The sequence below is a fragment of the Agathobaculum sp. TL06 genome (assembly GCF_054658635.1).
Genome location: NZ_BAAGGY010000013.1, coordinates 46,693 through 102,186 on the forward strand (window position 1 = coordinate 46,693; position 55,494 = coordinate 102,186).

General features: G+C 56.6%; 63 protein-coding genes and 1 tRNA gene. 38 read left to right on the forward strand and 26 right to left on the reverse strand.

From position 1 onward, the window contains the following. Positions 1 to 167 precede the first annotated feature (167 nt). The 5 genes from ACYQ3S_RS09270 (at position 168) to ACYQ3S_RS09290 (ending at position 4,868) form a co-directional block, all read left to right on the forward strand. Positions 168 to 398, forward strand: coding sequence for a helix-turn-helix domain-containing protein (locus ACYQ3S_RS09270; protein ID WP_459688699.1), 231 nt, complete (start codon positions 168 to 170; stop codon positions 396 to 398). Positions 399 to 1,040: 642 nt separating this feature from the next. Then, a complete protein-coding gene (locus ACYQ3S_RS09275) occupies positions 1,041 to 2,309 on the forward strand; it encodes an O-acetylhomoserine aminocarboxypropyltransferase/cysteine synthase family protein (protein WP_054327733.1) in 1,269 nt (422 codons plus the stop codon). A 62-nt stretch (positions 2,310 to 2,371) separates the two neighbouring features. Continuing rightward, entirely contained in the window at positions 2,372 to 2,827 is a 456-nt protein-coding gene (locus ACYQ3S_RS09280; RefSeq protein WP_459688701.1) for a GNAT family N-acetyltransferase, read from the forward strand. A gap of 81 nt (positions 2,828 to 2,908) precedes the next feature. Continuing rightward, positions 2,909 to 4,258, forward strand: a complete 1,350-nt coding sequence (locus tag ACYQ3S_RS09285) for an MATE family efflux transporter (protein ID WP_459688703.1) — start codon at positions 2,909 to 2,911, stop codon at positions 4,256 to 4,258. Positions 4,259 to 4,346: 88 nt separating this feature from the next. Then, on the forward strand, positions 4,347 to 4,868 hold the full coding sequence (locus ACYQ3S_RS09290; RefSeq protein ID WP_459688704.1) for an HD domain-containing protein: 522 nt from the start codon (positions 4,347 to 4,349) through the stop codon (positions 4,866 to 4,868). Positions 4,869 to 4,911: 43 nt separating this feature from the next. Here ACYQ3S_RS09290 and ACYQ3S_RS09295 read toward each other — a convergent pair whose 3' ends face one another. The 6 genes from ACYQ3S_RS09295 to ACYQ3S_RS09320 all read right to left on the reverse strand — a co-directional run bounded on the left by ACYQ3S_RS09295 (position 4,912) and on the right by ACYQ3S_RS09320 (position 8,181). Next, a complete protein-coding gene (locus ACYQ3S_RS09295; RefSeq protein WP_459688705.1) occupies positions 4,912 to 5,343 on the reverse strand; it encodes a hypothetical protein in 432 nt (143 codons plus the stop codon). 12 nt (positions 5,344 to 5,355) lie between these two features. Then, on the reverse strand, positions 5,356 to 5,694 hold the full coding sequence (locus ACYQ3S_RS09300; protein WP_459688707.1) for a hypothetical protein: 339 nt from the start codon (positions 5,692 to 5,694) through the stop codon (positions 5,356 to 5,358). 1 nt (position 5,695) lies between these two features. Next, positions 5,696 to 5,998: a DUF2089 family protein gene (locus ACYQ3S_RS09305; protein WP_054327727.1), complete on the reverse strand. Its 303-nt coding sequence runs from the start codon at positions 5,996 to 5,998 to the stop codon at positions 5,696 to 5,698. A gap of 109 nt (positions 5,999 to 6,107) precedes the next feature. Then, entirely contained in the window at positions 6,108 to 6,599 is a 492-nt protein-coding gene (locus ACYQ3S_RS09310; RefSeq protein ID WP_459688709.1) for an N-acetyltransferase family protein, read from the reverse strand. A 3-nt stretch (positions 6,600 to 6,602) separates the two neighbouring features. After that, positions 6,603 to 7,376 carry an alpha/beta hydrolase gene (locus tag ACYQ3S_RS09315; RefSeq protein WP_459688711.1) on the reverse strand — a complete coding sequence of 258 codons (774 nt, stop codon included), beginning with the start codon at positions 7,374 to 7,376 and terminating at the stop codon, positions 6,603 to 6,605. Between the two features lie 22 nt (positions 7,377 to 7,398). Further along, the gene (locus ACYQ3S_RS09320) at positions 7,399 to 8,181 is read right to left on the reverse strand and encodes an IclR family transcriptional regulator (RefSeq protein WP_054327724.1); all 783 of its coding nucleotides are present in this window, start codon (positions 8,179 to 8,181) and stop codon (positions 7,399 to 7,401) included. Positions 8,182 to 8,376: 195 nt separating this feature from the next. On the opposite strand from ACYQ3S_RS09320, the gene eda reads away from it, so the two are divergent. Genes eda through ACYQ3S_RS09335 form a run of 3 tightly spaced genes read left to right on the forward strand, consistent with a single transcriptional unit; the run spans position 8,377 to position 10,416 of the window. Continuing rightward, on the forward strand, positions 8,377 to 9,021 hold the full coding sequence (gene eda, locus ACYQ3S_RS09325; protein ID WP_054327723.1) for a bifunctional 4-hydroxy-2-oxoglutarate aldolase/2-dehydro-3-deoxy-phosphogluconate aldolase: 645 nt from the start codon (positions 8,377 to 8,379) through the stop codon (positions 9,019 to 9,021). After that, the gene (locus ACYQ3S_RS09330; protein ID WP_459688713.1) at positions 9,014 to 9,361 is read left to right on the forward strand and encodes a VOC family protein; all 348 of its coding nucleotides are present in this window, start codon (positions 9,014 to 9,016) and stop codon (positions 9,359 to 9,361) included. Before eda ends, ACYQ3S_RS09330 begins: the two co-directional genes overlap by 8 nt. A gap of 29 nt (positions 9,362 to 9,390) precedes the next feature. Beyond that, positions 9,391 to 10,416 (forward strand): sugar kinase, encoded by a 1,026-nt coding sequence (locus tag ACYQ3S_RS09335; protein WP_107630912.1) that lies wholly within the window; start codon positions 9,391 to 9,393, stop codon positions 10,414 to 10,416. Positions 10,417 to 10,525: 109 nt separating this feature from the next. Here ACYQ3S_RS09335 and ACYQ3S_RS09340 read toward each other — a convergent pair whose 3' ends face one another. The 5 genes from ACYQ3S_RS09340 to ACYQ3S_RS09360 all read right to left on the reverse strand — a co-directional run bounded on the left by ACYQ3S_RS09340 (position 10,526) and on the right by ACYQ3S_RS09360 (position 16,515). Next, complete coding sequence (locus ACYQ3S_RS09340) at positions 10,526 to 11,239, reverse strand: hypothetical protein (protein ID WP_459688715.1); 714 nt, start codon at positions 11,237 to 11,239, stop codon at positions 10,526 to 10,528. Continuing rightward, on the reverse strand, positions 11,232 to 13,415 hold the full coding sequence (locus tag ACYQ3S_RS09345) for a M1 family aminopeptidase (RefSeq protein ID WP_459688717.1): 2,184 nt from the start codon (positions 13,413 to 13,415) through the stop codon (positions 11,232 to 11,234). Before ACYQ3S_RS09345 ends, ACYQ3S_RS09340 begins: the two co-directional genes overlap by 8 nt. Next, positions 13,412 to 14,266 (reverse strand): ATP-binding cassette domain-containing protein, encoded by an 855-nt coding sequence (locus ACYQ3S_RS09350; RefSeq protein WP_459688718.1) that lies wholly within the window; start codon positions 14,264 to 14,266, stop codon positions 13,412 to 13,414. The genes ACYQ3S_RS09345 and ACYQ3S_RS09350 overlap by 4 nt, the downstream gene beginning before the upstream one ends. A gap of 100 nt (positions 14,267 to 14,366) precedes the next feature. Next, a complete protein-coding gene (locus ACYQ3S_RS09355) occupies positions 14,367 to 15,866 on the reverse strand; it encodes a sensor histidine kinase (protein WP_459688720.1) in 1,500 nt (499 codons plus the stop codon). Beyond that, positions 15,844 to 16,515, reverse strand: a complete 672-nt coding sequence (locus tag ACYQ3S_RS09360; RefSeq protein WP_459688722.1) for a response regulator transcription factor — start codon at positions 16,513 to 16,515, stop codon at positions 15,844 to 15,846. The genes ACYQ3S_RS09355 and ACYQ3S_RS09360 overlap by 23 nt, the downstream gene beginning before the upstream one ends. Before the next feature lie 445 nt (positions 16,516 to 16,960). On the opposite strand from ACYQ3S_RS09360, the gene ACYQ3S_RS09365 reads away from it, so the two are divergent. The 19 genes from ACYQ3S_RS09365 (at position 16,961) to ACYQ3S_RS09455 (ending at position 31,683) form a co-directional block, all read left to right on the forward strand. Continuing rightward, the gene (locus ACYQ3S_RS09365; protein ID WP_015574152.1) at positions 16,961 to 17,137 is read left to right on the forward strand and encodes a hypothetical protein; all 177 of its coding nucleotides are present in this window, start codon (positions 16,961 to 16,963) and stop codon (positions 17,135 to 17,137) included. A 186-nt stretch (positions 17,138 to 17,323) separates the two neighbouring features. After that, positions 17,324 to 18,745, forward strand: a complete 1,422-nt coding sequence (locus tag ACYQ3S_RS09370; protein ID WP_087154058.1) for a ParB/RepB/Spo0J family partition protein — start codon at positions 17,324 to 17,326, stop codon at positions 18,743 to 18,745. Between the two features lie 50 nt (positions 18,746 to 18,795). After that, complete coding sequence (locus tag ACYQ3S_RS09375) at positions 18,796 to 19,137, forward strand: DUF7768 domain-containing protein (protein ID WP_015574151.1); 342 nt, start codon at positions 18,796 to 18,798, stop codon at positions 19,135 to 19,137. Position 19,138: 1 nt separating this feature from the next. After that, complete coding sequence (locus ACYQ3S_RS09380; protein WP_015574150.1) at positions 19,139 to 19,852, forward strand: antirestriction protein ArdA; 714 nt, start codon at positions 19,139 to 19,141, stop codon at positions 19,850 to 19,852. A 129-nt stretch (positions 19,853 to 19,981) separates the two neighbouring features. Further along, positions 19,982 to 20,380: a PcfB family protein gene (locus ACYQ3S_RS09385; protein WP_181966738.1), complete on the forward strand. Its 399-nt coding sequence runs from the start codon at positions 19,982 to 19,984 to the stop codon at positions 20,378 to 20,380. Then, positions 20,367 to 22,199, forward strand: coding sequence for a VirD4-like conjugal transfer protein, CD1115 family (locus ACYQ3S_RS09390; RefSeq protein WP_015574149.1), 1,833 nt, complete (start codon positions 20,367 to 20,369; stop codon positions 22,197 to 22,199). The genes ACYQ3S_RS09385 and ACYQ3S_RS09390 overlap by 14 nt, the downstream gene beginning before the upstream one ends. 202 nt (positions 22,200 to 22,401) lie before the next feature. Further along, entirely contained in the window at positions 22,402 to 22,614 is a 213-nt protein-coding gene (locus tag ACYQ3S_RS09395) for a Maff2 family mobile element protein (protein WP_058722652.1), read from the forward strand. A gap of 11 nt (positions 22,615 to 22,625) precedes the next feature. After that, on the forward strand, positions 22,626 to 23,492 hold the full coding sequence (locus ACYQ3S_RS09400) for a VirB6/TrbL-like conjugal transfer protein, CD1112 family (RefSeq protein WP_015574146.1): 867 nt from the start codon (positions 22,626 to 22,628) through the stop codon (positions 23,490 to 23,492). Between the two features lie 200 nt (positions 23,493 to 23,692). After that, positions 23,693 to 24,418, forward strand: a complete 726-nt coding sequence (locus ACYQ3S_RS09405; RefSeq protein WP_076918095.1) for a DNA-methyltransferase — start codon at positions 23,693 to 23,695, stop codon at positions 24,416 to 24,418. 19 nt (positions 24,419 to 24,437) lie between these two features. Next, on the forward strand, positions 24,438 to 24,986 hold the full coding sequence (locus tag ACYQ3S_RS09410) for an MT-A70 family methyltransferase (RefSeq protein WP_430408022.1): 549 nt from the start codon (positions 24,438 to 24,440) through the stop codon (positions 24,984 to 24,986). Between the two features lie 3 nt (positions 24,987 to 24,989). Beyond that, complete coding sequence (locus tag ACYQ3S_RS09415) at positions 24,990 to 25,343, forward strand: PrgI family protein (protein ID WP_015544973.1); 354 nt, start codon at positions 24,990 to 24,992, stop codon at positions 25,341 to 25,343. Further along, on the forward strand, positions 25,294 to 27,678 hold the full coding sequence (locus ACYQ3S_RS09420) for a VirB4-like conjugal transfer ATPase, CD1110 family (RefSeq protein ID WP_407937709.1): 2,385 nt from the start codon (positions 25,294 to 25,296) through the stop codon (positions 27,676 to 27,678). Before ACYQ3S_RS09415 ends, ACYQ3S_RS09420 begins: the two co-directional genes overlap by 50 nt. Continuing rightward, positions 27,659 to 29,323 carry a C40 family peptidase gene (locus ACYQ3S_RS09425; RefSeq protein ID WP_015574144.1) on the forward strand — a complete coding sequence of 555 codons (1,665 nt, stop codon included), beginning with the start codon at positions 27,659 to 27,661 and terminating at the stop codon, positions 29,321 to 29,323. Before ACYQ3S_RS09420 ends, ACYQ3S_RS09425 begins: the two co-directional genes overlap by 20 nt. Before the next feature lie 12 nt (positions 29,324 to 29,335). After that, positions 29,336 to 29,584 (forward strand): DUF4315 family protein, encoded by a 249-nt coding sequence (locus ACYQ3S_RS09430; protein WP_015574143.1) that lies wholly within the window; start codon positions 29,336 to 29,338, stop codon positions 29,582 to 29,584. Continuing rightward, positions 29,581 to 30,318 (forward strand): DUF4366 domain-containing protein, encoded by a 738-nt coding sequence (locus ACYQ3S_RS09435; RefSeq protein ID WP_015574142.1) that lies wholly within the window; start codon positions 29,581 to 29,583, stop codon positions 30,316 to 30,318. Before ACYQ3S_RS09430 ends, ACYQ3S_RS09435 begins: the two co-directional genes overlap by 4 nt. Continuing rightward, complete coding sequence (locus ACYQ3S_RS09440; RefSeq protein WP_015544972.1) at positions 30,315 to 30,668, forward strand: cysteine-rich VLP domain-containing protein; 354 nt, start codon at positions 30,315 to 30,317, stop codon at positions 30,666 to 30,668. The genes ACYQ3S_RS09435 and ACYQ3S_RS09440 overlap by 4 nt, the downstream gene beginning before the upstream one ends. A gap of 133 nt (positions 30,669 to 30,801) precedes the next feature. Further along, positions 30,802 to 31,152 (forward strand): hypothetical protein, encoded by a 351-nt coding sequence (locus ACYQ3S_RS09445; RefSeq protein ID WP_022131682.1) that lies wholly within the window; start codon positions 30,802 to 30,804, stop codon positions 31,150 to 31,152. A 10-nt stretch (positions 31,153 to 31,162) separates the two neighbouring features. Then, positions 31,163 to 31,342, forward strand: coding sequence for a DUF4316 domain-containing protein (locus tag ACYQ3S_RS09450; RefSeq protein WP_015544971.1), 180 nt, complete (start codon positions 31,163 to 31,165; stop codon positions 31,340 to 31,342). Further along, positions 31,339 to 31,683, forward strand: a complete 345-nt coding sequence (locus ACYQ3S_RS09455; protein ID WP_022131683.1) for a plasmid mobilization protein — start codon at positions 31,339 to 31,341, stop codon at positions 31,681 to 31,683. The genes ACYQ3S_RS09450 and ACYQ3S_RS09455 overlap by 4 nt, the downstream gene beginning before the upstream one ends. A gap of 40 nt (positions 31,684 to 31,723) precedes the next feature. Here ACYQ3S_RS09455 and ACYQ3S_RS09460 read toward each other — a convergent pair whose 3' ends face one another. Beyond that, positions 31,724 to 31,933, reverse strand: coding sequence for a helix-turn-helix domain-containing protein (locus ACYQ3S_RS09460; RefSeq protein WP_015544970.1), 210 nt, complete (start codon positions 31,931 to 31,933; stop codon positions 31,724 to 31,726). A gap of 119 nt (positions 31,934 to 32,052) precedes the next feature. On the opposite strand from ACYQ3S_RS09460, the gene ACYQ3S_RS09465 reads away from it, so the two are divergent. From ACYQ3S_RS09465 to ACYQ3S_RS09515, 11 genes are all read left to right on the forward strand, one after another. Further along, positions 32,053 to 32,514, forward strand: coding sequence for an SLOG family protein (locus ACYQ3S_RS09465; protein WP_015574141.1), 462 nt, complete (start codon positions 32,053 to 32,055; stop codon positions 32,512 to 32,514). A gap of 118 nt (positions 32,515 to 32,632) precedes the next feature. After that, positions 32,633 to 32,920, forward strand: a complete 288-nt coding sequence (locus ACYQ3S_RS09470; RefSeq protein ID WP_015544968.1) for a CD1845 family protein — start codon at positions 32,633 to 32,635, stop codon at positions 32,918 to 32,920. Positions 32,921 to 33,062: 142 nt separating this feature from the next. Further along, positions 33,063 to 34,427, forward strand: coding sequence for a relaxase/mobilization nuclease domain-containing protein (locus tag ACYQ3S_RS09475; protein WP_071429069.1), 1,365 nt, complete (start codon positions 33,063 to 33,065; stop codon positions 34,425 to 34,427). A 245-nt stretch (positions 34,428 to 34,672) separates the two neighbouring features. Further along, positions 34,673 to 35,278: a TetR/AcrR family transcriptional regulator gene (locus ACYQ3S_RS09480; RefSeq protein ID WP_015574140.1), complete on the forward strand. Its 606-nt coding sequence runs from the start codon at positions 34,673 to 34,675 to the stop codon at positions 35,276 to 35,278. After that, positions 35,275 to 36,162, forward strand: coding sequence for an ABC transporter ATP-binding protein (locus ACYQ3S_RS09485; RefSeq protein ID WP_015574139.1), 888 nt, complete (start codon positions 35,275 to 35,277; stop codon positions 36,160 to 36,162). Before ACYQ3S_RS09480 ends, ACYQ3S_RS09485 begins: the two co-directional genes overlap by 4 nt. Positions 36,163 to 36,171: 9 nt before the next feature. Beyond that, positions 36,172 to 36,963, forward strand: coding sequence for an ABC transporter permease subunit (locus tag ACYQ3S_RS09490; protein WP_015544018.1), 792 nt, complete (start codon positions 36,172 to 36,174; stop codon positions 36,961 to 36,963). Between the two features lie 12 nt (positions 36,964 to 36,975). Continuing rightward, a complete protein-coding gene (locus ACYQ3S_RS09495; RefSeq protein ID WP_015574138.1) occupies positions 36,976 to 37,761 on the forward strand; it encodes an ABC transporter permease subunit in 786 nt (261 codons plus the stop codon). A 10-nt stretch (positions 37,762 to 37,771) separates the two neighbouring features. Continuing rightward, complete coding sequence (locus ACYQ3S_RS09500; RefSeq protein ID WP_117508171.1) at positions 37,772 to 37,960, forward strand: cysteine-rich KTR domain-containing protein; 189 nt, start codon at positions 37,772 to 37,774, stop codon at positions 37,958 to 37,960. Between the two features lie 401 nt (positions 37,961 to 38,361). Beyond that, the gene (locus ACYQ3S_RS09505) at positions 38,362 to 38,781 is read left to right on the forward strand and encodes a sigma-70 family RNA polymerase sigma factor (protein WP_015574136.1); all 420 of its coding nucleotides are present in this window, start codon (positions 38,362 to 38,364) and stop codon (positions 38,779 to 38,781) included. A gap of 452 nt (positions 38,782 to 39,233) precedes the next feature. Then, positions 39,234 to 39,452, forward strand: a complete 219-nt coding sequence (locus ACYQ3S_RS09510) for a hypothetical protein (RefSeq protein WP_015574135.1) — start codon at positions 39,234 to 39,236, stop codon at positions 39,450 to 39,452. Positions 39,453 to 39,524: 72 nt separating this feature from the next. Beyond that, positions 39,525 to 41,147 carry a recombinase family protein gene (locus ACYQ3S_RS09515; protein WP_015574134.1) on the forward strand — a complete coding sequence of 541 codons (1,623 nt, stop codon included), beginning with the start codon at positions 39,525 to 39,527 and terminating at the stop codon, positions 41,145 to 41,147. Between the two features lie 54 nt (positions 41,148 to 41,201). Here the strand turns inward: ACYQ3S_RS09515 and ACYQ3S_RS09520 are convergent. The 14 genes from ACYQ3S_RS09520 to ACYQ3S_RS09585 form a co-directional block, all read right to left on the reverse strand. Continuing rightward, positions 41,202 to 41,277, reverse strand: a tRNA-Ala gene (locus ACYQ3S_RS09520). Positions 41,278 to 41,452: 175 nt separating this feature from the next. Next, on the reverse strand, positions 41,453 to 42,223 hold the full coding sequence (locus ACYQ3S_RS09525; protein WP_459688753.1) for a TatD family hydrolase: 771 nt from the start codon (positions 42,221 to 42,223) through the stop codon (positions 41,453 to 41,455). A 16-nt stretch (positions 42,224 to 42,239) separates the two neighbouring features. Next, a complete protein-coding gene (locus tag ACYQ3S_RS09530) occupies positions 42,240 to 43,004 on the reverse strand; it encodes an HAD hydrolase family protein (RefSeq protein WP_459688730.1) in 765 nt (254 codons plus the stop codon). Between the two features lie 10 nt (positions 43,005 to 43,014). Then, positions 43,015 to 43,344, reverse strand: a complete 330-nt coding sequence (locus ACYQ3S_RS09535; protein ID WP_459688732.1) for a hypothetical protein — start codon at positions 43,342 to 43,344, stop codon at positions 43,015 to 43,017. Further along, the gene (locus ACYQ3S_RS09540; protein ID WP_459688734.1) at positions 43,341 to 43,544 is read right to left on the reverse strand and encodes a DUF4177 domain-containing protein; all 204 of its coding nucleotides are present in this window, start codon (positions 43,542 to 43,544) and stop codon (positions 43,341 to 43,343) included. The genes ACYQ3S_RS09535 and ACYQ3S_RS09540 overlap by 4 nt, the downstream gene beginning before the upstream one ends. A gap of 309 nt (positions 43,545 to 43,853) precedes the next feature. After that, on the reverse strand, positions 43,854 to 45,788 hold the full coding sequence (gene metG / locus ACYQ3S_RS09545; protein WP_459688736.1) for a methionine--tRNA ligase: 1,935 nt from the start codon (positions 45,786 to 45,788) through the stop codon (positions 43,854 to 43,856). 517 nt (positions 45,789 to 46,305) lie between these two features. Beyond that, positions 46,306 to 47,250: a DUF975 family protein gene (locus tag ACYQ3S_RS09550; protein WP_459688737.1), complete on the reverse strand. Its 945-nt coding sequence runs from the start codon at positions 47,248 to 47,250 to the stop codon at positions 46,306 to 46,308. Positions 47,251 to 47,285: 35 nt separating this feature from the next. Next, positions 47,286 to 48,989, reverse strand: coding sequence for a VanW family protein (locus ACYQ3S_RS09555; RefSeq protein WP_459688739.1), 1,704 nt, complete (start codon positions 48,987 to 48,989; stop codon positions 47,286 to 47,288). A 284-nt stretch (positions 48,990 to 49,273) separates the two neighbouring features. Further along, positions 49,274 to 50,377 (reverse strand): redox-regulated ATPase YchF, encoded by a 1,104-nt coding sequence (gene ychF, locus ACYQ3S_RS09560; RefSeq protein ID WP_459688741.1) that lies wholly within the window; start codon positions 50,375 to 50,377, stop codon positions 49,274 to 49,276. 85 nt (positions 50,378 to 50,462) lie between these two features. After that, positions 50,463 to 51,641 (reverse strand): tyrosine-type recombinase/integrase, encoded by a 1,179-nt coding sequence (locus ACYQ3S_RS09565; RefSeq protein ID WP_459688742.1) that lies wholly within the window; start codon positions 51,639 to 51,641, stop codon positions 50,463 to 50,465. A gap of 91 nt (positions 51,642 to 51,732) precedes the next feature. After that, entirely contained in the window at positions 51,733 to 51,930 is a 198-nt protein-coding gene (locus ACYQ3S_RS09570) for an excisionase (RefSeq protein ID WP_459688744.1), read from the reverse strand. Positions 51,931 to 52,288: 358 nt separating this feature from the next. Continuing rightward, positions 52,289 to 52,915 (reverse strand): helix-turn-helix domain-containing protein, encoded by a 627-nt coding sequence (locus ACYQ3S_RS09575; RefSeq protein WP_459688746.1) that lies wholly within the window; start codon positions 52,913 to 52,915, stop codon positions 52,289 to 52,291. A 359-nt stretch (positions 52,916 to 53,274) separates the two neighbouring features. Further along, on the reverse strand, positions 53,275 to 54,897 hold the full coding sequence (locus ACYQ3S_RS09580; protein ID WP_459688747.1) for a solute:sodium symporter family transporter: 1,623 nt from the start codon (positions 54,895 to 54,897) through the stop codon (positions 53,275 to 53,277). A 160-nt stretch (positions 54,898 to 55,057) separates the two neighbouring features. Continuing rightward, positions 55,058 to 55,494, reverse strand: a 437-nt coding sequence (locus tag ACYQ3S_RS09585) for a 4-hydroxyphenylacetate 3-hydroxylase C-terminal domain-containing protein (RefSeq protein WP_459688749.1), incomplete at its 5' end; no start/stop codon positions are given.

Here is a 55,494-nt window from a genome sequence, read left to right on the forward strand (position 1 = left end):
ATATGCCCCTCTCCATACTGGTGGGGCTGGCCGATTTTTATAATACCTCAACCGATTATCTCCTTGAGCGTACCAACGATCCCGCGCCGCCGCGCAAACGGTAACGTCTCCGCTTTGGCCAAGCGGGAAAACTGCGCCTGCGCGGCGCGGGCGACACATTTATCGAGGTGATCAATATTCCTTATAAGCGTATACGAAATTTACGCGAGGATAACGATTTGAGTCAGCAGCAGGTCGCAAGCTATCTGCATATTTCACAGCGAACTTATAGTTACTATGAAAACGGCGAGCATAATATGCCCCTCTCCATACTGGTGGGGCTGGCCGATTTTTATAATACCTCAACCGATTATCTCCTTGAGCGTACCAACGATCCCGCGCCGCCGCGCAAACGGTAACGTCTCCGCTTTGGCCAAGCGGGGAAACTGCGCCTGCGCGGCGCGGGCGGACAAGAGGGGAGAAACCAACGGTTTCTCCCCTCTTGCCAATCACCCCTTTTCCCTGATGCGCAGGCCGGAGGCCGGAACGGCTGCGCCGTTCCTATTTCTGACCAGGACCGCTCCGAAAAAATACGGGGGCTGTTGCGGGAGCTCTGTTCGCGCGGAGGTTAGAGCGGGATAGCGGGAAAACGGGTGCCGCCTGTCCGAAACGGTCCATGCGCGCGTAACAGCGCGCGCGGGAGGGGGAAAGCCGCCACCACCCCGCCCCCTTGAGGTGGAAGCCGTTGTGCTTACCGTGATACAGCAAATGGGCGGCAGATGGAACGCGTGACCCACCTTGCGCGCGGAGCGCGCCCTTATTTGCGGGAGCAAATGCCGCAAACCAGCGCCGCGGAAGCGTTCAAGCCCTGCAGCCGCGAAAAAAGGAAAGCAGGGAATTCAAAAGGGGAGGAAAACCCACGCGGGTTGTCCTCCCCTTTTGCCCCCGCGCCGGGCGGCGCACCGTCCCCGTGCCAAGGGGCGCAATTCCCTTGACCCTCCCTCCCCCGCGTGTTAAAATACCCTTGTGCAAAAAATTCCTGCAAAGGAGCTATAATAAATATGAAGATCGAAACAAAATGCCTGCATGAGGGCTACAAGCCCGAAAACGGCGGCCCAGGCGTCATGCCCATCGTTCAGTCTACCACCTACCGGTTCGATTCGACCGAAAAGATCGCATCCCTGTTCGATATGCCGACCGAGTACATGTACTCGCGCTTTGCCAATCCGACCTGCGACGCGGTGGAAAAGAAAATCGCCGCGCTGGAGGGCGGCGTGGGCGCGATGCTCACCAGCTCCGGCCAGGCGGCGAGCCTGCTCGCCATCCTCAACCTCTGTTCCGCGGGGGACAGCTTCATCGCGGCTTCCACGATCTATGGCGGCACGATCAACCTGTTCGGCGTGACGCTCAAAAAGCTCGGCATCGAGTGTATCTGGGCGGATGCGGAAGCAGACGCGAAAGAAATCCAGAAGCTGTTCAAGCCCAACACCAAGGCTGTGTTTGGTGAAACGCTCGCCAATCCGGCGCTGACCGTGTTCGATATCCAAAAGTGGGCGGATATCGCGCACAAAAACGGCGTGCCGCTAATCATCGATAATACGTTTGCCACGCCCATCCTGTGCCGCCCGATCGAATGGGGCGCGGATATCGTCATCCATTCCACCACAAAATATATGGACGGCCACGCGGTCCAGGGCGGCGGCGTCATCGTGGACGGCGGCCGGTTCGATTGGGCCGCCTCAGGCAAATTCCCCGACTTCACCGAGCCGGACGAGAGCTATCACGGCGTTGTCTATACCCGTGAATTCGGCAGCATGGCTTATATCATTAAGGCGCGCATGCAGCTTATGCGTGATTTCGGCTGTTATCCGGCGGCGCACTCCGCATTCCTTTTGAACCTCGGCCTGGAAACCCTGCCCGTGCGCATGAAGCGGTACTGTGAAAATGCGCTCACGGTCGCCGAGTACCTACAGGCGTCGGACAGGATCGCTTCCGTGCGCTACCCCGCCCTGCCCGGCAACGAACATTACGAACGCGCGCAGAAGTATCTGCCGCTCGGCACCTCGGGCGTGATGTCGGTCGATATCAAGGGCGGCCGCGGCGCGGCCATGCAGTTCATGGACAGCCTGCAGCTTGCCTGCAACGAGGTCCATGTGGCGGATATCCGTACCTGCGTGCTGCATCCGGCCAGCGAAACCCACCGCCAGCTCACGGACGAGCAGCTCGTTGCCGCAGGTATCGAGCCGGGCCTTGTGCGGGTTTCGGTCGGCTTGGAAAATGTGGAGGACATTATCGCGGACCTTGACCAGGCTCTCGCTCAGCTCGGCTGAAGCCGCTGTCTGGAAGCAAAGGCACGCGAAACACCGTTTTTTGTCAAACAGGAGGTTTTCCTATGTATATCCGATCGATCGAGCCGCGCGACCGCGACTTTTTCCTCAGCCGCAACGCGGCGTTCTACCGCTCTTCCGCCTGCGACCATGCAATCCCGCCGCAGAACGCCGAGCGCACGTTCGAACTGCTGCTGCACGGCACGCCCTACGCGGACTGCCTGATCGCGGAGGACGACGACGGCGCGCCCTGCGCCTACCTGCTGCTCGCGCTCACCTGGTCGAATGAGGCGGGCGGGCTGTGCGTATGGCTGGACGAACTGATGGTGGACGAGACCGTGCGCGGCACGGGCATCGGCCGCAAAATGATCGCTGCCGCACACGAAAAATACAACAGCGCCGCGCGCTACCGGCTGGAGGTGACCGAAAGCAATGTGCGCGCCGCCGCGCTGTACCGGATGCTCGGCTTCGAGGAGCTGGCCTACCGCCAGATGATTATGGACACGCCGGTCGGCCTGTGAGCCGAACAGAGCCGCAGTTTAAAGCTGCGGCTTTTTCTTTGCCGGTTTATCTGTTATAATAGTAAAAACGGGGTGAAGCATATGGCCGGTGAAAATAAAATGGGGACCATGCCCGAAGGGCGGCTGATCGTTACCATGTCGTTTCCGATCATGCTGTCCATGCTCGTGCAGGCGCTGTACAACATTGTGGACAGCGCTTTTGTCGCGCGCATCAGTGAGGACGCCCTGACCGCCGTTTCCCTTGCGTTTCCGGTGCAGCTTTTAATGATCGCGGTTGCGACCGGCGCGGGCGTGGGCGTCAACGCGCTGCTGTCGCGCCGGCTGGGACAGAAAAAGCAGGCGGAAGCGGACGCGGTCGCGGTCAACGGCATTTTTCTTTCCATTTGCTTCTGGCTGGTGTTCGCTGTGCTGGGGCTGCTGTTCGGACGCGACTTTATCGCGCTGTTCACCGATGTACCCGCTGTCGTCGATATGGGCGCCGGCTATGTGACGGTGGTGACTACCGCATCCTGCGGCGTTTTCCTGCTGTTTGTCGCGGAACGGCTCATGCAGGCGACCGGCAACACGGTCTACCACATGGTCACGCAGCTCATCGGCGCGCTGCTCAACTGCGTCCTCGACCCGATCCTGATCTTCGGGCTGTTCGGCTGCCCCGCGCTCGGTACCACGGGCGCGGCGCTCGCGACCGTGCTCTCCCAGATCACCGCCATGTCAATCGGCTTTTTCATCAATGTGCGCTTTAATCAGGATGTCCGCATCCATGTACGCGGCTTCCGGCCGGATGTCCGCATCCTTGCGGAGATCGTGCGCATCGGCCTGCCCGCCGCCCTGCAGCAATCCCTGCTGAGCGTGCTCACGGTTGGCCTCAACCGCATCCTGATGCCGTTCTCCCAGACCGCAGTCGGCTTTTACGGCGTGTATTACAAGCTGCAGAACTTCCTGTTCATGCCGGTCTACGGCCTTAACAACGCGCTCATCCCCATGATCGGCTACAACTACGGTGCGAAAAACCGCCGCCGCATCGAGCGGATCACCCGATATGCGCTGTTGCTCGCGCTCGGCATCATGGCGGCGGGTACGCTGCTGTTCGAAGCGCTGCCTGTACCGCTTCTGCGGCTGTTCGACGCCTCGGACGCCATGCTCGCCCTCGGCGTACCCGCTATCCGCATCATCTCCACTTCGTTCTGCTTTGCCGGCGTTTCCGTCATCCTGTCCGGCTGCATGCAGGGTTTGGGCCGCGGAAGCGAGTCGCTTATCGTGGCGCTGCTGCGTCAGCTTGTCCTCCTCCTGCCCGCCGCCGTGCTGCTCTCGCGCGTCAGCCTGTCGGCCCTCTGGCTGGCGTTCCCGCTTGCAGAGGCCTGCGGCCTTGCCGCGGCGGTGCTGCTCCACCGGCGGGTATGCCGCCGGCTTTTAGCGGGCTTGCCCGAATAAACGTCACAAAAATGTAACAAACACCCTCTTGTTTTTGTGCATTCTGCGGCATATAATAAAGGCAGAAAACCAGAAAGGGGTGAGTCCCATGGACAGCGAGATACAGCGGCTTGCAGGGGATATCCTGAAGCATCCCCGCTTTCTGCAGCTTCTGCAGCTCCAGCACCACGGCGCGGAAAATTCCGTGTACGACCATTCGGTCGCCGTGGCTCAGGCGGCGTATGCCATCGCCCGCCGGATGCGTCTGTCCGGAGACGAGACCGCCTCTGTTGTCCGCGCGGCGCTGCTGCACGATTTCTTCGGTTACGACTGGCACGGCGAGCGTTTCCGCCGTTACCTGCGCCGGTATTCCGGCCTGCGGCGCGTGATGCGCATGCACGCGTTTGTACACGGCCATATCGCGGCCGACCGCGCGAAGCATACGTTCGGCCTGACCGAGCGCGAATGCGAGGCAATCGCGCGGCACATGTTCCCGCTCGCGGCCATGCCGCGCACGCGGATCGCATGGATCGTGACGCTGGCGGACAAAGCCGTTGCTTCCAGGGAGATGGCCGCTGCGCTTGGCGGCTATGTGTCCCTTGCCTGCCGCAAGCTGTTTGCTTATAATTGAAAACGCCGTCCGGATGCGTCTGTCCGGAACGGCGTTTTTTGTTTTACAAATCCTGTATGTTCATCTTTTCCAGCAGCCTTTCCCGCCGGAGCTTTTCCCGCCCGATATAATATACCCCCAACAGCACAAAGGTTGGGATGTTGCTTACCAGCAGGATAATCCCGACCTGGACGGTATCGCCCAGCGTCCAGTCCGACGTTTGTTCCACCCGCCGCTCCTCATAGAGTACCTCGCCGGTTTCCTCATCGACCACCTGCAGCTCGCTCGCCGCGCCGCCTATGGAGGTAAACACCACGCCGCCCAACACCAGCAGCAGCGACAGCATAAGCGACAGAGCAGGCATAATCAGCCCCGGCCACCGGCTTTTGCGGCGCGACAGCCAGACCTCAAGCACGATCACGCCCGCCAGCACCGCCACCAGCACCAGCGTGTTCAGCACGGTCACCACGACCGACATTGTCATTACTCCCGCCAAAACGATCCCCCCTTACAAATCCTGCACCTGCATGCGTTCCATCTGCTTTTCTCTACGCCGGCGCGAGCGGCACAGGGCGTACAGCCCCAGCAGGAGCAGCGTCGGTATGTTCGCCAACAGCAGGTTGAGCGGCAGGCTGACGGCCAGTTCCGCGGTCAGCGGGAGCGGCTCGCCGTAGGCCTGCGCATAGCCTGTGACCGCGCAGACCGCCGCCAGCAGCGTATACGCCAGCCACAGCCCCGGCAGCACCAGCCCGGGCCACCACGCCCGCCGTTTGGACAGAAACACCTCCAGCGCGCAGACCGCCGCGAACAGCGCCAAACAGAAAACCAACTTAATCGGATTTATCATGCTAACCCTCCTCGTTCTTCTGCTTCTTATACTCGTTAATCAGGATTTTCGCCGTGTCGAAATCCAGCTTGTCGTTGACCGCCAGCCGTTTGATGAGCGCGATATACGGCTCCTCCCCTTCGCGCTCGCCGATCTCGATTTTCTGGATCAGCCGGTCAAGCCGCAGGCGCACGGTCGGATAGGTCACGCCGTATACGCCCGCGACCTCTTTGAGCGAGCCGGAGGCCAAAATAAATTTTTTGATGAAAGAGACATCCTCATCGTCAAGCTGCGCCATCCACTCCGGTACGACCTCGATCGCCACCCCATCACTTCCTTTCCTGTGACTTTAGTATAATATTTAATTTTATAAAAGTCAATCTTTAATTTTGTTTATATCAAAGAAAAATCCTGTCTATAAAAGACAGGATTTTTTATCGGCTCCGTTTCTGATAGGCCAGCCGCTCGCCGCGCCCGTTTTCCAGGTCGATCAGGCCGCAGAACGTGTACCCCAGCCGCGCCAGCAGGCGCTGCATGGGCTTGTTGTCGCGGTGGGTGTCGATACGGATGTTGCCGCACCGCGCCAGGCACCATTCCAGGCAGAACGCCGCCGCGCCGCGCCCGTGCTCCGCCGCCGCAATCCGGTGTACCACGCCGTAGGGGGCGTCGTCCAGCCAAGCGCCCTCCCGAATCACCCGATAGGTCGGCTCCCCCTCCGTGGTGAAGCAGAACGCCGCCGCGAGCCGCCCCTCGTCCTCGCAGATATAGCTGCGCCGCGCGTTGATATCCGCTTCGAGCATCTCTTTCGTGGGGAAGCGGCTGCCCCATTGGTGCGGGTTGCCGTTTTGCGCCATAAACCGCCGCGCTGCGTCGAACAGCGCGAGCAGATCGGGCAGGTCGGCCGGCGCCGCATGCCGTATTTCCATGTTTTACAACTCCTTTATCCATTCCGCGCAGAGCGCCTGCCAGCGGTTCACATGCCGGTCCGGCCGGCGCCCTCTTGCCGGATCGCAGGTTTCCAGATCCGCCAGCGCCAGCCCATGCACGCCATGCGGAAACAGGTGTACCTCATGCGGCACGCCCGCTTTCCGCAGCGCCGCTTCGAGCAGCAGCGTGTTCTCGACCCGCACGGTCTGATCCTCCAGCGTGTGCCACAGGAACACCGGCGGCGTTCGCGCGTCCACCAGCATTTCCAGCGAAAACGCACGCTGTTTTTCCGGATCCGCGCCGGCCAGACGCGCAAAGCTGCCGCGATGGCCGTATTCCCCCGCCGTCACCACCGGATAGCACAGCACCGCCGCGTTCGGCCGGTGGCACTGCAGGTCGGTATCGGGCGCAAACCATTCCGGCCGGTGCCAGACCGCCGCCAGCGTCCCCGCCAGGTGCGCGCCCGCGGAAAAGCCCCCGACCGCGATACGGTCCGGCGCGACCCCAAGCTGCGCGGCATTCCGCCGCACCCACGCGACCGCCGCGGCCAGCGTATGCAGCGGCATCGTGTCCAGCGGCACGGGCGCACAGTCGTATTCCAACACGAACGACTCGACGCCGTCCCGCGCAAAGGCGCGCGCTGCGGGCGCGCCCTCCCGAATCGAGCAGAATTCGTACCCGCCGCCCGGACACAGAATGAGCGCGGGCTTGGGGCCGTGCTGCGCGGCGGCAAAGCGGGTCAGCCTGCCGTGCGGCAGCGTGAGCACCTGTGACATCTTACCCTCTCCCTTTCCGCGGTTACCGCTTTCCGTACATGCCGCCGCCGATCGCCTCCGCGATCTCGTCCCGCGTTTCGAGCAGCGGCACACGCAGCGCGGCGATGCGCTCGTCCGACATGCGCGTCAGCGGCGCGGAAACCGAGATCGCATACGAGGCGCGCCCGCGATAATCCGGAATCGCCGCCGCGATGCAGCGCACGCCCAGCTCGTTTTCTTCGTTATCCATCGCGTAGCCCAGCCGCCGGACCTGCGCCAGCTCCTGAAAAAACGCGGCTTCATCCACGATCGTATAGGGCGTCCACGGGCGGACGTCGCTGGCGCGCCAGAGCGCGCGCGCTTCCTCGTCCGGCCAGGTGGCCAGGATGGCTTTGCCCACGCCCGTGCAGTACAGCGGGCGGCGCATGCCGATGCGCGAGAACATGCGGATCGCGCCGCTCACGCTTTCCACCTTATGGATATAAACGATATCGCGCTCCTCCTGCAGGACCAGGTGGACGGTTTCTCCGGTTTCATGCCCCAGGCGCTCCAGCGGCGCGCGGGCGCGCTCGATCACATCCATGTTCTCCACAATATAGCTGCTCAGCTCGCACAGGCGCATGCCCGCGCGGTAAACGCTGGTCTCCGCGTCCCGCTGCACATAGCCGCGCGTACACATCGTTGCCAGCAGCCGGTGTACCGTGCTTTTATGCAGGCCGGTTTCCGCCGACAGCGTGCCGATCGTCATGCCGTTCCGGCTGCGGCACAGCTTTTCCAGCAGGTCAAACGCCCGCTCCAACGACTGGACCGACGAGGATTCTGCCATGGAATTTCCTCCCTTTTGTTCCGCATTATAAAACCTTGTTTCATTTTAATAGATTTTACACAAAAACACAAGAGAAACTTTGCACAGATTGTTAGCAGAAAACTCTTGCAATCTGACGGTAAAGTACTATAATTAAATCAGCAAGTGAATTCGTGAAACAATATTCCACAATATGAAACACGGAGGATGATCGCAATGAATGAAATCGAGAAAAAGGTCCAGTCCATCGGTGTCGTACCGGTAATCAAGCTCAACAATCCCGACCGTGACGCGGTTCCGCTGGCAAAGGCGCTGATCGACGGCGGCGTACCGGTTGCCGAGGTCACGTTCCGCGCGGCGGGCGCCGCCAAGGCCATCAAGGCTATGCACGACGCCTATCCGGAAATGCTCGTAGGCGCGGGTACTGTCCTGACCACCGACCAGGTAGACGAGGCGATGGCCGCCGGTGCGCAGTTCATCGTCACCCCCGGCATGGATCCCGAAATCGTCGCCTACTGCAAGAAAGTCGGCGTGCAGATCTTCCCCGGTTGCACCACCCCGACCGATTATCACACCGCCTACAAGTTCGGCCTTGAGGTTCTCAAGTTCTTCCCCGCCGAGCAGTCCGGCGGCATCGCCAAGATCAAGGCCATGAGCGCCCCGTTCCCGATGTTCAAGGTTATGCCGACCGGCGGCATCTCGCTGAAGAACCTGGCGGACTATGCCAAGAATCCGGTCATCGCTGCCTGCGGCGGCTCCTACATGGTCACCGCCGACCTGATTGAGGGCGGCAAGTGGGATGAGATCACCGACCTGTGCAAGAAGTCGGTCGAGATCGTGAAAGAGGCGCGCAATGGCTGAGTATTCTCTGGCGCACATCGGCATCAATGCCGCCAATGAGCAGGAAGCCCTCAAGACCGCTGAAATGTTTTCCACCCTGTTCGGCTTTGCGGTAAAGCCGGGCAACAGCTCGGTCTTCGCCGGAACGGGCGTCGAGGTGATGAAGGAGCCCTATAAGGGCCGGAACGGACACATCGCCATCGGCACGCCGGACGTCGCCGCCGCCAAAGCGGAGCTGGAGGGGCGCGGCTTTACATTCGACGACGCGACCGCCAAGTTCAAGGCTGACGGCACGCTCAACGCAATTTACCTGACCGACGAAATCTGCGGCTTCGCCGTACACCTGGTCGGCAAGAAATAATCACAACCTATCATTACGGAGGGAAAATCATGAAAATCGTAACCTTTGGCGAGCTTATGATCCGTCTGCAGCCGTACAATTACGAGCGCTTCGTACAGGCTGACCATCTCGAATTCACCTTTGGCGGCGGCGAGGCCAACGTTGCCGTTTCGCTGGCGAACTACGGCATGGACGCCGCGTTCGTCACCAAGCTGCCGGCGCACACCATCGGCCAGTGCGCGGTCAACTCCCTGCGCCGCTATGGTGTGGATACCAGCAAGATCGTCCGCGGCGGCGACCGTGTCGGCATCTACTTCAACGAGAAGGGCGCTTCCCAGCGCGGCTCGGTCTGCATCTACGACCGCGCGCATTCCGCGATCCAGGAAGCGACCACCGCTGATTTTGACTGGAACAAGATCTTTGAGGGCGTGGACTGGTTCCACTTCACCGGCATCACTCCGGCGCTCGGCCCGAATGTTGTCGATATCTGCCGCGAGGCCTGCCAGGCGGCCAAGGCGCACGGCGTCAAGATCTCCTGCGACCTGAACTACCGCGGCAAGCTCTGGACCCGCGAGCAGGCGCGCGAGGCCATGACCGACCTGTGCCAGTATGTAGACGTGTGCATCTCCAACGAGGAGGACGCCAAGGACGTGTTCGGCATTGAGGCCGAGTCCACCGATATCTACGCGGGCGAGATCAACCACGAGGGCTACAAGTCTGTCGCCAAGCAGCTGGCGGACAAGTTCGGCTTTGAAAAGGTTGCCATCACCCTGCGCGAGTCCCACTCCGCTTCCGACAACGGCTGGAGCGCGATGCTGTTCGACGCGAAGACCGGCGAGTACTGCTTCTCCAAGAAGTATGAGCTGCGCATCATCGACCGCGTCGGCGGCGGCGACAGCTTCGGCGGCGGCCTGATCTACGCGCTTCTGAACGGCAAGTCCACCCAGGACGCGGTAGAGTTTGCTGTCGCGGCTTCCGCGCTCAAGCACACCATCGAGGGCGACTACAACATGGTAACGGTCGCCGAGGTCGAGAAGCTCGCCGGCGGCGACGGCTCCGGCCGCATCCAGCGCTAAACCTTACCCATAGCAACGGCATTTGCCGTTTTCCTCATCATTTTGATACCTCCCCTATCCTAACAAAGCGGAAAGCCCGCACTCCGAATGGAGTGCGGGCTTTCCGTATTCATGCGCGCCTGCCGCGCCGGAAAATCCGGACGCCCAGCAGCAGGAGGCCGGCCAGCAGCAAAAGCCCCTGCGCCACCCACACCGCGGCCGGCAGCGTGAAGGGCGGGTCGGCCGGCAGGGTGAGCGGATAGCTCCGCAGCAGCGTGCCGTTCCACAGGCCGAGCGCCTCGGGCAGCGGCAGCGCGGACAGGATAAACGGCGCGAGCATCCACCCGTATACCAGCCACGGGCATGCGCCGCCCAGCAGCCAGCCACTCCCCGCCGCAAACACAAGCGGCGGCGCCGCGATTGCCAGCAGCGGAAGCAGCAGGCTCCCCCAATCGTGCCAGTGCAGCGTATAGGCAAAGAATACCGCGGCCAGCAGCACGGCGGCGCCAAGCAGCAGAAGCATCCCCACCAGCAGCGCCATGCAGCGCACGCCCGCAAAGCGGCGCGGGTCCACCGCAGTCGCGTCGGTCAACACCGCGGTCCGCCGCTCGCCCTCCGAGGTGAAGAAGGTCAGGAAAAACAGCGTACCCGCCCACAAAAGGGGCAGCAGCCGCGCCAGATAATATCCAAAGCTCCACGGCGAGAACGGCGCGGTGTACGCAACGCCCAGTATCACCTCTCCGGAAAGCAGCAGCCAGCCGTAGAGCAGCACCGCCGCCAATATGCCGAAGAAAAATTTGTTCAGCAGGAGCCGGCGCAGCTCGCACACAAACACCTTACGCACGTCCGATCTCTCCTTCCTCCAAACCGCAGGCGTTCAGAAAATCGCCCAGCGTGATATACGGCGGCAGCTCGCCGCCCCCCTGCGTATACAGCCGCGCCAGCGCCGCGTCCAGCCTTTCCCGCCCGATCTTCTGCTCCGCGCGGTAGATCATCAGCGCCGTGCCGTCGTACCAGTTGACCGAATCGGCCGCGGCCTTTACCTCGGCCGCATATGCTTCGGGCAGGACCGCCAGATATTCCGGATGCCGCATATAAAACGACTGCGCGTTCTGCGACGTGGTGCGCTCCCACTTTTCGACATAATTTGCGCGGGCATACTCCTCTCCTTTCCGTTCGGCCATCAGCCGGTAGGTCGAGTAGGTCGTCATGCCCTCGTCCGTCCAGTTCGCGTCCTCCATATCGATCAGGGAAACGCCCAGCCCCCACCACTGATGGATGATCTCATGCGCCAGCACCTCGGCGCTGTCCGCGCCTTTGTCCGCAGAGGCCAGGTTCTGATCGCTGAAATAGCTCTCCCCCATTTGGCTGATGTTCCCACTCGCGCTCCCGCCAAACTGGAACACCGTGCTCTGCACGATCTTGAACGGCTTGTCCTGCGTAAAGGTACGCGGGCCATAGTGTTCGGTGCAATAGTCGATCGCCTCCTGCATGATGCCAATCCCCTCGCCCGCAAGGCGCGGCTCGTATTTGGCGCTGTACCAGAATTCGATCGGGAAGCCGCCGCCCTCCAGCGTCCGGCACACATAGTCGCCCGCGAAAACGCGCAGTTCGCCTGCGCCTGCGTCCTCGGCATGCCAGGTGGTCGTCCCGTCGCCATTCGGCGCCCCCCTGCGCGTCGTTCCGGAGGACACCAGCGTCATCGCATCCCGCAGCGCGATATCCAGCGTGACCGGCGTTTCCTCCCCCGCCAATTGCAGGGGCAGGGACGGGGCGAGGTGCGACCCGTACAGTTCGAGCCCTTTCCCGCTGATGAAGCCGGCGCTGCTCATCAGCGCTTCCTGTGCGTTCCACATTTTCGGCATGCCGCCGTACTCCACGACCAGCGTGATCTGTTCCTCCGCGGGGAGCACGCAGCGCACCTCGCGCGCGGCGATATAGTCGTTGTGCATATCCTCCCATTCCACAGGGCTGCCATTGGCCGTGACCTCCCGCACCCGATAGCCGGAATCCAGCTCGAAATACAGCTCCTGCGGCTCCCCCGACGTATTGGTAAGCCGATAGGAGGCTGTGCCGGACAGCGTACCCAGCAGGTAGCTTTCAATACGCGCTTCGATCTCCGTGCCGGCCAGCGTCAGGGTCGTGTTGCTGCGGTCCTCCGGCTGGTAGCTCATCCAATCCGCGGGGCTGTGGTCGATAAACGGCTGCCGCGCCCACAGGATGCCGCCTCCGGCCGCCAACACGATCGCCAGCAGCGGCAGGGCGGCAAACCGCAGATGGCGTGCAAACGATCCTATCAGCCCGCGGCCATATTGCCGCACCCCCAGCAGCGACAGCAGGTACAGGCCGGTCAGCAGGCACAGCCAGACGATACGGCTGTACAGCGCGGTGCGCCAGATCACCGCGCTGCCGAACGCATCCGACAAGGCGGTAACAAGCGGCACGCACCACTGGGCGAGGAAAAAGCGGCTGCACCACGCGCCCTGGGAGAAAACGATGCCTGCCAGCACAACCGCCAGGCTGATATCCAGCCGGCATACGAACTGATCGACCGACGCCGCCAGCAGCGTTCCCATGACCGGACCGGACAGCAGAATCAGCGCGGCCGCAAGCCAGTAATCCCCCAGAGAAAAGACAATGTCGAGCTTGTACCAGGTATAGGGCAGGTACAGCAGGCCGGCTGCCAGCACGGTCAGCACGGCCACAGCCAGCACGGAGAACAGCCGCACGGCCGCGAGCCGGAGCGGGGACAGCGCCGCGTCGGTGATTGCGGCGAGCCGGCTGCGGCGCGGCTTTTCCAGGCTCGCCAGCATCAGCAGCGCGAAAGCCGCCGCCCCGATCAGCCCGCCGGCCAGCATGGGGTTGGCCAGATACAGGGAGGCCATGGAATCCCCATACGCCGGCCGGTACAGCCCGTATCCCGCCAGCGGCCCCAGCAGGGTCGCCGCGACGGCCAGCCAGGTCAACCGCCCGCACAACAGCCGCCCCAGCTCAACGCGAAACAATGCACGCAGGCTCATGTTTCCGCCTCCTCGATCAGGTAGAGGTAGGCGTCCTCCAGCGTCGGCTCGGCCGGCTGGGCGTAGGCGGGCAGCGCGCGCGCCACCGCGCGGCATTGGACCCCGTCCGCGGTGTTGACGCGCGCGGTGATATGCAGCGCCGCGTCCCCCTCCGGCTGTTCGGAAAAGGTGCAGACATGCCCCCGCGCCATGCGGATCAGCTCCTGCGGCGTACCCGAAAAGCGGATGCGGCCATGATGGATGACGATAAGTCGGTTGCATACGGACTGCACATCCTCGATGATATGGGTGGACAGCAGCACCAGCTTATCCTGCGCCGCGCGCGAAAACAGGTTGCGGAAATGGATGCGCTCCTCCGGATCCAGCCCGACGGTCGGCTCGTCAAAGATCAGGAACCGCGGCTCCCCCAGCAGGGCCTGCGCGATGCCAACCCGCTGCCGCTGCCCGCCGGACAGCGTGCGTATCCGCGCGCGCCGTTTTTCCTCCAAATTGACCTCCGACAGCACGGCCCGCACCGCCTTTTTCTGGTCGGGCAGTCCCTTGAGGGCGGCCATGTACTCCAGAAACCGTTCGACCGTCAGTTCGTCATACAGGCCGAAGCTCTGCGGCAGATAGCCCAGTCGCCGCTTATAGGCGGTTTCGTTTTTCCGCAGCGGCGCGCCGTCGGCCAGAATCGTCCCCGCCGATTCGGTCAGCCCTGCCACGAGCAGCTTCATGAGGGTGGACTTTCCCGCGCCGTTCGGCCCCAGCAGGCCGACCAGGCTGGGACTTTCCAGCTCAAGGGAGATGTCCTGCAGCGCCTGCTTGCCGTTGGGATAGGTCATGGACAGGCTGTTGATACTGATTTTCATGTGTCAGCGTCCTTTCTTGCGATTTCTGACGCCCAGTATATCCGCGCCGCATGGAGCCGGTTTGAAGCGAATGTGTGTTTTCTATGAAGAAACCCGCCGCTCAATCGAGCGGCGGGAACGTAATGGTAAAGCATACCCCCTCCGGCGTGTTGCAGGCCGTGCAAACGGCATGGCACCGCTGCAAAATCATACGCACCAGATACAGCCCCAGCCCGCTGCCGCCCGTCCGGCGGTTGCGGGACTGCTCGGCGCGGTAAAACGCTTCAAACAGATGCGGGATATCCGCTTCCGACAGGTGCGCGCGGGTATTTTCGACCGTCAGCACCGGCCGGCTGTCCCGCATTCGGGTGCTGACGCGGACCTCGGCGCCCGCGGGCGAATAATGCGCGGCGTTGGACAGCAGGTTTTCGACCGCCCTGCCCAGCAGGGCGCGCTCCCCCAGCACCGGCACCCCGTCCGGCAGGGACACTCGAAGGCGCAGGCCGCGCTGCTCGAACAGCGCTTCATCCTGCTCCAACTGTTCCCGCACCAGTTCAGACAGGTCAAAACGCTCGATTTTTACCGGCGCGCCGTCCGATTCCAGCCGCGAAACGGTCAGGATTTCGCGTATCAGTTCTTCCATGCGCGCGGTCACAGCAAGCGACCGCGCGAGGTATTTGTCACGGTCCCGATATACGGAAACCCCGTCCAGCATGCCGGTCAACTGTCCCTTGAGGATCGTGACCGGCGTTTTCAGCTCATGCGACGCGGCGGAAAAAAACGCCAATCGCTGCCGTTCCAGCTCCCGCTCGCGCTCCATATCGCTGCGGAGCGCCTCGTTTGCGGCCTGCAGGCTGGTCAGGGCCTCCTTCAGCTTTTGCGCCATGCCGTCCAGGCTGCGGCCCAGCGCGCCGATCTCGTCGCGGCGCTTTTCCGCGCACTGCCAGTCAAAATCCAGATGTTCCATGCGGCGCGCGATGCCGCTCAACCGGATGATCGGCCGCGTGATATAGCGGGAATACAGCAGCGCGCAGCCCGCCGAAAACACCAGCATCGCGAGCAGCAGCCATGGCGCGGCGCGCAGCAGCGCCTGCACCGCCTGATTCTCCGGCTGCGCATACGGCTGGACGTACAGCTCGTAGGGGGCGGTGTCGTGCAGGAAGGTGACCTCCGCGGTCAGGACGCTGGTTGCCGTGCCGGTGATTGACAGCACGCTGTCCTCCCACATGCTGCCCGCCACTCCAAACGCTATACCGTCGCTTTTTCCGCTGTCCTCCGCGGTCAAAACCACCACATTGTCGTTTTCATACAGCGAATAAACCGCCAACTGTGAGCCGGTGTCCACCGCCTTGCCATCCGCACCCAGCAGCATGGCATCCGCGCCTGCGCTGCGGATAAATTCATCAAGCAGCGGCCCGCAGTCCTCACGCTCTGTTTGCGCCAGCCGGTCGACCAATTCGTTCATCTGCTCCTCTATCGCGCTGCTTATGACCGCCGTATAGGTGATCGGCGTCGCCCAGGCGATGCATCCGAAGGTGATCGCGCCCGCGCCCAGCAGCAGGGCGAAGGTCAGCAGGAAGATACGCGCGGTCAGGCTTTCACGGATTTTCTTTCGCAGCACGGTAGCCCACCCCTCTCACGGTCTCGATATAATCCACGCCGAGCTTGCGGCGCAGGTTTTTGATATGGCTGTCCACCACGCGCTCGTCCCCGAAGAAATCATAGCCCCATATCTTCGCCAGCAGCACCTCGCGCGTGAACACCCGCCCGGGACTGGATATAAAGGCGCGGAGCAGCTCAAACTCACGCGCGGTCAGCTCCAGCGGGCGGCCCTCCAGCCGCGCCTCCATCATGTCCGGATCGAGCGTCAGCCCGCGGTAGCGTATCACATGCGAAACGCCGGTCCCGCCGCCCGTGCGGCGCAGCACCGCCGCCACCTTGCGCAGCAGGATGGGCATGGAAAACGGCTTTACAATATAATCATCGATTTCCAGGTCGAAGCCGCGGAGCTGCTCGGCCTCCCCGTCGAGCGCGGTCAGCATGATGACCGGCAGGCGCGATTCCCGCCGGATCAGCTCGCACACGCCGAACCCATCGATCTTGGGCAGCATTACATCGAGCAGCGCCAGATCGAACGGCGCTTCGTGGAAGCGGTCGAGCGCCTCCACCCCGTCCGACGCCAGCACCGTGTCATAGCCCGCGTCCCGCAGGTAGGCGTCCAGCAGCTCCTGAATATCCAGGTCGTCCTCCACAATCAATATGCGTTTCATCCAGGTCCCCCCTTATTCGGTAGTATAACAGGGCTTTATGGATTTTACATGAAGAACGGAAAAATCCCTTTTCCCCGCCCCGCCGGGCAGCGCGGGACGCCTTGTGGGAGTCCGGTTTCCGAAAAAAGAAAAACCGCACTTTTTCATTCCGAAAAAGTGCGGCTTCTGGTGGAGACGGTGAGGATCGAACTCATGACCTCCACACTGCCAGTGTGGCGCTCTCCCGGTTAGATCGGTTACATACCCCTCTAAATCGGGCCAATAGAGCGTTCAATACGCGGGACACCCCACCAAAAGCCGCAAAACCATCGGCGTTTTTCTTGAAATTCATTATAGCTGGGGCCAGACCGCATATCAATACTAAATTTGAAAACAAGCTCGATACCGCAATTCCCTTTTCGCATGGTATAATTTCCTTGTTCCATAGCGAAAGGGGGTGTTGAGTATGGAGAAAGAATATATAGCTGGTGAGCCGCAAAGATATGAGATCGGCAATCGCGTTTTTATCGTGGAGCCCCGTTATGATAAAAACGGTGAAAGTATGTCGGACATCCTGTTAAAGCTGATGATGGCCGATGTCGATGAAAAAATGTGGAACGAAGGCCACCGCGAAAAAATCTAATCTAAAATTAAATCCGAGTTGTCAAGCAAGGTATTTATTCTAAAACAATTTCATATTGAGCATTACGCCGCCCGAGTGAGACTATGGGCGGCGTTTTCATACACCACAACTTGAAAGGAGGAGTCCCTTATCTGCTGCCAGCCATCGGGCTGGCTTTTTTCATTTCAAGACAAAGGAGGTTTGACATTGGCAGACGATAAAAAGAATATCGGCCCCGAGGCAGAAACGACTGACACGGCCCCCGCGCAGGAGCAGCCTGCTCCCGGCAAGGCCGAGCCCGTTGTGGCAGATCCCGCCCCGGCTGAAAAGGCAGCTCCCGCAGAAAAGGCGGAGCCCACCGTCCCGGAGGCTCCCAGCCCTGCGGCTCCCGAGCCGCTCAAGCCCGACAAGGAGGCCAAGCAGACTGCCACCCCGGACAAGAGTGATCCTGCCCCTGCTCCCTCTGGCAAGGTGGTGGATTTCGCCGCCGCCCGTGAGGAGGCCGGAAAGGACAAGGCCCCGAAGGAAAAGGCTCCCAAGCAGAAAACCACGGAGTCGAAGGACAAAGCAGCGGCCAAGGCCAGCAAGGGCCGCCCGGCAAAGGCTGACAAGGCGGCCCCCGACAAGGCCAAGCCGCCCACGCGAGACAAAATGTCCCAAAGTAAGGCTGCCCCGGAAAATGCTGCACCCAATCCGCAGGAGGCTCCCGCCCCTGCCGCGCCGGAGCAGCCCGCCGCGCCCCGTGACGCTACCCGCGCAGAAAAAGAGGAAATTGTCTACCTCAATCTGTCCGAGCTGCGCCCGTTCAAAAACCATCCCTTTGGTGTCCGTGACGATGCCGAGATGCAGGGCCTTGTGGAGTCCGTCCGGGCAAGTGGTGTAAACCAGCCCGCGCTGGTGCGCCCCACCGAGGATGGCGGGTATGAGATCATCGCGGGCCACCGCCGCCAGAGGGCAAGCGAGCTGGCCGGGTTTGTGAATATGCCCTGTATTGTCCGTAACATGACCGATGACGAGGCCATCCTCGCTATGACGGATGACAACCTGCGCCACCGCGAAAAGATTTTGCCCACGGAAAAGGCACAGTCTTTGAAAATGCAGGTGGAGGCCATCAAGCACCAAGGCGCTCGTCCCGGTGAGGACGCACAGGAGGCGGGTAAACGCTCCACGCAGATCGTGGGTGATCGCAACGGCATGAACTACAAACAGGTACAGCGGTATATCCGCTTGACCGAGCTGGTGCCGGATTTGCAGAAAATGCTGGACGAAAAAAAGCTGGCATTTACCCCCGCCGTGGAGATTTCCTTTATCCGGCCCAAACATCAGAAGTATATCGCCGTGTCCATTGAGGGCCAGCAGTCCTCTCCGTCCCTATCCCAAGCCCAGCGGCTCCGCAAGCTGGATCAAGAGGGCAAGCTGAACGGCGATGTGATCGACGGCATTTTGATGGAAGAAAAGAAGGAGGTTGATAAGGTGATTATCAATAGCGCGGAACTGGAAAAGTATTTCGGCAAGGACAAGTCCCCCCGTCAGATGAAGGATCAGATCATGGCCCTGCTGGATGACTGGAAGGCCAAGCAGCCCCCCGAGCTGGGCAAGCCCGAAAAGAAAACGGATAAGAGCCTGTAACCTCGAGACAATTTGTCCCGAGGTTTTTTCATTGAATGGAGGTTTTAACAATGAAACGACCCCTCGCATATATCACCGCTGCGTGGTGCGGCAGCGATGCCGAAAACGCAAAACAGGCGGCGCAGTATTGCCGCAGCGTGTATGAGGCGGGCTTTTCGCCCATCTGCCCCACGCTGTTCCATCCCCTGTTCCTCAATGATGCCATTCCCGAGGAGCATAAAAGCGGGATCGACATGGCCCGTAATCTGCTCAAACGCTCTCATGTGCTGGTGGTGTGCGGCCATACCGTCACCGAGGCTATGAAGAACGATATTGCTGTTGCCCAGCGGCTGGGTATCACGGCAACCACGCTGGAGGGCATCTTGACGGTCAAGGGACAGGGCCGCCGCTGATATGGCGGCCCTGCTGGAAGCCTACATTACCAACCTCGGCAAATATGCCGAGGGGCAGCTTGTGGGCGAAACGCTGAAATTTCCCACCACGGCGGAGGAGGTACAGTCCCTCTTAAAGCGCATCGGCGTGGACGGCATACGGTATGAGGAGATTTTCATAACCAGCTTTGACGGCGATGTACTGGGGCTGCATGAGCACTTGGGCGAATATGAAAGCATTGACGAGCTCAACTATCTGGCCGCGCTGCTGTCGGAAATGGATCAGAGCGATATAGAAAAGTTTGAGGCGGTCATAGACGCTGGCGAATACACAGGTAGCGTAAAAGACTTAATCAACCTCACGCAAAATCTGGATTGCTTTGAGTTCTATTCCGGTGTCCGTAGTGACGAGGAGCTGGGCCGTATGTATGTGCTGGAGTTCGGCGGTGTGGAAGTCCCGGAACACCTCATTGATTATATCGACTATGAGGCATACGGGCGGGATGTGCGGATCAATGACGGCGGCCACTATGCCCCCGGTGGATATGTGGCCGACAACCGCAGCAGCTTTATAGAGCACTACACGGGCCGGGATGACATTCCCGACGAGCACCGCGTTTTCTCCATGCCCAAGCTGTCCATCCGGGAGCAGATGTCAGCTTTCAAGGAAATTATAGACCGTTCCTCGCTGGAGGGGGAACGGAAACGGCCCACGCTGGGCCATACGGAACGATAACCCCACCTTGGGACAACTTGTCCCGAGGTGAGAAAGGAGGCGGCATAGCTGATAGAAGAAGATATTTCCCGGCGTACTGTTGCAGTTTCCGTCCGGGCCAGTAAGCTGACGGCGCGGAGCCTTGCCTATGTGGTGGCCGCTGTGGGGCGCAAAATCGCCAAAGAACACCGCGCCCGGCAGATCCCTCACGGCAAACAGACGGTCAAGCAACTTATGCGGCATGGCGTGTCTACCAACAGTCTGGAGCTGTCCGGCGATACCAAAAGTTTTGACCGGGTGGCCCGGAAGTGGAATGTGGATTATGCCTTTTACAAGACAGGCCCGGACAAATACCTGTTGTTTTTCAAGGCGGGACAGGCTGATGCCATGACCGCCTGTTTCTCGGAGTATTCCAAAAAGGTGCTGAACAAGTCCAAGTCCAGGCGCATCCCCATCCGGGATCAGATCAAGCGGGCCGGAGATCAGCTCACCCGTGAAAAGCCCAAACAGCGGGAGCGTGTGAAGGAGGCGGCGCATGAAAACAGATAAGCTCCGAAAATTCCTCATTCCCAATATCCCGTATGTGTTCATCGGCTGGGCGTTCCTCAAATTGAGTACGGCCTATCGGCTGGCCGCTGGTGCGGGTTTCCTAACAAAAGTGATGGGGATCGGCCAGACTATCGGCCCGGCCTTTGCCGATTTCGCGCCGGGGCTAAACCCTGTTGACTGGCTGGTTGGTATCGTGGGAGCCGTGGCGTTCCGTCTGTTCATCCACATGAAAAGTAAAAAAGCCAAGAAGTTCCGGCGTGACGAGGAGTACGGCTCGGCCCGGTGGGGAAACGAAAAGGACATCAAGCCCTTTGTCGATCCCAAGTTTGAAAACAATGTCATTCTGACCGGGACGGAGTTTCTCACCATGAACACCCGGCCCAAGATCCCGGCCAACGCCCGAAACCTCAATACCTGTGTCATCGGATCGTCCGGCTCGGGCAAAACCCGCTTTTGGCTCACGCCCCAGCTTTTACAGGCCCATTCCTCTTTCGTGGTGGTAGACCCGAAGGGCGGCGTCCTGTCCCAAGTGGGCAGCTTTCTCCAAAAGCGGGGGTACAAAATCAAGGTATTCAACAGCATCGACTTCTCCAAGTCCATGCACTATAACCCGCTGGCGTATATCAAGAACGAGTCCGACATCCTAAAGTTCGTCAATGCCCTTATTTCCAACACCAAGGGCGAGGGCAAAGAGGGCGATCCGTTCTGGACGAAGGCCGAAACGCTCCTATACTGCGCCCTGCTGGGCTATATCATTTTCGAGGGCGCGGAGGAAGATCGCAATATGAATACGCTGGTGGACATGATCTCCGGCATGGAGGTCAAGGAGGATGACGAGGACTTTATGAACGCGGTGGACTATATGTTTGCCGGGTTGGAAAAGCGAAAGCCGGATTGCTTTGCTGTGAAGCAGTACAAAAAGTACAAGTTAAGCAGCGGCAAGACGGCCAAAAGCATTTTGATTTCCTGCGGTGCTCGTCTGGCTCCCTTTGACATCCCCCAGCTCCGGGAGATTATGAGCTACGATGAACTGGAACTTGACCGTATGGGTGACAGACGGACGGCAACATTTTTCTGCATCAGCGATACGGACAGCACCTACAATTTTTTGGTCGCTCTCGCTTTTTCGCAGATGTTCAATCTCCTGTGTGAACGGGCCGACAATGTGCATGGGGGCCGCTTGCCCCATCATGTGCGCGTCCTGTGGGACGAGGCGGCCAATACGGGCCAAGTGCCGGGGCTGGAAAAGCTGGTGGCCGTCATTCGTTCCCGCGAGGTGAGCCTTGTACTGCTCTATCAGCAGCTTGCTCAATGCAAGGCCATTTACGATAAAAATGCGGAAACGATCCTCGGCAACATGGACAGCGTGATATTCCTCGGTGGCCGCGAGGCCAGCACTATCAAGGAAATATCGGAAAACTGGCTGGGCAAGTCCACGATCTCCATGCAGACGGATGGCCGCACACGGGGCCAGTCCGAAAGTTACAGCCAAAACATCCAGCGGCTGGGCCGGGAGCTGATGACCCCCAGCGAGCTTGCCACAATGCCCGGTGATCGGTGCATCTTGCAGCTCCGGGGCCTGCCCCCGTTCTATTCCCGCAAATACGATCTGAAGCAACACCCCAACTACAAGTTTACGGCTGAGGCCGACAAGAAAAACGCCTTTAACCTCGACAGGCTGATAAACCGCCGCAGGCGGCCCGGCCCCAACGAGGCTTGTGAGGTGTACGAAGTGGATGTGCCCGCCGAGGCGCTCACAGAAGAGGACGAGGACATCCTCAACTATGACGACCTCGACGATCCAGACGCTTTTGTATAAAACCTTGGGCTTTTAGGGTTCCCGCAAAATCAGCGATTTTGTGGGAAGAGGAGGCGCAACGGAGCGTGCGGAGTTTGGGACATTTTGTCCCAAAGTAGCAAAGCGAAGTTTGTGCCGACGAGTCCCGAGGTACGGACGCTGCCGCCCTACACGGGGCGGCTTTTTTCATGGCCGGGTATAGCCCGGAGAAAAGGAGTAATATATGCAGTTTTTCGCTTCTGCCATCAACACTTTGCAGACCCTCGTTATTGCCCTCGGCGCTGGCCTTGGCGTGTGGGGCGTTGTCAACCTGCTGGAGGGCTACGGCTCCGATAACCCCGGCGCGAAGAGCCAGGGTATGAAGCAGCTCATGGCTGGCGGCGGCATCATCGTGCTCGGCACCACTCTGATCCCCCTGCTGTCCTCCCTGTTTTAAGGGTTTAGCTTATGGGATTTCTCACCGACTGGCTTACAGACTGGATAAAAGGGCTGCTGATTGAGGGTATCATGGGCAACCTCACGGGCCTTTTTGATACGGTCAATACCCGTGTCGGAGAGATTGCGGTGCAAGTAGGGACGACCCCGGCGGCTTGGAACGCCGGGGTCTTTTCCCTCATACGGCAGCTTTCTGAAACGGTGATACTGCCGATTGCCGGTCTGATTTTAACCTTTGTTGCCACCTATGAGCTGATCCAGCTCATTATCGAAAAGAACAACCTACACGATCTGGACTACTGGATTTTCTTCAAGTGGATTTTCAAAACGGCGGCGGCTATTCTCATTCTCTCCAATACATTCAATATCGTCATGGCGGTATTTGATATGTCCCAGAGCGTGATTGCCAACGCCGCAGGGCTGGTGCGCGGCTCCACCGACATCAGCGCGTCCATGCTGGATAATCTGGAGGCTACCTTGGAGGCGATGGAAGTCGGCCCCCTGCTGGGTCTGTGGCTCCAGTCGTTCCTCATTCACATTACCATGCTTGCGCTGAACATTATTATTTTCGTCATCGTCTATGGGCGCATGATTGAAATATATCTGCTCACCAGCTTGGCCCCCATACCCGTGGCTACGCTCTCCAACCGTGAAATTGGCAGTATGGGCCAGAACTATATCAAGTCCCTGTTTGCTGTCGGTTTCCAAGGTCTGCTGATCCTTGTGTGCGTGGCCATCTATGCGGTGCTGGTACAGGGTATTGCCACTAGCGGCGATCCCATCGGGGCGATCTGGAGCTGCATCGGCTATACGGTGCTGCTGTGCTTCACCCTGTTCAAAACTGGCTCGGTGGCAAAGAGCATATTCGGCGCGCATTAAGAAAGGACAACGCCATGAACAAAACCACTTTGGAAAACAAGGGGTACCCCGCAAAGTCGGCAGACTTTGTGGGGAGAGGAGGCGCAACGGAGCGGGCGGATTTCGGGACAAATTGTCCCGAAGTAGCAGAGCGGAGTTTGTGCCGACGAGTCCCAAAGGCCCCGGATGGCCGGGTGTTGGAGCCCAGCGGCCTGTTCCTTATGGACGGGATCGAGGGCTTGCGCTCCTTGCCCCGTCATTCGGTGGATATGCTTTTGACCGATCCCCCATACGGCACGACCCGGAACTATTGGGATGTGCCGCTGCCGCTGATCGAGTTTTGGGAGGCGGTGCGCTGGGCGGTCAAGCCGGACGGCGCGGTGCTGCTGTTTTCCCAATGCCCCTATGATAAGGTGCTGGGGGCATCCAACCTTGCCATGCTCCGCTATGAGTGGATATGGTACAAAGAGCGCGGAACAGGCTTTCTCAATGCCAACCGCGCCCCGCTGAAAAAGTCCGAGAACATTTTGGTGTTCTACCAAAAGCCCCCGGTATATAATCCGCAGTTCACCTATGGGGAGCCGTACCGCAAAACCCATGCCCGAAGCGGGAGCAGTCCCAACTATGGCAAGTTTGAACGGGTCGGCACCGAGTCCAGCGATGGGCGACGCTATCCCAGCAACGTCCTTTTTGTGCCTACGGTGTCGCACACGATCCACCCCACACAAAAGCCTGTGGAGCTGTGCGAGTACCTCATTCAGACCTATACCAACGAGGGCGAGGTGGTGGCTGACATCTGCGCCGGCTCCGGCACAACTGCCGTTGCCGCGCTGAACACAGGCCGCCGCTTCATCTGCTTTGAAAATGCCCCCGTGTTCTACGGCCCCGCCGTGGAACGCATTGAACAGGCGCGGCTGGCCGTGGCCGGGGGCGGGAAAGGAGTGTGACAATATCGGAGGATATTCCATCATCTATGCCGATCCCCCTTGGCAGTACCAGCGGAGCAAGGTACAGGGGGCGGCTGAAAACCATTACCCCACCATGAGCATAGACGAGTTATGTGCGCTGCCTGTGGCCGAGATTGCGGCCCCGGACAGCGCACTTTTCATGTGGGCAACATTCCCGCAGCTCCCGGAGGCCCTGCGGCTCATTAAGGCGTGGGGCTTCAACTATAAATCCGTGGCCTTTGTGTGGCTGAAAAAGAACAAGAAGGCCGATAGCTGGTTTTATGGGCTGGGTTTCTGGACGCGGGGCAACGCGGAGATCTGTCTGCTTGCCACACGGGGCCACCCCAAACGGCAGGCCGCCGATGTCCACCAGTTTATCATTTCTCCCATCGAGGCCCATAGCAAAAAGCCGGACGAAACGAGGGACAAAATTATTTCCCTCATGGGCGATCTGCCCCGTGTGGAGCTGTTCGCCCGTCAGACCCCGCCCGGCTGGGATGTATGGGGCAACGAGGTGGAGCCGACAATCCGGGACTTCGGGACAATTTGTCCCAAGGAAGGAGTGTGACGGATGCCCTATGTAAATGTCCCCAACGACCTATCCAAAATCAAAACGAAAATCGCCTTTAACCTCACCAAACGCCAGCTTGTCTGTTTCGGCATCGGCGCGGCGGTGGGCGTCCCGGCCTATCTGCTCTCCCGTGGTGCCATCGGCAACACCGGGGCGCTGTTCGTCATGCTGGTGATCATGCTCCCGGCCTTTATGATGGCCATGTATGAAAAAGACGGGCTGCCCTTTGAAAAGGTGCTGCGAAACATCCTCAACACCCGGTTTCTGCGGCCCGGTGTGAGGCCCTACAAGACGCAGAACATCTATGCGTCATTCACAGGAAAGGAGGAGCCTATTGCAGAAAACAAAAAGTAAAAGCAAGCCAAAGGCAAGTAAGCGCCGGGCCGTGGTGTCTGCCCAGCAGACGATCCCCTATGTGGCGATGCACCCGGACGGCATCTGTCAGCTCCCCGGCGGGCTTTACACGAAAACGGTGGAATATGAGGACATCAATTATGCCGTTGCGTCCACCGAGGATCAGACTGCTATCTTTGGCGGCTGGAGCTCATTCCTCAATTACTTTGACAGTTCCTTGCCGTTCCAGCTTTCTTTCGTCAATCGGCGTTCCCGGTCTACCCACCGTTACAAGGTGAATATCCCGGCCCAGCAGGATGCGTTCAACAGCATCCGGGGCGAGTTCGTGGATATGCTCAAAGGCCAGATTGCCAAAAGCAACAACGGCATTGAACGCTCCAAATACATCACCTTTGGTCTGCCCGCTGGCAGCGTGGCCGAGGCCCGGCCCCGTCTGGATCGTGTAGAGGCCGATGTGATGGGCAACTTCAAGCGGCTGGGGGTACAGTCCCGGCCCCTCGATGGCCGGGATCGGCTGGCCGCCTTGCATGGGCAGCTCCACCCCGGCAGTCGGGAGCCTTTCCGATTTGCGTGGAAGGATATTCCCAGAACTGGCATGGGTACGAAAGACTTTATTGCCCCGGACAGCTTCGACTTCCGGCAGAGCCGTACATTCCGGGTGGGCCAGTCTTGGGGAGCTGCGTCCTACTTGCAGATTTTGGCGTCGGAAATGTCGGATAAGCTGCTGGCTGAAATCTTGGAGCTGGATGCCGAGCTGACGGTGACGCTCCATGTTCAGACGGTGGATCAGCTCAAGGCCATTAAAACCATCAAGGGTAAAATCTCCGATATTGGACGCATGAAGGCCGAGGAACAGAAAAAGGCTGTCCGGGCCGGGTACGATATGGAGATTTTGCCCCCCGACCTCATTACCTTTTCCAAGGATGCGGCAGAGCTGCTGGCCGATCTGCAATCCCGCAACGAGCGAATGTTCCTTTTGACCTTTACCGTCATCAACCTTGCGCCCAGCCGCCAGCGTTTGGAAAACGATGTATTTACCGTGTCCGGCATCGCGCAGAAATACAACTGCGCTCTGAAAAGACTGGACTGGCAGCAGGAGCAGGGTTTCCTGTCCTCGCTGGTGCTGGGGTACAACGGCATTGAGATCCAGCGCGGTATGACAACCAGCTCCACGGCGATCTTTATTCCCTTTATGACCCGTGAGCTGCGTATGGACGGACAGGCCCTGTACTACGGCATGAACGCCCTTTCCCATAATGTCATCATGGCTGACCGCAAAAAGCTGAAATCGGCCAACGGAATGTACCTCGGCTCCACGGGATCGGGCAAGTCCTTTGCGGCAAAAAGAGAGTTGATCAATGTGTTCCTTGCCACCAGCGACAGGATCGTGGTGGTAGACCCGATGGGCGAATATGCCCCGCTGGTGAGGCGGCTGGGTGGACAGGTCATCGAGATCGCCCCGGACAGCCCCAACCATATCAATCCTATGGACATCCAGCTATCCACCAATGACGAGGACAGCCCCCTGTCCATGAAGGCCGACTTCCTGTTGTCCCTGTGCGAGTTGATCGTGGGCGGCAAGGAGGGCTTGCAGCCCATCGAAAAGACGGTCATTGACCGCTGTGTGCGGCTGGTCTACCGGGAGCTGGCGCTGGGGATCGGTAGCGGGGATATGCCGCTGCTGCAGGACTTGTATGAGGAACTGCTGAAACAGCCGGAGCCGGAGGCCCGGCGTGTGGCAACGGCGCTGGAGCTCTACTGCACAGGCTCCCTCAACCTGTTCAACCACCCCACCAATGTCCAGACGGATGCCCGTGTGGTGTGCATCGTTCTGAAAGGCATGGGCGAAAACCTCCGCAAGATCGCCATGCACATTACAAACGAGTTTGTCACATCGGCTGTCAACACCAACCATGCCGAGGGCCTTGCTACTTGGTGCTACTTTGATGAGTTCCATATTCTGCTCCGCGATCCGCTGACGGCCAGCTACTTTGTGGCCGTGTGGAAGATGCTCCGTAAAAAGGGCTGCGTCCCCTCGGCGCTGACGCAGAATGTGAAGGACTTGCTGGCAAGCCGGGAAATCGAGGCCATTCTGGATAACACCGACTTTATGATCCTGCTGTCACAGGCCCAAAGTGACCGGGCGATCCTCGCAAAGCAGCTCGGCATTTCCGAGCATCAGCTCTCCTATATCACCCATAGCAATTCCGGCGAGGGTTTGCTGTTCTACGGCTCCGTGACCATCCCGTTTGTGGATCGTTTCCCCAAGGGTGAGATTTACAATCTGCTGACCACCCGCCCGGAGGATATGGCCCATGAGCGAAAGGACGAATAAGGGCGGGGCCACTTCGGGACAAAAAGTCCCAAAGTCCCCCAAAAGCAAGTTTAGAGCCAAAAGCCAGCAGGAGCAAACCGCCGAGTCCAAGCTGCGTATGGAAAAGCGCGGCGAACAACTGGATAAGGCCAAGAAAAAGCTGGCAAAGCAGAAACCGCCGAAAAAGTCCGGCCCCGTGAAAAAGGCGGGCCGGGCGGCGGGTGCAACCGTTCATGGGTATGTGCATGGCAAGCTATATGAGGTAGAGCATGAGAATGTCGGCACCGAAAGCGCCCACCGATCCGAGCTGGTCGGTGAGGCCGCCCTGCGCTCCACATCCCGGTATGTAAAAAAGCAAATCCGGGAGCACCCGGCCAAAGCGGTGCAAAAGGCCGAGTCCAGGCACATCAAGGCTACGGCGGATTATCAGTACCGGGCCACGGTGGAGGCCCACCCGGAAATGCAAAAGGGCGGCGCGGTGTCCCGGTATATCCAAAAGCAGAAAATCAAGCGGCAATACGCAAAGCAAGCGCGGGAGGCTGCAAAGCAGACGGCCAAGGCCGCAGAGAAAACGGCGGTCACAACGGAAAAGCTGGCGGCCCGGGCCGTGGCCTTTGTCAAGCGGCATCCTGTGGGGGTGTTGCTGTTCCTTGCCTGTTTTCTGCTGCTGGTGCTCATGCAGTCGTGTATGTCCTCTGCGGTGACGATTGGCAACGGCGTGGTGGGGGCCATCGGCGCGTCCACCTATGCCGCCGAGGATGCCGATCTGCGCGGGGCCGAGGCCGCCTACTGCGGGCTGGAGGCCGAGCTGCAAGACTATCTGGACAGCTACGAAAGCACTCACGATTATGACGAATACCACTTTGAGCTGGATGACATTGAACACGATCCCTATGTGCTGCTGTCTATTATCAGCGCCATACACGAAGGGGCGTGGACGGTGGACGAGGTACAGGGAACGCTGCAAATGCTCTTTGAAAAGCAGTACATTCTGACGGAAACGGTGGTGACGGAGCGCCGCTACTACCTCGAAACGGACACATGGACGGACGAAGAGGGCAACACCCATACCGACACATACCGGGTCTATTACGATTACTACATTTGCACCGTGACGCTGGAAAACTTCAACCTGTCCCATCTGCCCATCTACATTATGGGCGAGGATCAGCTCTCCCGGTACGCCCTGTATATGTCGGCGCTGGGCAACCGTCCAGACCTGTTTCCATCGTCCCCCTATGTGGCAAAGTACACCGCCGATCCCGTGGAGCATGAGATCCCGGAGGCGTATTTGGCCGACGAAACCTTTGCCGCCATTTTGGAGGAGGCCGAGAAATATATCGGCTATCCCTATGTATGGGGTGGGTACAAGCCCAGCACATCCTTTGATTGCTCCGGCTTCGTGTCCTATGTCTACAATCAATGCGGCTGGGACTTTGGGCGGTTGGGGGCGCAGGGGCTGTATAACATCAGCCGCCGCACCAGCTCACCCCGCCCCGGCGATCTGGTGTTCTTCACCGGGACTTATGATACCCCCGGCGTTTCCCATGTGGGTATCTATGTGGGCGATGGCTGGATGCTCCATTGTGGCGATCCCATCGGGTATGCCAATCTCAACACAAGCTACTGGCAGTCTCATTTCTACGCCTACGGGCGGTTATCGTGAAGGAGGTTATCTATGGCAACTACGAAAAGCGCGAAAATCGAAGCCGAGATCGAAAAGGTCAAGGCCAAAATCGCGGAACAGCAGACCAAACTGAAAGAACTGGAACAGCGCAAGGTGGAGGCTGAAAACAGCGAGATCGTGGACATCGTGCGCGGCATGAGCATCCCTCTCGCGGAGCTGCCGCTGGTGCTCCAGCAGCTCCGGGCCGGGAAAACCTTGGGACAAAATGTCCCGAAGTCCGAGGAGGTGGCTGCGGAATGAAAAAGCTGCGTGTTCTTTTACTGACGCTCTGCGTGGCCGTGTTCATGTGCGGCTTTACCGTGACGGCCCATGCCGGGGGCGGTGACGAGTACATCGAGCCTACCGACCAGTGGGAAGGGCTGGAGGAGCCTACCCCCACCACCGAGCCGGGGGTAGGCTTTTCTGACGAGGGCAACCTTGTCACCCGCGATCTGCTCTATGACGAGCACACCAACAAGCAGTTTATCACCGTCCAGACCAGCGGCGGCAATACATTCTATATCGTCATTGACTACGATAAGCCCGTGGACGAGGACGGCGAACAGTACGAAACATACTTTTTCAGCATTGTGGACGAGGCCGATCTGCTGGCTGCTATGGAAGCCGCCGGGATGGAAGTCCCCGCCTGTGCCTGTACGGATAAGTGCATGGCCGGGGCCATCAACACCGATTGCCCCGTATGCGCCACCAACATGACCGAGTGCGTGGGCGTGGAGCCCGAGCCGGTGGAGGACACCGAGCCTGTGGACGATCCCGAGCCGGAGCAGCCCGAGGACACAGACGGCAATATGGGTACGATCCTGCTCATTTTGGCGATTGCCGCCGTGGGCGGCGGTGCTGGCTGGTATTTCAAGGTTTACCGCCCCAAGCAGCAGCGGGCCACAGAAGCGGTTGAGGAGGACTACGGGGACGAGCTGGATGCCTTTGACGATCTCGAGGACGATACGCCCCCTTGGGACGAGGACGAGGTATGAGCCGGGAACTGACCCGCGAGGAAAAGAGGGCGATCCGCAAGCTGGTGTTTTCCCTGTGTGCGAACTATGATCGGGAGTATGGGTGCTTACCGCTGGACGGCCCCTGTTATATGCTGGGGAAATGCTGGACGGGAGCCTACTGCCGCTACTTCCGGGATGCCGTTCTGCCCAATGATCCGGTGCTGGAGGCGGCGCTGACCGCCGAAGGCCCGGTCCCGGAAACGCGGCCCTGCCCGATCTGTGGGCGACCTTTCCTCCCGGATGGCCGGACACGGTATTGCTCTGCGGCCTGTTCCGCTACTGCCCTGCGAAAACAGAAGCGGGATTATATGCGTAAAACAAGGCGCTGACCCGTGGAAAATTAGGCCCGAAAAAACCGCCTGTATCAAGGCTTTTCGGGGCCGCTTGTGGGGTGGGGTGTATCATTTCATACCCCACCCCTGTTTTCGCAAAATACTTTCCACTTTTTGAAGGAGGTGTACCGTGGAGAAAAACGCCGGATATGTGATCCGCGAGTCCGTTCTCTTTGACAACAAACGGGGATTTGCCATCGCGGAGCATGGAAACCCCAAAGTCCCGGCTCCCTTTGTCACATGGCAGTTTGCCGAAGAGAACGGGCGGCGGGATTATTATTGGGGCCATTACCACGCAGACGAGGCATCGGCTCAAAAGGATTTCAAGGATCGAGCCGCCGACTACAAGCGGATGTATAAGGTGCAGGAGGTCAAGCCCCGCACGATTGCCCAGCAGATGAAAGAGGCCGCAAAGCTGGCCGAGGCTGACCGGGGCCGCGCTGCCCCGAAAAAGACTACCCCCGACAGGGGCGACAGATAGGAGGATCGCTATGCCCGAAAAGTATGACCCGCTGAAAAGCGCGGAACTCACCACCGAGCAGAACTATAATATGATCGACGGTATTCTGAACAACGGCCCGGCCCCGGTGCTCCCGCCCGAGGAAAAGCCGCTGGATAAGGTGCGGGAGATCCCGCCCAAACGCCGCAGCAGGGAGCGCGAGGAGCGTTGACGAAAAAGCGCCGTCGCTGCGTCCATCTCAATGTCATGGTAACGCCCGAGGAGCAGGAGCTGATCTATGAGCGCATGGCCGAGGCGGGTATTCAAAATATGGGAGCATATATGCGGAAAATGGCCCTCAATGGGTATGTGCTCCATGTTGATCTTGCGGATGTGCGGGAGCTGGTGTCCTTGCAGCGGCGGTGTGCAAACAACCTCAACCAAGTGGCGATCCATGCCAATACCTACGGCATCTACCCCTCGGAGATCGCTGCGCTGCAAAAGGACTATGCAGACCTGTGGGGGCCGCTGTCCGTTCTGATTAAAAAGCTGTCGGAGGTGGTGGAGCTATAACAAAACGCGGGGAGCACAGGTTTATACCTTGCTCCCCGCATTATTCTGTTTCATCGGGCAAATATGCGATTATGTCGTCAAGCTCACAATCAAGTATTCTGCAAAGGGCATCCAGCGTGTTGGTAGAAACGGATTCATTCGCTTTCAGCCTACGCACCGTGGAGCTACTGATCTCCCCTTTGACCTGCAAAGTGTATGTGGTTGCATTTTTGCGCTTCATAGTTTCCCACAATGGGGCGTATGAGATCATCCGGCCTACCTCCTTTCACGCTTGCTTATATAAACATTATTGCCTATAATTGACCTAAAGCGTGATAGGCAATATTGCCCATACCAAGGCGGGGCAATTTCAGAAAAGAGGTTTGGATAATGGGAGAGAAAACTTGTTGTGTAACAGGCCATCGTGATGTGCCAGTCGGCAAGGAGCAGTATGTGGAAGAAGCACTACGGAAAGAAGTGCTGGCTGCGATTGCAGCGGGATATACCCGTTTTATCTCCGGGTTTGCCGATGGTGTTGATCTCACTTTTGCCGCCATAGTTGCAGCGGAAAAGAAACAAAATAGCTGTTTGCAGTTGGAGGCCGCGCTCCCATATCGAAACCGTATCAATGCTAAATCTCCCTTGTTTCAAGAATTGCTTGCTTGTTGTGATCGCGTGTATGTTCAGTCTGAAAAATCCAATCGCCAATGCTACCATGAACGCAACCGCTACATGGTACTTTCCTCGGATCGGGTAATTGCCGTTTATGACGGGAGATCCACGGGCGGCACTTTTTACACCATTCGTTTTGCACAGGCAAACGAAAAGGAAATTCGCATCATTGAGATATAATCCTTGGGACATTTTGTCCCAAAGTAGCCCGGCCATCGACATCCTTGTTTGCTTATATGGGCGGAGTTATAATATTGGTAGGAGGAAACCCATCAACTTTTACAGGAGGTAGCCGCTTATGATCGTTCTGAAAATCCTTGCCGCCCCCTTTGTGGTGGTGCTCACCGTTCTGGCCGCCGTGGTGTCTTTTCTGTTCTGTATGGCAACTGCGGTTTTCGTTGTGGCCTGTGTGGTGCTGACCCTGCTTGCCGTGGCCCTGTTCATCAGCGGCCAGACGCTGGGCGGGATCGTGTTCCTTGTCCTTGCGTTTCTGATCTCTCCCTATGGCATCCCGGCCATCGCGGAGTGGCTGGTGGATAAGCTGCACAATCTCAACTTTGCTCTGCGGGGCTTCATCACAGGCTGATACTTCGGGACAATTTGTCCCAAGGTAGCATGACGGCGGCTGAACACAGCCGCCGTTTTTCTTACAGGAAGGAGGGCTGCCTACGGCAACGACCTATCTCAAAAAGCACAAAATCAGCAAGGGAGAAACTATCGCGCAATCGCTGAAGGATCGGTTTGAATACGGACAAAACCCGGATAAGACGCAGGGTGGCGAGTTGATTTCTTCCTATGCCTGCGACCACATGACCGCCGATGCGGAGTTCCTGTTAAGCAAGGCAAAGTACCGGGCTGTCACGGGCCGGGAGCAGCGCCGGGATGCCGATGTGCTGTGCTATCAGATCCGGCAGGCGTTCAAGCCCGGAGAGATTACCCCGGAGGAGGCCAATCGCATCGGCTACGAAACGGCGATGCGCTGGACGAAGGGCAAGTACGCCTTTTTCGTTGCCACCCACACAGACCGCCAGCATATCCATAACCATATTTACTACAATTCTACTTCGCTGGATTGTACCCGGAAGTTCCGGGATTTCATCGGCTCGGCCCGCGCTGTGCGGCGGCTCTCGGATCGGGTGTGTCTGGAAAATGACCTGTCCGTGATCCTCAATCCCAAGCTACATAGCAAGGGCCGCTTTCTTCACTATGGGGCATGGCTGGGAGCCGAGCGCCAGCCCTCTTATAAAGAAAGGCTGCGCCTTGCCATCAACGATGCTCTCGCAAAAGGCCCCGCCGATTTTGCCGACTTTCTGCGGCTCATGGCGGAGTCCGGGTATGCGGTCAAGCATGGGCGCGGCGGTGTGATCTCGTTCCTTGTTCCCGGACAGGAACGGGCAACGCGGCTCCGGGCATCCACCCTTGGGGAAGGTTACGATCCCGAGAACATTCGAGCCGTGATTGCCGGGAAACGACCCGTCCCGCATATCCACGATGCGGCGGCTCCCACGCCCAGGCGTGTCAATCTCATTGTGGATATACAGGAGCGTCTGCGCTCCGGCAAAGGCCCGGCCTATGAACGGTGGGCCAAGGTGTATAACCTCAAACAGATGGCAGCAGCCCTCATGTTTTTGCAGGAGCACCAGCTCACCGAGTATGACCAGCTCGCTGCGCAAGCTGACGGAACGGCCCAGCGGTTTCATGCGCTGGCCGGGGAACTGCGTCAGACCGAGGCTGACCTCGCCAAAACCTCCGCGCTGATGGAGGCTGTGGTGCAGTACGCCAAGTCCCGGCCTGTGTTCGAGGGGTACAAGGCGGCCCGGTACAGCAAGAAATATCTGGCCGAGCATGGCCCGGAGCTGGCCGACTACCGGGCAGCGAAGGCGGCACTCAATGAGCTGCTGGACGGTGAAAAGCTCCCGAAGATGGACGCGCTAAAAGAAAAACGCCGCAAACTTGCAGCGCGAAAAAAAGCCCTCTATGCCGAGTACCGGGCGGCCCAGCAGGAAATGCGGGAGGCCGTGGCGGTCAAGGCGAATATCGATCATCTGCTCGGCCTGTCGGACGAGCGCAAAAATAAGGAACAGGAGCGATAAGCAACGGTGACGCAGACAACAGACTTCGGGACAACTTGTCCCAAAGTGCCGGGTTTGGGGAGGCTCCCCAACAAGCGTTTTTGCAGCCCCCACGGGATGCAAAAATAGCAAGTGTGGCTACACTTGCCCTGCTTGCCATTTGTGCGCTCCTCTCAAAATAGCGCAAAACGTCTTGACCGATTCGGTTATTTATGTTACACTGTATACAAATAACCGATTCGGTTATTTGAAGGAGCAGAATAGTAATGGAAAAATTTTTAGCGCTTTCACAGGAGAAACAGGCAACAATCCGTAATGCGGCGCTTGCCTGTTTCGCAAGACATGGATATGAAAAAACGTCAATCAATGATATTGCGGTAGCGGCAGGTATCTCAAAGGCGTCTATATTCCAGTATTTTGGAAATAAGCAGACACTTTACCAGTATTTATTTGATTACTGCGCTGCCCAAATGAAGCAAGCCTATAACACGAGTGCATTGGAGGAAACTACGGATTTCTTTGACCGTGTATGGGAAGCCAGCGTTATGAAAGTGGAAATCTTAAAAAAGCACCCGCATATTGCGTCGTTTATTGCAAGTGTGGCAGTGGAACCAACGCCTGAATTGAAAAGTGCCATATTTTCAGAAGCAAATGAAAAATATATCGCATCGCTTGTTCTGCATGAGCGGGATTATAAAAAATTCAGACACCCGGAGGATGCAGAATTAGTGTTTCAGATGCTTATGATGCTTGCAAAGGGTATGTCCGTTCAGTTGGAAAGTGGAGTGGATTATGACAGCATGATGAAAGAGTTTCGAAACATCCTAGATATGTTGAAACACAACTTTTACAAGGAGGAATATTTGCCATGAGCAAGCCGGTAATTGTCCTAAACGAACTTACAAAAAGCTATGGAAAACATCGAGGAATTGAAAACATTAGCTTTACTGTTGAACAAGGCGAGGTTTTCGGCTTTATTGGCCCCAATGGAGCAGGAAAATCTACCACAATCCGTACTCTAATGGGCCTGCTGAAACCCTCCAACGGAGGAGCCTCTATCTTTGGGTTAGATTGTAGTCGGGAGCCCGCCCGTATCGCAAAGGATGTGGGGTATCTTCCCAGCGAAAACTGTTACTACAACAATATGAAAGTAAAAGAAATGCTTTTCTACACAGCAGAACTCTATGGTGTGAATGCCCACAGCCGGATGGAAGAATTAGCGGAGCGGTTGAATTTAGACTTATCCAGGCGAATTGGCGATTTGTCTTTAGGGAACAAGAAAAAAGTTGGCATTGTGTCGGCTCTGTTACCCTCTCCGAAGTTGCTGATTATGGACGAGCCTACCAGTGGCCTTGACCCGCTCATCCAGCAGGCTTTCTATGATATTCTGAAAGAAGAAAACAAACGAGGTGTGACCATTTTTCTGTCCTCCCACGTTTTGAGTGAGGTGCAAAGACTTTGTGACCGTGTAGCCATTCTGCGGGAGGGGAAGCTGATCAGTGTTCAATCCATGAAGGAACTGCGGGAAAACGGATACAAGAAAATCTCGCTGACAGCAAAAAGCGCCATTCCAGAGGATTTCTTTTCTGTTCCCGGTACGGCTAATTTAGAGTGGGACAAGAGCAAGACTTCTGTATCCTTTATGTTCAGCGGACCAGTTATGATGATTATGAACCAGCTTCATCGGCTGGAGCTGGAGGATATTTTAATTGAGGAACCGTCATTGGAAGAAGTATTCCTCCACTACTACGAATAGGAGGTCGTTATGTTGATTTTTCGATTTGAATGGAAACGAAAACGAAAATATATTCTGATTTGGGCCGCAACTCTTGCGGTCTGTATCTTCTCCATGACGCCAGTGTATTATGGCATGATTGAAACGGTGGAAACTTTGCCTGTGGAATTTACACAGGGAGGCTTTTTTGAAACGGTTGGTATTTCTCTGGAGCTATTGATGGAGCCACTTGGTATGTACTCGTTCCTCACAGGCTTTTTTATGGTTGCAGGGGGGATTTTCGGGATGCACTTGGGGCTGTCGTTACATACAGAAGAGTGTACGGGAAATACGGCTGAATACTTATACACAAAGCCTTGTGGACGGAAACAGATTTATATGGGAAAGCTGCTATGTGCGCTTGCCGGAATATGTGTAACAGGGATTTTTTATCTGGCGACTTCATTTCTAACGATGACTCTGTTCCGTTTCGGATTTCCCATCGGGGAATTTTTCTTGGTGGCAGGTTCGTTTATTCTCATCTCCCTCTTTTTTGCACTATTGGGACTGATGGTTGGAATATTTCACCCCAATAATCGTTCCCCACTTCTGACAGCCGGATTGGTTGTGTTTGTGGAATATTGTATCACTTCTTTTTCGAGGACTGTCAATATCCGGGCAATCGGCTTTTTATCGCCGTTTTCTTTTTTCAGTCCAGCGGAAATCCACAATGCTGGAACTTATTCATGGGACTATATGCTCTGGTATCTGCTCCTGCTGTTTGGGTTTGCGCTGCTGGCATACTGGAAAATCTTGAAGCGGGATATTGCGTTGGCTGTGTAAAGGAGGAAACGAATGAAGGCGTTAGTGAAAAACGAGCTGCGCTTAACAAGAAAACTACTGCTGATCTGGATGGGAATTGTCTTGATTTTGTGTGGCTTCGCTTACTTTGAGTATTTGTCACTAAAGGAAAGCCTCAATGAGCTGACAGGGCTAATATCGAATTTTCCGAAAATTCTGAAAGCTATGTTTGGTGTGAGCGGTGATCTGACTTCTGCTTTGGGCTGGTATGGCTGTATGTATTATTGGGTCACGATGCTAACCAACAGCTATGCGGTCTATCTCGGTGTTTCGTGTGTAGCGAAAGAACAGGCGCAGGGAACGGCAGAATATCTATTTACAAAACCAGTGGGTCGCAACAAGGTTGTCTGTGCCAAAGCAGTTGCCTGTGTATGTAATTTGCTTGCACTTGCGGTATTCAGCGGGTTATGTAATTATTTTACCGCCATTTTACCGCTAGGCGGTTTAGAGCAAAGAAACGCTGCTTTTACCACCACATTGGGCCTGTTTTTGACAGGGTTGACTTTGTTTGCAATCACGCTTCTGGCCTCCAGCCTGACGAGAACCTATAAAGGGGCTGTTCGGATAGGCGCGGGAATATTATTGCTCTTTTATGGCATCAGCATCACCGCCGAATATCTTGAAGCTCCAATGCTGTACTGCTTAACGCCATTAAAATTCTTCGATGTTTACACAGTGGCAATAAGTGGAATACAGTTTTCGTTCTTCCTATTGGCTATGATAATTGCGATTGGTTCTGTTATCACAGCTCAAAAAGTTTGGACGCTCAGGGAAATTTGAAATGAACGATATGGATAGCTTCGAGTGGCTGCTATGTCCTGTCTGTAACAGTAAAACTCGTATCAAGCTGCGGTTAGATACTGAGCTGAAAAACTTTCCTTTGTTTTGTCCTAAATGCAAACAAGAAACTTTAATCAGCGTAGAAAAATTTAAGATTTTAGTTATCACAGAGCCAGACGCACAGACGCAGAGCCGATAACCCGTTAGCCCTCAGGCGCGGATTATCGGCTCTTTTGTTTTCGGCGGCTGTCAATTAAAGCCGCCGCGTTATACGACGACTTTATGAGGAACACGGCGGTTTCCGAGGAGGGATCGTCGTGTTCATTTTGCTTTTTCATAGTACGCATGATCTTCACCAGCTAAAAAAAGCGTAGCTCCCCCTCCGGGCAAGTCCGGCATTGGACGCGAAATTTGCCAGTACATTAAGAATAATGTCATTTCACGCGCTTGTGTGGCATCACGCCATGCGAGCGCGTTTTTCTATACCCACCTTGGGACAAGTTGTCCCGAGGTAGGCAGGGGCGGCCCCGGCTGCCGATCCCCGCCATCCCCCGTTCAGATCGTCCACCCACAACAAAAATCTGAACGGAGGAAAATATAATGACTACTATCAATCTGAAGGACTTTTACTCTTGGCACACCCATGATGAATATATCGAAGTTTCCGATGAAGTGGCCGCCGAGCTGCGGGCCGACAAGCTGTATGAGGCTGCCTACCAGCGGCGGATAATCCGCAATAAGGCACAGTATTCCCTCGACTGTGATGATGGGATCGAATACTCTGCCTGCCTTTCCGAGCCGACCCCGCAGGAGCTGCTGGAGCGCATGGAGCGTTTCTGCGATCTGTGGAACGCGCTGAACACTTTGCCCGAAACGCAGGGGCTTCGCATTGATGCCTGTATCATTGAAGGCAAGAGCATGACTGAGGTTGCCGAGGCCGATGGCGTAAGCGTGGCCGCCGTACATAAATCTATCCAGCAGGGTTTGAAGTCCATGAAAAAATATTTGCAAAATGTTTGATGTAGGGGGTTAAAAAACATCTTCCAAATGTCCTTGGTATATGAGAGGAGTTGATCCTCTCCACAACTGAATAGCGGCGGCTCCGGGCATAGTGCGAGGAGCCGGGCGGCGGGTGCGCCAGGACTTCTCCAACACGGAGGACGAGCGATCCACACCAACGCCGCAAGTGGGGACTTGCCACCCCACGGCCACGATCCGCGAGTGGACAGGCTGGCAGCCTGTCCCCCGGAGCTGCCGCACCACCCCAGCAAGGAGCGTCGCGCCGAGTATAGCTGTCTTATGACGGGCCAAGAAAATGAGCGCGGCGCTCCTTATTCTAACTTCGAGACAAATTGTCCCAATGTGGAGAAAGGCAAAAGGGCGACACCCAATCGCGGGTGCCGCCTTTTCGTGTTTCCCCAACAGACAACGGGGATCAATCAGTTCTACGCCATTTGTGAAGGAGGTCATCTATGGAGCGCACAAGAGAATTAACCACTTTCGCCATTGACGGTTATCAAATATCCGCTACCTTTGCCGATAGCAGAAACACAACGGCCCTCGGCCATGTGAAACAGATTTTGCTATCCTCTTTTGCCAACAATGCCGCCAAGCATACCCACGGCGACATCCTTGCAATCCACCCCAATCGGAGCGATAATAATAGTGGGGGTAGCCCCTATGTACCTTGAAAAGTTCATATCTCCCGCGTATTGATTCGCTCTTTTGGTTTGCCCTTATGACAAATGAAAGGACGGATCAATATGGAAAATAACATTCTTATCGGAACTCGCGTTGACTGTTTGTATAGAGTGTCCACCGACAAGCAAGTGGACTATGACGATAAAAGCCAAGCCGACATCCCCATGCAGCGCAGAGAGTGCCACCGCTTCTGTGAAAAGATGGGCTGGACGATTGTTCACGAAGAACAGGAGGACGGCGTATCCGGCCACAAGGTACGGGCCGAAAACCGCGACAAACTCCAAATCATCAAAGAACGGGCCAAGCAGGGCAAGTTCGATATTCTGCTGGTGTTCATGTTTGACCGCATCGGGCGTATCGCTGACGAAACGCCCTTTGTGGTGGAATGGTTTGTCAAGAACGGCATCCGGGTATGGAGTACCCAAGAGGGTGAGCAGCGTTTTGATACCCACACCGACAAACTCACCAACTATATCCGCTTCTGGCAAGCTGACGGTGAAAGCGAAAAGACTTCTATCCGCACAAAAACCGCCCTCGGCCAGCTTGTCGAGGACGGCGGTTTCAAAGGCGGGCTTGCTCCCTACGGCTACGATCTCGTAAAAAGTGGCCGCTTCAACAAGCGAAAGCATGAGGTTTATGAGCTGGTTGTCAACGAGGCCGAGGCCGCTGTGGTGCGGATTATCTTTGACAAGTATGTGCATGAGGGCTACGGAGCCCAGCGGATCGCCACCTATCTGAATAAGCTCGGGTATCGGGCAAGGTCGGGTAAGATGTGGCACCACGCCAGCATCCGGGGTATCATCTGCAACCTCACCTATACCGGCGTACTCCGCAGCGGCGATAGCCGATCCCAAGTGCTGCTGCACTTGCAGATTATCCCGCCGGAACTCTTTGAGGCCGCACAGCATATCCGCACTTCCCGTGCCAATTCTGCCGAACAGGAGCGCCGTGTTCCTCTCAACACCCGAGGCCAGTCCCTGCTGGCCGGGAATGTGTTTTGTGGTCATTGTGGCTCCCGGCTCTCACTCACCACAAACGGCAAGGCTTATCCCTGCAAGGACGATCCAAACCGCATTGTAAAGCGTGTACGGTATATCTGCTACGGCAAAACCCGCAAGCAAACGGAATGTGACGGTCAGACCGGGTACACGGCACATACCCTTGACGGCATCATTGATAAGGTGGTGCGACAGATCTTTGAGCGTATGAAAGCTGTCCCCAAAAGTGAGATCGTCAATATCCGATACAAAGAAAAGATGGAGGAACGGAAAGCGCTGCTCCGCAGCATCCGGGCCGAACATACAAAAGTATCTGCCGAGCTGAATATGCTGAAGGCCGAGGTCATTAAATCCCTGCGCGGCGAAAGTGCTTTTTCGCAGGACTTGCTCGGCTCTCTGATTTCTGACTGTGAGACAAAATGTCTCGAAGTTCAGCAGCAGCTTGAGGCGGCGCAACTGGCCTATGACGAAGGACAGGCTGTGCTGGAACACTTGAACGCCCAATACGATGACATTATCTCTTGGGCTGATATGTACGACACCGCCAGCATGGAGGCAAAGAAAATGATCGTCAACTGCCTTATCAAGCGGGTGGAGGTCTACCGGGACTACAAGTTGCATATCGACTTTAACATTGACTTTGAGCAGTTCAGCATGGGCATGGACATCGTTGCCATCGCTGCATAAAGCAAAAACCCCACTTCCGAAGAAGTGAGGTTTTCGTTCACAATCTCTTGGTGATGGTGGAGATAAGCGGGATCGAACCGCTGACCTCTTGAATGCCATTCAAGCGCTCTCCCAGCTGAGCTATACCCCCAGATAAGAGAGATTGTGATGTTTAATTTTTATGTTCCCTGTACGGGGGTTGTTTACCGCTTCAACCGGGCTCCCAGCTGAGCTACGCCCCCAAAAGGTCGTCCGCTTTGTTCTGACGACGAAATATATTATACACAAATACGCTTTCCCTGTCAAGGAAAAATGCAAATTTTTCGTCACGCAATCCCAAACAATCTTTTGCCGTTTTCTGTTGTGATCCTTTCGACCGCTTCCGCTTCCATCCCTTTGACCTGCGCGATCGTTTCCGCCATACGGTGTACATACAGCGACGAATTGCGGCGGCCGCGATACGGTTCGGGCGCCATATAGGGGGCGTCCGTTTCAATCATCAGCCGGTCGAGCGGTGCCTCTCGGATAACCTCCAATGCCTTGCGCGCGTTTTTGAACGTGATTACACCGGTGAACGACAGATAGTATCCCAGCTTGAGCAGCTCGCGCGCCATCTCCACGCTGCCTGCGAAACAATGGTACACGCCTGTGACGCCGGCATACCGGCGCGCGATCTCCATGCAGTCGCCGTGCGCATCGCGGTCATGCACGATAACCGGCTTGCCCAGCGCACGCGCAAGCTCCATCTGCCGCGCGAACACCACCTGCTGCCGCGCGCGCGCCCGCTCGTCCTTTTCCCAGTAATAATCCAGCCCGATCTCGCCGATCGCGCGCACCTTCGGCTCCGTCTGCGCCAATTCTTTGATGACCGCAAGGTCGTTATTCCAATTTTCGTCAATATTTTCAGGGTGTATCCCCACGGCGGCGTATATAAAAGGGTATTTTTGTGCGTAGCCGACCGCCTTGCGGGAGCTCTCCAAATCACAGCCCGGGTTGAGGATCAGCCCTACGCCGTTTTCCGGCATGGCGGACAGCAGCGCATCCCTGTCCTCGTCAAAGCGCTCGTCGTCATAATGCGCATGGGTATCAAACAGCATCGTTTTGCTTTCCTCCTCATATCCAGCCGAAATGCCGGCAGGCATTCCACAGCCCGTCCTGGTCAACCGGCGTTGTAATGTAATCCGCCTTTTCTTTCAGCGCCGCGCAGGCGTTCCCCATCGCCACTGAAAGCCAGCCCTGCCCGAACATGCAGACGTCGTTCGTGCCGTCCCCGAAGACCGCGACGTCCTCATCCGACGCGCCCAGCACGTCCAGCATGCGCCGGATGCCGCGCTGCTTGCAGACCGGCTCGATAAACAGCACATCCTGGTTGTAGCGGACCGTCGGCAGGCCGCCGAGGTCGATCTCCCCCTGATTTTCCGGCGTGCAGGCGATATATACCTTATACAGCTTGTCCATCCCGCGGTAATCAAAGGCCGGATCGACCGTGACCGGAAAATAATTGCTTGGCGCGACAGCCAGATACCGCTCATCCGCTGTGAGGCAGACCCGCTCGTTTTCGATCGTTACCGCCCAGGGAATACGCTGCCGCTCCAGCCGGTCCAGCAGGGCGACGCAATCCGGCACGGGCAGGCTCTGCATCTCAATGACCTCTCCGTCCAGCGTCAGGCTGTAGCCCCCGTCGGCCACGATATGCGTAAAGCCGTACCGCTGTGCGACCACGGCGGCGGAAGCCTGCAGCCGGCCGGTTGCGATCGCGGTAAAATGGCCGTTCGCGCGCAGCCGCTCCAGACAGCGCGCCCCGCTTTCCGGCATCACGGTTGTCAGGCCGGTCGCCAGCGTGCCGTCAATATCAAAAAAGAGGTATTTTTTTCGCATGGGTCCTTCCTTATCGCTTGTATTTTTTGTAGATATATCTGTAAATGCCGATCAAAGCGCCCAGCCCGCCGACCGAGAGCGCCGCGGCCGCTATGCCCGCCGCAGCGGGCGCGGACAGCGCCAGCGCGCCAGCGAGCGCCCAAGCCGCACCGTATCCCCACCACAGCCGCGCACAGGCGCGGTTATAGGCTGGGATATCGCGGATTTCCTCCGGTTTGACCGTGCTGCCCGCCCAAAAGTGCATCGGGTCGCGCCGCATGGCCGCCCAACAGCCGACGGCAGCAAATACCGCCGCGCAGAAGCACAGGATAACTGCCATCGGGATGCTGGCCGCGTTCATTTTTCATCCTCCACAGGCTTTTCAAACACCAGATCGATCTCTTTCAAGCCACCATCGCCGGAAAACTTTATCGGCAAATAGCCGGCATACCGCCACCCCTGCGCCGCATAGCGGTCGATGATTTTCCGGTGCTCACATTCCGCATTGTTGATCCAAAAGCCGCCGCCCGTGTACAGAGAAACGTATTCGTATTGATACATCACCCAGACCTCCATCCATAAAAAAGCGGGCCGCGGCGCCAGCCGCAGCCCTTCGCTCTTTTATTGTAGCACAGCTTCGCTCTGCCTGCAATCCCCGCCGCCGTTCCCCCCGCGCCGCAGCGCGCATTTGATCGTCCTGTGCCGCTCTGCGGCGCGGGACATCAAAAGACAGGACATGCGCCTGTCTTTTGATACCAGAAAGCGATCTTGTGTGCCGCCTGCGGCGCGCAACGATCGCGCTCTGGCCGCATCCGCGCCTGCGGCGCGGTGCGGCCTCTTCGATGGGAAGGCGTGCCTTTCCATCGAGCGTCAGCAGAGCTTCGCGCCCGCTTCAATACCGTCGTCCAGCATGAGCAGATTGAGCTTGCCGTCCTTCTCCGCAGAGAGCAGCATGCCGCACGACTCCTGCCCCATCATCTTGCGCGGCGGCAGGTTGGTGACCGCAACGACCGTCTTGCCCACCAGCTCCTCGGCCTTGTAATACTTGGCGATGCCGGACAGGATCTGGCGCGGCGTACCCGAGCCGTCGTCGAGCTGGAATTTCAAGAGCTTCTCGCTCTTCTTGACGTTCTCGCACGCGAGCACCTTGCACACGGTCATATCCACCTTGCAGAAATCGTCGAACGGGATATCCGGCAGGAAAGTGACCGCCGGCTGCTCCGCCGCCTGCGCGGCCTGCTTCTCCGCCTCGATCTCCGCGAGCTTTTTCGGGATGTCGATGCGCTCGAACAGGATGGACGCCTCGCCCACCTGCGCGCCCGCCTGCATGCCGCCGAACGAAGCAAGGCTCTCCACGCCCTTGTCCACAGTGTTCAGCTGCGCGAAGATCTTGTCCGCCGTTTCGGGCAGGTAGGGGCGCAGCATGGTCGCCGCAAAGCGGATGGACTCCAGCAGGTTATACAGCACCGTACCCAGGCGGTCGCGCTTGGCCTCGTCCTTGGCCAGCGCCCAGGGCATGGTTTCGTCGATATATTTGTTCGAGCGGCGCAGGAGCGTGAACACCTCGTCGATCGCGTCCGCGACGTGCAGGTCGGCCATGCGCTTTTCGACCGCCGCGGGCAGGCCGAGCGCGACCGCCTTCAGCTCGTCGTCCACCGGCTCCGCCGCGGTCGGGGCGGGGATAACGCCGCCGAAATACTTCTTGGTCATGGCGATCGTGCGGTTGACCAGGTTGCCCAGCACGTTGGCAAGGTCGGAGTTGATGCGCTCGCAGATCAGCTCATAGGAGATCACGCCGTCATTGGCGAACGGCATCTCGTGCAGCACATAGTAGCGCACCGCGTCCACGCCGAACAGGCGCACCAGATCGTCCGCGTAGATCACGTTGCCGAGCGACTTCGACATCTTGCCCTCGCCCACGAGCAGCCACGGGTGGCCGAATACCTGCTTCGGCAGCTCCTCGCCCAGCGCCATCAGGAAGATCGGCCAGTAGATGGTGTGGAAGCGGATGATATCCTTGCCGATCAGGTGTACGTCCGCGGGCCAGAAGCGCTTGTAGTGCTCGTCGTGGTTCCCGTCCGGATCATAACCGCAGAAGGTGATATAGTTGGTCAGCGCGTCCAGCCAGACATAGACCACATGGCCCGGGTCAAAGTCCACCGGAATGCCCCAGGAGAACGAGGTGCGGGACACGCACAGGTCCTGCAGGCCGGGCTTTAAGAAGTTGTTGACCATCTCGTTTTTGCGGCTCTCCGGCTGGATGAACTCGGGGTGGTCTTCAATATGCTTCATCAGGCGGTCGGCGTACTTGCTCATGCGGAAGAAGTAGGCTTCCTCCTCCGCGTCCACCACCGGCCGGCCGCAGTCCGGACAGCACCCGTCCTTGAGCTGCGACTCGGTCCAGAACGACTCGCAGGGCTTGCAGTACTTGCCTTTGTACGCGCCCTTATAGATATCGCCCTGATCGTACAGCTTTTTGAAGATTTTCTGCACCTTTTTCTCGTGCATGGGGTCGGTCGTGCGCACGAACTTGTCGTAGGTGGTGTTCATCAGGTCCCAGATGTCCTTCACCTGGCCCGCGACGTTGTCCACATGCTGCTGCGGGGTGATGCCTGCGGCCTCGGCCTTTTCCTGGATTTTCTGGCCGTGCTCGTCCGTACCGGTCTGGAAGTACACATCGTATCCGGTCAGGCGCTTGTAGCGCGCGATCGCGTCGGCCAGCACGATCTCATAGGTGTTGCCGATGTGCGGCTTGGCCGAGGTATAGGCGATCGCCGTTGAAATATAATAGGGTTTCTTGTCCATGGTTTGCTCTCCTTTATCTTCATTTTGCATAAAAAGACTTGTTTTATGCGGTAAACAGCAGGGTGTTCACCGGCTGCGCGGGCAGCGCCGCCGCGTCCTCCTCCCGCCACGGCCGCAGCAAAATGCGCATGAAAAAAGCCCTCCTCCCGAATGGTCGTTCCATTCAAGGACGAGAGCGAAAACGCTTCCGTGTTACCACCTTGCTTCACGCGCCCCTCGCGGCGGCGCGCCTCATCAGGTACTTCCATACCCGAAGCGCTGTAACGGGCGCCTGCCCGCCGCAGCCTACCCGCATGCGCGGCTCGGTGCGGGACTCCAAGGCCATTTTCCGCCGCGTCTCCCGCGCCCCGCTCTCACCATCCGAGGCTCGCTTTGCCGTTCTCCGCGCCGTACTTTCCTTTTCATCGCCATGCTTACCTGTATAACGGTTTCATTATAGCATCACGGTATTTGCCTGTCAAGCGTGCAAAAAACGGCGGCGCTTTCCGCTGCCGCCGCCGTTTTCATCCGTTTTCCCTTACCGCTCAGGCGCGCCGCCGTTCTGTGTCCTGCCCGCGTAAAACTCAAACAGGCAGACAAAGGAGGTATTGATATACGCCGCCAGAAACCCGTTAATCACGACGCCCAGGCAGGCCCCCGCGGTCAGCGCCAGCAGAAACACCGCAAAGCCCGGCGCGCCGGGGATGAACACAAAGCCAAACAGCGCGATCAGCCAGCAAAGCCCGCTGACAAGGCCGGACAGCACATACCACCAGAAAAAGCTCAGCACAAACAGGAATACCTTCCCATACTGCCCGTGGAACACTCTGCTCCCGTCGCGCGTGGCATCCCACGCGCCGCGCGCCTCCTGCTCGCTGACCAGAACCCAGCCCGCCTGATAGGTCATCATCTTGATGCGGATGGGGAGCAGCACAAGCTGGTACAGCACATACAGCATCGCCGCCGCGCCCGTCACATCCGCTCGCGTCAGATAATGCCCCGAAACGGCGGCGCTCGCCAGCAGGCCCATGCCTGCAAAGAAAAACAGCATCGTAGGCAGGACCGACCAGAGAAGCTGCCGGAAAAACAGGCAGAACTCCATCCGCACGCCCGCCCAGAACGAGCGCAGCGAGGTAAACGGCTGGAACAGCGCGGAAACGCCCGGCTCCTCCCCGCGGGAAAGGCCGATATAAAACCGCATCATGCCATACAGCAGCGGGCCGGTGACAACCAGCATGACGAATATCACCAGCCATACCGCATTCAGGTTGCGCCCCACAGCCATGCCGAGCGCATCTCCCCGATACCCGTTTGCGTACAGCGCGAACAGGTCGCCGAATATCGTGAGGTACAGCATCAGCACCAGCAGGAAATATGGCACCGCATACAAAAACTGTATCCCCACACAGCGGCCGATCTGCTCCTTGACCCTGCGCTTACACTGCCGCTTGATCGTCTTTCTCACCTGTGCGCTGTCGTGCAACTGCTGTTTCCTCCTGTCGTTTCCCCGCTGTCCGCTCACGCGGCGCCGTCCGCCGGCGCTTCCGGCGCCGCTTCAGAGGGCGCGCCCTGTTCCGCCGTTTCTCCGGCTTCCCCGCCGTCGCCGGACGGCTCCTCCGTCTTGGGCGGTTCCTCGGTTTTGGGCTGCTCCGGCTGAATCGTGCCGACATAGACCACCTTATCCCGCTTGTCATACCGCGAGCTGTTCGCCAGCACCTCGGTCGTCTTCCCGTTTTCCGTGATCTGCTTATAGGTGCGGGTGGAATAGCCCGTGATGCCGCTCACATCCAAGCGCGTCTGGCCCACCTTCATGGAATTATCCTTTTTCTCGATCGTCTGCGGCGAATAGGTTTCCAGCACTTCGGTGCGGGTCGTGACCGTCTTGTCGCTCGTCTTGGTACCGACAAGCGTCATAATCATCTGCCCGCCGCTCTGCTGCGCCAGGATCTTGACCGGATAATCCGTATTATTCTTGAACCGGAAATCCAGATTGCCGTAATCCACGGTCGCATCCTCGCCCAGCGGCGTATAGGCGACCGTATAGGAATGGTTATACCGCTCGGTCACCTCCAGGTCCGCGCGCAGCACGGCCATATACAGCGTGGAGGAAGGCTGGCAGACGCCGCCGCCGAACTCGTCAACAATCTGGCCGTTGACATATGCGTGCGCCGGCTTATATCCACGCGCCTCGGTGCGCTCCCCGACCACGCCGTTATACGAAAATTCATCGCCCGGGTTGAGTATGGTCCCGTTGATGGCCGCCGACGCCAGATTGACGTTGTTCGTGCGCGCGGTATTGCTCTCGTCCAGATAGGTCACCGCCTGCGCCAGCGTATCCCGAAACAGCTTTTCCTGCAGGTCCGCCGCCGTCACCTTGGGCGGCGTGGTCGTGATCGGGATGGAATAGCTTTGCTCCGTCCCATCCCCCACGATCTCCCGCGCCTGGTCGATATCGAACTGCACGCCGGGCTTTTCCGGCACAATGGTTTTGCCGTCCTCTTTATTGACCGTCGCGCTCACCGGCTCGCCGATCACCTGCTCGGCGATCTTATCCACATTGATCGCAGGCGTCTCGGTCAGCTCGGTCGAAACCTCATACGGCTCGAAATCCATCAGGCGGATCTTTTCCGTCAGCGCCTGCTCGACCGCGTCCGTGTCGAACCGCACGCCCGGCTTGCCGGCATGGATGGTCATGGTATCCGTGCCAATGTCCCAGGTGGGTTCTACCGGCTCGGTCAACGCCTCCGCGGCGATGTCGGACAGGGCCTTTTTCAGCCCCTCCTCATCCACGGTGGCGGCCAACTGCGCCTCGCCCCTGCCGAAAACCGCCGTGACCACATCCCACATGCGGGCCAGCGGGTTGCCCGTGCGCCCGACCGCGTAGGCGTTCTCCGCGGACTGGGCCGCGTCCACGTTTTCCAGCACGTCGCGCACCGGAATACGGTAGGTCTGCTCATAGATTGTGACGGAAACATCCGCGTCCTCATACAGCGGCGCGCTCTGTTTTTCGATCTGCGCCGCGGCAGCGCTCCGGCTCATCCCGCTAACCGCGATCGGCCCGACCGTCACCCCTGGGAACACATTCGGGTAAAGGTAGGTGAACCCGCAGAGCAGGACCAGCAGCGCGGCCGCCACGCCGCCGGCTATCTTCAGGGCGAGCGGCACGCGGACCGTTTTCTTTTCCGCTTTCGGCGCGGCGTTCTTCGCCGTACGCTTCACCATATGCGCCCCTTTCTTTGTTTTATTGATCCGGTTTTCCAACATGATCTTCCCCTGTTTCGCTGTCTTTATATATGCGTCAATGAAAAATATCATACAAAATAAAACGGCAAGCACACCGCTCGCCATTTTTCGACGGTCTATACCATCCTCATTATATACAGAGCCCGTGGGATATGCAATAACAATTCGGTTAAATTCACAATTTAATCACAAGAAGTAAACAAATCTGCCCATAAATACAAAAAAGCGCCGTTTTCCACGGCGCTTTTTGAGCAAAACTCCCTTTATACGTTGAAGCGGAACAGGACGACGTCCCCATCCTGCATCACATATTCCTTGCCCTCCGAGCGGACAAGGCCCTTTTCGCGGGCCGCCGCCAGCGACCCAAGCTCGATCAGGTCCTGATAGCCGATCACCTCGGCGCGGATAAAGCCGCGTTCAAAATCCGAATGGATCTTTCCGGCGGCCTGCGGCGCCTTGGTACCTTTTTCAATCGTCCAGGCGCGCACCTCCTGCTCACCCGCGGTCAGGTAGCTCATCAGGCCGAGCAGGTCGTAGCACACGCGGATCAGGCGGTCCAGACCGGATTCGTGCAGGCCCAGCTCGGAAAGGAACATCTCTTTCTCCTCCGCGTCCATGCCCGCGATATCCTCCTCCAGCTTGGCGCAAATCGGCAGCACCATCGCGCCCTCCGCGTCCGCGATCGCCTGCACTGCCTTCAACCGCTCGTTCTCGGCCGCGTCGCTGGTAAAGCCCGCCTCGTCCATATTGGCGGCGTAAATCACCTTTTTCGCGGAAAGAAGGTCGCTCTCGTTCACCACGCGGTCAACGTCCTCGTCCTCGCCAAAGCCCTCGAACGTGCGCGCGGTCCTGCCCTCCTCCAGATGCGCCTTGAGCGCCTCGAGGATTTCCACATCCCGATTCAGCTTTTTGTCCGCCTTGGCAGCCTTGCGGGTGCGCTCCAGGCGGCGCTCCAGATGCTCGATATCCGCCAGAATCAGCTCGAGGTTGATGGTTTCGATGTCGCGCGCGGGATCGACCGAGCCTTCGACGTGGACGATGTTCTCATTGTCAAAGCAGCGGACGACGTGGACGATCGCGTCCACCTCGCGGATGTGGGACAGGAACTTGTTGCCCAGTCCCTCGCCCTTGCTCGCGCCGCGCACCAGGCCCGCGATATCCACAAACTCCACCACCGCAGGGGTGGTTTTTTTCGCGTGGTACAGGTCGGTCAGCGGCTGCAGGCGCTCGTCCGGCACGGCCACCATGCCCACGTTGGGGTCGATGGTGCAGAACGGGTAGTTCGCGCTCTCCGCGCCCGCCTGCGTGATTGCATTGAACAAAGTCGATTTCCCGACATTCGGAAGCCCGACAATACCTAATTTCATAATTCTTCATATCTCCTTTATTTACTGGGTTTTTCAGCATTCTATAAAAGCATTTACACCATTTCTACACCATTTTTTATTGGCACTATATGGCTCGGTTCGCCTCGAACTGTTGTACACCGTTAACCAAAGAATCATCCGTTACATGAACGTACCGATCCATCGTTGTCTTAATACTTGCGTGGCCTAACAACTGCTGTAATATTTTGGGCTGCATTCCGCTCTCAATCGCTCTTGTAGCATAAGTATGGCGTAACGCATGCATACAAAACCTTTTAATTCCCGCTTCATCGCATAACTTATACAGATGTGTGTCATAAGAGCTGTTCTTCGCCGGCTTTCCCGTCCGCCAATTGATAAATACGAGATCACGCATCGAAAAGCTCTCTTGACGCCCTGTGCGGCGATCTACATAAGTTAGCACCTGATCCAGTGAATCAGATTGCTTGCAACAGTGCCGAGCGTTTTCAACTGACCGCAGAATTTCATAAGCATGTTTTGTCAGCGGGATCGTACGGTAACTTTGCTTTGTCTTTGGCGGTCCTGCACGCCAGTTTTGCTGCTTATGGCGAAATTCCAAGGTTTTATTGACCGTTAACGTCCGCCTCTCCCAATCGATCACGTCCCAAGTCAATCCGATCAATTCTCCTGTTCGGAGACCAGTTTCCAGCAACAAAGCGTACTGGAAATAGTTATGGGAACGTTTTGCCACATCCAAAAACTTCTTCTGTTCCTCGACAGTTAGAAATTTTATATCGTTAACTGCGCGAACCGGCTTAGTGAATCTTACGCCGTCCATAGGGTGTTTTGCAATCAGATCGTTCATCAGGGCAGATTTAAACATTGTCCCCATTGCAATATACGTCTGACGGATCGTTCCGCCAGCATAATGATCCTCCATACGATTTAACACCATTTTGCAGTGCAGCGGTTTAACATTTTTCAGTAACATTCCTCCGATAAGCGGTTGGATATCGCGGGTATATCTTTCACGATAATTTCTTTGAGTATTGGGCGCTAAATCGCAAACGATATGCTCGATCCAATATTCAAACCATGCATCCACTGTCATATCTGAAGGCGTAAAAATATCATGCCTATCTGTATATCTCGCATCCGCTATCCAGTTACGAGCCTCCGGAAGTGTCTTGAAATATTTTTCATGACGCTTCCCTTGTTTATCTACAAATCTCGCACAATACAGACCATCCTTTCTTTGGCAAATTCCTTTGCCGCATTCTTTTCCTTTAAGATTTTTTCCCATTATTGATCTCCTTCCCTATGCCGAGAAAAAGATCCAATGCAATGTAATTGATTATAGCACAATGAATTTCGTTCCTCAATAGTCTGTAGCATCATATCACAAGCTTCTTTCTAATAAACTCTTCAAATTCAATGCGTTTTACCAATCGCTTAGTTCCGACATAAAGGGCAAACGGACAATCGGGCATACGTAACAGGCTCTCAATTTTATTTATGCCTATATTGCTATATTCGGCTGCTTCTTTTATAGTCAATGTCATTTTCAGATAAATTGGCACCTTCTCTTCCATTCTTTACTCCTTTTCCACAAAAATTGTGTATATAATATGACAATACATATTTGTTGGGCAGTCACAGAAAAATTTATTGCTTATCTGCGACTGCCCAATTTCAATTTTCACCAAACAGATTTTGCTTTATCTCCGTTTTAGTTCTGGATTTGACATATCCATATGTCCGCAAATATTACAGCCGTTTGCGGTCGCTGCCCATCTTCCCTTATCGACTAACGGCTCTGGGCTCTCCGGCGCTTGCTTCATAGGAGCGCACCCATACTCTTCACTTGTCAAGGTTCACTGCAGCCGCCTTTCATCGGCTTCCCCATAAGCATTTTATAAATCCCCATGGGGAAGCCGATGAAAAAAGCGATTATTTGTTCCAGTGCTTTTGATAATCCAAAATCGCCCTTAAAAGTCCGTTCTCAATATGCCTCTTGACAAACGGGTCAACGTAAAATGTATAGTTACCCTGTTCATCAATACACGGGCGTAAGGCTTTCGAATGGATTATCGGCTGAAAGAAATGTACAACCTGAAGCATTGCCTGTTCCTCTCCATGTACAGCTTTTTGGACCGTATCATAGCTTAGAATTCTTTTCTCTTTTACCTTACTCTTCACACTTTTGCCCCCACAAACCACTCTCGGAGTTGTTTTATCGCTTTCTTTTTCTGGTAGTTTACTTTTTCTCTGGTCAGGCTCATACTTGAAGCTATCTCCTGATCGGTTTGCTGTATAAAATAAGAACGCAAGATAATCTCTCTGTGCTATCGAAAGCTGCTTTAATGCGTCAGCAAGATCGCTGTCATAAACAGGTACGCAAATATCCCCAATTATAAATTCTGTGTCTATCAGGTGTATCACATTTGCTGGTTGTGGAATGGCCTCAAAAAACAGCGCACCTGGAATACGGCATAACGAATCTTTTCGCAAAAACCGGTACACTTCACTTGTCTGATTTTCAATTGCTTTCCAGCAATAGCTGACAAAGCGTTTCACAATAACATCCTGTGGCGTAAGCGATGTAAGCATTACACTCACCACCTTACTGCCACTGACTGTGGAATTTACATTGTTATAGGCTGTTGAACCGTCCGTTCTTGGTTAATTTTTTTGCACAAATTTTCATTTATTTCTTGTGTATATTTTACAAATTTATATAAGAAATGATATCCCTTTGATTCATAAAATGATTCCAGCGATCTCATATTAAAAAGCAGAAATTTTTTGGTGTATTCTATTGCAGTCCACCCTATTGCTAATGTTCAAAAATTTGAATAAAAACAGCGCCCGCAAAATCTTTAAGATTTTGCGGGCGCTTGTTTCGTTTCCTTTATTAATTTAATAATACGATCAAATCATTTCGCCAAGACAAGAGGTGAGAACACAATATAATAGGCAGCAACACAGCAACACAAAATGAACGCCATCAGTTTCGCATGCTTCCACGGCGTTATATCTACCACATTATCCTCTTCCACCTGAAAATTCTCCCGAGGCTTCCACTTCATAATGAGGAACATGACCAAAACATCAATCCAGAACATAATGCCAATCGTATAATTACTGTGAATCGGCACTTTAACAATGTACATCAGCAGCGCATACATCACAACGTGAAAAGGGATCACAGCTTTTACTGCAATTGGCGGGCATTTTTTAAAAATCATCGCAAACACTACAGCGGCCAAAATCGGCGCATTGATAAAGCCCGTCAAATCAAGCATTAAGTTGTACAAGCCGCCCGATGCAAACATGATAAATGGTGCAATGCAAACGGCAACAGCAGCCAGAACAAATCCGAAAATATGTCCAACACGCACTACCTGCTGATCTGTGGCTTCCGGTTTTAAATACTGCTTATAAACATCAAGTGAAAAAAGCGTACTGGTTGCATTTACTGCACCGTTGAAGGAACTGAGTACTGCACCAAAAACAGCCGCACATACAAAACCGAGAATCGGTTTTGGGATCACACTTTGAATCAACATGGTATACGCGAGATCACCATTGGAACTGACTATTTTATCAAATGTCTCTGTACCGACAAACAGTGCATACGCCAAAATACCGCACCCACCAAGATACAATGGTCCTGCCAACTTGAACGCTGCACAGGTCAAAATCCCCTTTTGCGCTTCTTTCAATGACTTTGCGGCAAAAGTCTTTTGAATGATCATTTGACTGGTACACCAATAGTAAAACCACATGGTTGCTACACCCAGCAAAATTGTAGGCCACGGGAATTCCGGGGCGCTTGCGTCGACTGAAGAAATCGCACTGAGTTTTTCGTGCGGAACACTTGCCATCAGCGTACCCAATCCTTCTCCCAGACTTCCGTCTCCCAATTGATACAATGCAAAAAACGGTACGGAAACACAGCCTAAAAGCAGCAGCACTCCATAAGCGGTGTCTGTAAAGGCTACCATGCGCAATCCACCAAACACAGTGTAAATCAATCCGATGATGCCGATAGCCGCACAAATCAGGGCAATTGCAGCGAAGTCTGAAATATTCAGCAAGCCACTGATATCAAAGATCCCATTAAACACAATTGCGCCGGAATAAAGCACCGTAGGAATCGCAGTTGCCACATAAGATGCCATCAGCAAAATAGATACCAGAGTTTGCGTTTGCTTATCGTAGGATTTCCCTAAAAATTCAGGCATAGTAGCAACACCGCGTTTCAAATAGCGCGGCGCAAAGAACAGGGCCATTGCTATAATACCAATAATACAACCTACTTCCCAGCAAACTGCTCCGCTCATATTGCTCATAAACGCAATACCGGCCTGCCCTGATATTTGTTCTGTGGACAGACAGGCCAAAAGCATCGATGTCGCAATGACAATGCTGGACAGACCGCGGCCTGCCAAAAAGTAGCCATCTGTCGTGCTTTTATTTCCGTTTTTAGATTTGACATATCCTACAGCCGCAACCGCTAATGTGCAAATTAAAAATATACCAAATACCATTAACATATTTACCCTCCTCTGAAATCTGATATCTGTTACGATAGCAGATACTGATATAGGAGTATCCTGTTAGACGCCTGTATCATAAAACCACAGCAAGAAACACTGTTATCAACATGTATCTTTTCACGGGATCCCCCTTCTCCTATATCAGCCCCATTTCAAGTTACTTGATGCGCGCGATGTTCTTGGCGAGTTCTTTTTTCATTTCGAGGTTGGACTGGCGGGCGATCATGATGCGCTGGGCCTGCGGGGAGCCCGCGCCGTGCATGGACTCGGGCAGGTAGCCAACCGCGGCCGTACCCATCGTCATGTTCTCGATCAGCCGCAGCACGCGCATGCGGTCCTCGGTCGGCACGCCTGCCACACCCTTGAGGTACTTCTCGATGTAGTCGTGCGTCGCCGGGTTCCGGTAATCCGCCTCGCTCGGCTGCGTTACCATGATGCCGCCCGCAAGGTCCTGCGCCAGACGTGCAATCTCGTACGGGAACCGCGTCACGTTCTGCTTGCATACGTTCGCCAGCAGCAGGTCGATCAGGTAGTTGCCGCTCTTTGTCTTCGTCCCCTGGCTGGAGCACGCGATGCCGCAGCAGTACAGCGTCT

Bases quoted from the DNA above. Each gene is read 5' to 3' on its own strand.
- ACYQ3S_RS09405 (WP_076918095.1), top strand. From the start codon at position 23,693: ATGGACGGGATCGAGGGCTTGCGCTCCTTGCCCCGTCATTCGGTGGAT.
- ACYQ3S_RS09460 (WP_015544970.1), bottom strand. From the start codon at position 31,933: ATGATCTCATACGCCCCATTGTGGGAAACTATGAAGCGCAAAAATGCA.
- ACYQ3S_RS09375 (WP_015574151.1), top strand. From the start codon at position 18,796: ATGAAACGACCCCTCGCATATATCACCGCTGCGTGGTGCGGCAGCGAT.
- ACYQ3S_RS09535 (WP_459688732.1), bottom strand. From the start codon at position 43,344: ATGAACGCGGCCAGCATCCCGATGGCAGTTATCCTGTGCTTCTGCGCG.
- ACYQ3S_RS09540 (WP_459688734.1), bottom strand. From the start codon at position 43,544: ATGTATCAATACGAATACGTTTCTCTGTACACGGGCGGCGGCTTTTGG.
- ACYQ3S_RS09525 (WP_459688753.1), bottom strand. From the start codon at position 42,223: ATGCTGTTTGATACCCATGCGCATTATGACGACGAGCGCTTTGACGAG.
- ACYQ3S_RS09315 (WP_459688711.1), bottom strand. From the start codon at position 7,376: ATGTCACAGGTGCTCACGCTGCCGCACGGCAGGCTGACCCGCTTTGCC.
- ACYQ3S_RS09365 (WP_015574152.1), top strand. From the start codon at position 16,961: ATGGAGAAAGAATATATAGCTGGTGAGCCGCAAAGATATGAGATCGGC.
- ACYQ3S_RS09320 (WP_054327724.1), bottom strand. From the start codon at position 8,181: ATGGCAGAATCCTCGTCGGTCCAGTCGTTGGAGCGGGCGTTTGACCTG.
- ACYQ3S_RS09580 (WP_459688747.1), bottom strand. From the start codon at position 54,897: ATGTTAATGGTATTTGGTATATTTTTAATTTGCACATTAGCGGTTGCG.
- ACYQ3S_RS09440 (WP_015544972.1), top strand. From the start codon at position 30,315: ATGAGCCGGGAACTGACCCGCGAGGAAAAGAGGGCGATCCGCAAGCTG.
- ACYQ3S_RS09485 (WP_015574139.1), top strand. From the start codon at position 35,275: ATGAGCAAGCCGGTAATTGTCCTAAACGAACTTACAAAAAGCTATGGA.
- ACYQ3S_RS09400 (WP_015574146.1), top strand. From the start codon at position 22,626: ATGGGATTTCTCACCGACTGGCTTACAGACTGGATAAAAGGGCTGCTG.
- ACYQ3S_RS09290 (WP_459688704.1), top strand. From the start codon at position 4,347: ATGGACAGCGAGATACAGCGGCTTGCAGGGGATATCCTGAAGCATCCC.
- ACYQ3S_RS09515 (WP_015574134.1), top strand. From the start codon at position 39,525: ATGGAAAATAACATTCTTATCGGAACTCGCGTTGACTGTTTGTATAGA.
- ACYQ3S_RS09425 (WP_015574144.1), top strand. From the start codon at position 27,659: ATGAGCGAAAGGACGAATAAGGGCGGGGCCACTTCGGGACAAAAAGTC.
- ACYQ3S_RS09360 (WP_459688722.1), bottom strand. From the start codon at position 16,515: ATGAAACGCATATTGATTGTGGAGGACGACCTGGATATTCAGGAGCTG.
- ACYQ3S_RS09285 (WP_459688703.1), top strand. From the start codon at position 2,909: ATGGCCGGTGAAAATAAAATGGGGACCATGCCCGAAGGGCGGCTGATC.
- ACYQ3S_RS09310 (WP_459688709.1), bottom strand. From the start codon at position 6,599: ATGGAAATACGGCATGCGGCGCCGGCCGACCTGCCCGATCTGCTCGCG.
- ACYQ3S_RS09345 (WP_459688717.1), bottom strand. From the start codon at position 13,415: ATGAGCCTGCGTGCATTGTTTCGCGTTGAGCTGGGGCGGCTGTTGTGC.
- ACYQ3S_RS09280 (WP_459688701.1), top strand. From the start codon at position 2,372: ATGTATATCCGATCGATCGAGCCGCGCGACCGCGACTTTTTCCTCAGC.
- ACYQ3S_RS09330 (WP_459688713.1), top strand. From the start codon at position 9,014: ATGGCTGAGTATTCTCTGGCGCACATCGGCATCAATGCCGCCAATGAG.
- ACYQ3S_RS09390 (WP_015574149.1), top strand. From the start codon at position 20,367: ATGAAAACAGATAAGCTCCGAAAATTCCTCATTCCCAATATCCCGTAT.
- ACYQ3S_RS09450 (WP_015544971.1), top strand. From the start codon at position 31,163: ATGCCCGAAAAGTATGACCCGCTGAAAAGCGCGGAACTCACCACCGAG.
- ACYQ3S_RS09380 (WP_015574150.1), top strand. From the start codon at position 19,139: ATGGCGGCCCTGCTGGAAGCCTACATTACCAACCTCGGCAAATATGCC.
- ACYQ3S_RS09565 (WP_459688742.1), bottom strand. From the start codon at position 51,641: ATGGGAAAAAATCTTAAAGGAAAAGAATGCGGCAAAGGAATTTGCCAA.
- ACYQ3S_RS09480 (WP_015574140.1), top strand. From the start codon at position 34,673: ATGGAAAAATTTTTAGCGCTTTCACAGGAGAAACAGGCAACAATCCGT.
- ACYQ3S_RS09490 (WP_015544018.1), top strand. From the start codon at position 36,172: ATGTTGATTTTTCGATTTGAATGGAAACGAAAACGAAAATATATTCTG.
- ACYQ3S_RS09435 (WP_015574142.1), top strand. From the start codon at position 29,581: ATGAAAAAGCTGCGTGTTCTTTTACTGACGCTCTGCGTGGCCGTGTTC.
- ACYQ3S_RS09500 (WP_117508171.1), top strand. From the start codon at position 37,772: ATGGATAGCTTCGAGTGGCTGCTATGTCCTGTCTGTAACAGTAAAACT.
- ACYQ3S_RS09510 (WP_015574135.1), top strand. From the start codon at position 39,234: ATGGAGCGCACAAGAGAATTAACCACTTTCGCCATTGACGGTTATCAA.
- ACYQ3S_RS09275 (WP_054327733.1), top strand. From the start codon at position 1,041: ATGAAGATCGAAACAAAATGCCTGCATGAGGGCTACAAGCCCGAAAAC.
- ACYQ3S_RS09395 (WP_058722652.1), top strand. From the start codon at position 22,402: ATGCAGTTTTTCGCTTCTGCCATCAACACTTTGCAGACCCTCGTTATT.
- ACYQ3S_RS09350 (WP_459688718.1), bottom strand. From the start codon at position 14,266: ATGAAAATCAGTATCAACAGCCTGTCCATGACCTATCCCAACGGCAAG.
- ACYQ3S_RS09415 (WP_015544973.1), top strand. From the start codon at position 24,990: ATGCCCTATGTAAATGTCCCCAACGACCTATCCAAAATCAAAACGAAA.
- ACYQ3S_RS09530 (WP_459688730.1), bottom strand. From the start codon at position 43,004: ATGCGAAAAAAATACCTCTTTTTTGATATTGACGGCACGCTGGCGACC.
- ACYQ3S_RS09555 (WP_459688739.1), bottom strand. From the start codon at position 48,989: ATGGTGAAGCGTACGGCGAAGAACGCCGCGCCGAAAGCGGAAAAGAAA.
- ACYQ3S_RS09470 (WP_015544968.1), top strand. From the start codon at position 32,633: ATGATCGTTCTGAAAATCCTTGCCGCCCCCTTTGTGGTGGTGCTCACC.
- ychF (WP_459688741.1), bottom strand. From the start codon at position 50,377: ATGAAATTAGGTATTGTCGGGCTTCCGAATGTCGGGAAATCGACTTTG.
- ACYQ3S_RS09570 (WP_459688744.1), bottom strand. From the start codon at position 51,930: ATGGAAGAGAAGGTGCCAATTTATCTGAAAATGACATTGACTATAAAA.
- metG (WP_459688736.1), bottom strand. From the start codon at position 45,788: ATGGACAAGAAACCCTATTATATTTCAACGGCGATCGCCTATACCTCG.
- eda (WP_054327723.1), top strand. From the start codon at position 8,377: ATGAATGAAATCGAGAAAAAGGTCCAGTCCATCGGTGTCGTACCGGTA.
- ACYQ3S_RS09300 (WP_459688707.1), bottom strand. From the start codon at position 5,694: ATGATAAATCCGATTAAGTTGGTTTTCTGTTTGGCGCTGTTCGCGGCG.
- ACYQ3S_RS09505 (WP_015574136.1), top strand. From the start codon at position 38,362: ATGACTACTATCAATCTGAAGGACTTTTACTCTTGGCACACCCATGAT.
- ACYQ3S_RS09335 (WP_107630912.1), top strand. From the start codon at position 9,391: ATGAAAATCGTAACCTTTGGCGAGCTTATGATCCGTCTGCAGCCGTAC.
- ACYQ3S_RS09465 (WP_015574141.1), top strand. From the start codon at position 32,053: ATGGGAGAGAAAACTTGTTGTGTAACAGGCCATCGTGATGTGCCAGTC.
- ACYQ3S_RS09420 (WP_407937709.1), top strand. From the start codon at position 25,294: ATGCGTCATTCACAGGAAAGGAGGAGCCTATTGCAGAAAACAAAAAGT.
- ACYQ3S_RS09430 (WP_015574143.1), top strand. From the start codon at position 29,336: ATGGCAACTACGAAAAGCGCGAAAATCGAAGCCGAGATCGAAAAGGTC.
- ACYQ3S_RS09495 (WP_015574138.1), top strand. From the start codon at position 36,976: ATGAAGGCGTTAGTGAAAAACGAGCTGCGCTTAACAAGAAAACTACTG.